Raw genomic sequence first — 57,671 nt, forward strand, 5'->3', positions numbered from 1 at the left:
CCTTGGGGTCGACCTTTGCCACGACGTGTCGTGTCCCATGCCTCACGCCGCGTCAGCGAGCGACAAGCCTCCCGCCGGCTGCTGGCCTGCTCCTTCTGCAGCCGCCCATCCCCCCTGAACGCTTACGATCCACTCGCCGTCCTCGCTGGCATATCTCCCGATAGCGGTGGGACCGATTGCTTGCAGATACGCCTCCATTGCCGCGATGACCGCTTGAGCGACTTCCTGGTGAGGGCGGTCCATGAAGAACACGAGGCTCAACCCTTCGCGCACCAGAAGGAGTTCAACATACGTGAGGCGAATCCGCGGGTAGTGGTTACTCATGGCAGGACTCCCCAGCGCGGAAGGACTCGCGACGCTGGGGCATCACGAAGCGCGGCGGCGGCGGTCCGCGTGGCGGACGCCATGGCTTGAAGTGGTCGGACAGTGGGAATGACGGCTTCCTCCCCTGCGGCGCGTACGCACAGCTCTGGTCTGTGTCGGCAACCATTGGAGCCCGAGTCGAACTCGTAGCGCCCCGTCGATGCGCGCTCGGGTGCCCCCGCGCAGGCCGCGAGGAACACCGTCCATCCCATCACCCACAACCGTCGCCAGATGCGTTCCATGCTCGGTCCTCGTTCCGCGCGCATCATGACGCGGATGCCACCCGTACCCCACGGTGGGTTGCGACCAGGGCCCCAGTCACGCCATAAGCACGGCGATGCTCACCGAGGTCCAGGCAGGCCCCTATACCGTCCGAGGCATCTCCGTCGGCGGCGTCTACACCTCCCTCCAGGTCCCCGAGCTGGACGTGGTGCTCGACGCGGGCATCCCCATCCGCTCCTTCGCCGGCAGTGACCGCATCTTCCTCAGCCACGCCCACCCCGACCACGCCAGCGGGCTCGGCTCGTTGCTCGGCATCCGTCGCCTCCTGGGCAAGGGCGCCCCCACGGTCTACCTCCCCGCCGAAATCGAGGCCCCCGTCCACGAGGCCCTCGGCGTCCTCACCCGCCTCCATCACACGGCCATGGACGTGCAGACCGTCCCCATGCTCCCCGGGGATATCCAGCCGCTCGGGCAGGGCCTTCACGTCCGCGCCTTCCGCACGCACCATCCCGTCCCTTCGCTCGGCTACCAGTTCATCCGCCGCGTCTCCAAGCTGCGCCCCGAGTTCCTCGGCCTGCCGCCCCAGGAGATCGCCCAGCGCCGCAAGGCCGGTGAGAATCTCCTCACGGAGGTCGACCACCTGGAGCTGGCCTACGCCACCGACACACTCGCTCGCGTGCTGGAGACCGAGCCGTCCCTGTTCGACTCGCGCGTCCTCATCCTCGAGGCCACCTTCGTCGACCCCAAGCGCCCCGTGCAGGACGCCAGAGACCGCGCCCACCTCCACCTCGACGAGCTCATCGCCCAGGCCGACCGCTTCCACAACGAAGCCCTCGTCCTCATGCACTTCAGCCAGTCCCTCGGTCCGCAGGAAGTGCACGCCCTGATTCGCGAGCGCCTCCCATCCACGCTCGCCGAGCGCGTCCGCATCTTCGCCCCCGAGTCCGGTCGCTGGTTCGGCTGAACCTCGCGCCACCGACTCAGTCGGGCCTCAGTGCCTCCAGCTCCGCGAGCACCGCGCGCAGCTCCGGTGCCTCCAGCGCCTTCGCCACCGACGCGAAGAACTCCGAGAGGTCTCCAGCCCCCTGGTACTCGTAGACGCACGCCTGGAGGCCCATCTCCAGGCGGTCCACCTGACGCACCAGCCGCCCTTCGAACGAACTGCCCTGCTCGTACTCGTCCCACAGCGCCAGGTACTCCGCGCCACGCGGCAGCTTGCCCACGAGCTGCTCCATCGCTCGGCGCTCCATCGCGTGCTTGTCCTCGCGTCCCACCCCGTCATGCGGCGTGAGGTCGCCCACGTACGCCTCGCCCAGGTCATGCAACAGCGCGATTCGCATCGCCCGTCCCGCGTCTGCTTCCGGGAAGTGACTGTCCACGATGAACAGCGAGAGCAGCGCGACGAACAGCGAGTGCTCGGCCACGCTCTCGCACCGCTCCTGTGAAATCCCCACCCGCAACCACCCCTGGCGGAAGAGCTGCTTCAGGTGGTTCAGCTCGAAGTACGTCTCGATGAGGGGGAGCGTCTTGCGCCCTCCGAGCAGGGCGATGGGTGGCGAGCTCTTCGTCTTCATGCGTCCCGCCACGCTACACCCAGGCGCCCCTCGGGCTCCCGTACTCCTGGTGGGCCCGCCGGGCCTCCAACGTCCCTCTCGGTGCGCATTTCGGAGGGGCGCGTGATTTCACCCCTCACCTCGGCTAGACGGAGGGCGAGGGGCCAGGTCCGCGACGTCGGGCACGGTCCTGAGGAGGGGGAAGCACCCATGAAGTCTTCGGCTCGTCAGTCCCACGGTGTGTCGCGAGGTGTGCTCGTCGCCGCGCTGCTCGTGAGTGTCCTCGCTTGCAAGCAGGAGCCTCCCGCTCCGCCGCCAGCGCCGCCCCCGCCTGTCGCCGCCGTGGAGCCGGAGGACCCTCCCTTCCCCGAGCAGGCCCTGCCGCTCCCCGCCGAGGTGGCCCAGGTCGCCGCCGAGCCCGTGAAGCCTCCCGAGCCTCCCTTCACCGGAGACCTCCCCGCGCTGCGCAAGCGCGGTGTCCTCCGCATCCTCGTGGAAGGCACCGACGAAGACTTCCTGCCGCGTCAGGGTACGCCCCGCTCACAGGACCGCGCGATGCTGGAGCGCTTCGCCGCGAAGCACTCGCTGACCGCCGAGTTCATCGCCGTGGAGCGCTTCGACCAACTCATCCCCTCATTGCGAGAAGGACGCGGAGACGTCATCGCCGCGGACCTGACCGTGACGCCGGAGCGCTCCACCGAGCTGGCCTTCACCCGTCCCCTGGCCCTGGTGAACGAAGTCGTCGTAGGCAAGCGGGGCACCACGGGACTGCCACGCAAGCCGGAGGACCTCGCTGCGCGCACCGTGCACGTGCGCGCCAGCTCCACCTTCGCCGCGTCGCTCGCCGCGCTCGCGAAGGAGAAGGCTCCCGGTCTCACCCTCGAGCCCGTGCCCGAGAGCATCGACTCCGAGGAGCTGGCCTGGAAGGTGTCCCGAGGTGAAGTCCCGCTCACCGTCGTGGACAGTCACCTGCTCGCCGCCATCCAGACCTACAACCCGGACGTGGAGGCCCTCTTCACCATCGCGGAGAAGCGCGCCCTCGCGTGGGCCGTGCGCCCGGAGAACCCCGCGCTGCGTGGAGCCCTGGATGCCTTCCTCGTGGAGCGCGCGCTCACCGACCACCGCGAGCAGCTGTTCACAGGGGACCTCGACGCCATCCGCAAGCGGGGCGTGCTGCGCGTCCTCACGCGCAACAGTCCCGTCACCTACTACCTCCACCGAGGAGAGCAGGCCGGCTTCGATTACGAGATGGCGAAGCTCGCCGCCCAGGCCCTCAAGGTGCGGCTGGAGGTGGTGGTGCCTCCTTCGTACGACGAGCTCGTGACGTGGCTGAAGGAGGGCAGGGGAGATGTGATTGCCGCTGCGTTCACCGTCACGCCGGAGCGGCAGCGCGAGGTGGCCTTCAGTCGCCCCTATCTCTTCGTGGATGAAGTCATCGTGCAGCGCGTGGGCGCACCCAAGCTCGCGTCCGTGAAGGACTTGAAGGGCCAGTCGGTCCACGTCCGGCGCTCGTCCAGCCACTTCGCCACGCTCCAGGCCGCGTCGGCCGTGCACGGCTTCTCAGTCGTAGAGGCACCCGAGGACCAGGACGCGGAGACCCTCATCGACCAGGTGGCGCGCGGAGAGATTCTCCACACCGTGACGGACAGCCACATCCTCGCCGCGGAGCGCGTGTACCGCGATGACGTGGAGGCCGCGTTGACGGTGCCAGGGGAGGGCCCTCGCGCAAGCCCCGAGGGCCAGTACGGCATCGCCTTCGCCGTGCGCCCGCAGAGCGTGAAGCTGCGCGCCTTCCTCGACGGCTTCGTGAAGAAGGTCTACCGGGGCACCGAGTACAACCTGGCCCGCCGTCGCTACTTCGAGGGCCACCGGAGCCAGGCGCCCGCGACGACGGAAGAGGCGGTGCTCACCGGTGCCATCTCACCCTATGACGTGCTGGTGCAGTCCTACTCACAGCGCTACGGCCTGGACTGGCGGCTGATGGTGGCGCAGATGTTCCAGGAGAGCCGGTTCGATCCACGGGCCCAGAGCTGGGTCGGCGCGCAGGGGCTCTTCCAGGTGATGCCCGGCACGGGCAAGGAGCTGGGTTTCCGGAAGCTGGAGGACCCGGAGCAGGGCATCCACGCGGGGGTGAAGTACATGCACCAGCTCATCGGGCGAATCGCCCCGGAGATTCCCTTCAAGCAGCGACTGCGCTTCGCGCTGGCCTCCTACAACGCGGGGCTCGGCCACGTGCTGGACGCTCGGCGGCTGGCGCAGGAGCAGGGGTTGGACCCCAACCGCTGGTTCGGCAACGTGGAGAAGGCGATGCTGCTCCTGGAGAAGCCCCAGCACTACCGCCGCGCGCGACACGGCTACTGCCGAGGCTCCGAGCCCGTGAAGTACGTCTCTGAAATCCAGACGCGCTACGGCAACTACGTCGCCGTCGTGCAGCACTGACTCAGAGGTCGACGCCCACGTACGCGGCGGCCCAGGGGCCGCTGAGGGACACGGAGAACGTGTCGGGGGCCGTGTCCGCCACCATGCCGAAGCTCTTGGCCTGCTTCACGTACTGCGTGTAGCCGACGTTGACCCGGGTGTGGACCCAGCGGCTGAGCTGGTAGTGGAGCGCCGCCGAGCCGCCCCCTCCGAAGGTCCATTTGCGGACGCGCCGCTGAAAGAACGCCGAGTCAGGGTCCGGATTCGCCGTTCCGTCGGGAGGCACCGTCGCGAACATCCGCCCGGAGGCGAGGCTGACCTCGGACGCGGCGCCGTAGAGGTTGAGGCCCAGCAGCAACTTGCCCGTCAGCGTGAAGCGCTTCTCGAATCCCGGCCGCACCGACAGGACCTGCAGCTCATCCCCCGTCAGGTACCAGTCCACCCCGTTGGTCCACCACCAGTCGCTCCGGCCCGAGCTCCTCACCATGTTGAAGTGCAGCCCGCCCGACAGGCGCGTCGAACTGGCGCGAGCACCCAGCATGCTCGTCTCGTTCCGCCAGTCGAGCATGTACGCCGTCGGGTGCCGCATCCGCCCCAACGAGCCCCCGAACTCCACCGAGACCTGCGGAGGCCGCTGCGCCATGCCTGACTCGGCCTCTGGCGGGGCGGAGGCCCCGGCCGCGAAGGCCGGGCCCAGGGTGAGCAACATGCCGATGCCGAACAGCGTGCGCATGACGAACCTCCTCTACAGCCCCGCGACCTTCGAGGCGCTGCTCACCGTATAGACCAAGGTCAGCTCCTGCTGGGAACGCGGCGGCGCCGTCAGCTCGAAGCGTGCGATGCCTTCTGAACTGACCCGCGTGGGCGCGGGCTTCGTGGCGTCCTTCAGGAGCGTCACCTCCACCGTCTCCACCTCGGACACCGGAATCCGCTCCTCCAGCGCCACCGTCGCGGGGTGGGCGCTCATGTTGGAGAGGAACATCTTCACGTGGTGCGTCTTCACCTTGCGTCCCGACAGGCGGCTCGTCTCCTCCTGGAGGTCCGTCTGCCGAGCCACCCGGAGCGAGTCCTCGCTGCCGAAGCCCAGCCGCACGCGCTCGCCCTTGCCCGTGAAGCGCAGCTGCGAGCGGCCCACATAGCCACTGGCCCGCACCAGGTCCACCGGACCCGCGAGCAGTACCGCCGGGCCCACGTTGTCGAACCGGGCCACGCGATGCACCAGCGGCGACAGCTCCGGACACACCAGCAGCTCGGACGCCGCGGGCGCGGTGAAGTGGAACATGGGCACGCGGTGCGGCTCACCGTCCGAGGGCACCGTGGTGCGATGGGCCGCCGCGAGCGTCAACGCCTCGCCGCCATCGTCCATGCCCGGCAGTCCGTCCTCACGCTTCGCCGCCGCGCCTTCGCCCGTCGTCTGGATGACCTCCTCGCGGATGGCCACCTCCACGACCTGCCTCTCGCGCTCCGTCTTGTCCCGCAGGAAGAGCCAGTCCGTCTCCAGCCGGGGAGGCGTGGCCCCCAGCGTGGGGCGCGCGGTGGAGAACGCCAGCTCCACGTCCTTCCAGTCCTCCTCCGTGCGCTGCCACACCACCGCCTCGCACTCCAGCCGCACCGTCGGAGCCGCGCCGGCTGTCGTCGGCTCCAGGGTCGCGCGATAGGCCGGACGCCAGGCCGCGCAGGGCACCAGGTAGGTGATGGACAACAGCGCCGTGCCGCCCGCGGGGTGGCCCACCTCCAGCTCGGCGTGGACGTCGAGCTTCGCCTCCGACTGCTGCGTCCCTGACAGCGCGCGCCGGGCCTCCTCGAGCTGCTGGTGCAGGCGCTGCTCTTCCCGCAGCGCACGGCGCACGGCCTCTTCCGCGACGTCCAGCTCCCGGCGCACGGTGTCGAGCTGCTGTTTCCATTCCTCGGCCCGTGCGTTGCCGCCACCGGCCTGCTCGGAGATGGCGCGGTACACGTCCGCGTGCGCGGTGGTGAGCAGCCCGTGTCGCGTGCTCAGCCGCTCGCGGTCCGCGCGGGCCTGCCGCTCCTGTGTCTCCAGATTCGCCACGCGTCGCCCCAGCTCGGTGGCGTGCTCGCGGCGGGCTTCGGGAGGCTGGGGCTTCTTCGCGCGCCGGACGCGCGCCTGGGACACGGTGCCTCCGGCCAGCTTCGCTTGCAGCGAGCGGTCCACCGCCAGCGGGGACAGCCCCGCGATGACCAGCCGCTGGGCTCCGGGCACCAGCGGGACTTCACCTCGGCGCTCGACGAGCGCGCGATCTTCCAGGACCGTGACCTTGACCACCGGCAGGGTGAGGGGCGTGCTCATCAGGTCCTCCGGTTTCCCCCGCCGAGCATCTTGCTGGCGGGAATCTTCACGGTCCACGTCGCCTTGAGCGTCTGCGCCTCACCCGGCTGGAGCACCACGCGCCACGCGCGCTCGCCCTCCACCGGGACTTCTCCTGGCAAGGGGGTGCGTTTCTGCCAGACCGGCGCGACCTCCGTCTCCTCCACCTTGATGTCCTTCTCGAACCCCGAGGGGACAGCCGGCACGCGCTCGCACACCTCGACGAGAATCCGGTTGGACATCCGGTTGGCCAGCTCCACCGAGACATGGTGGGTCAGCATGGTCGAGCCACCGAAGATGCCGCCGGTGGCTTCGTCGAAGCGCGTGTTACGCGCGACCTTGATGGACTCCTCCACGCCCAGGCCCAGTCGCTGGGTGGAGCCCGGGGGCATGGTGGGCAGCGGCGACGTCATCAGGAACTCATCGCCCAGCGTGACGTCCACTGGGCCCGCGAGCAGCGGATAGGGCGTGCGATTCTCCACCCGCACCGTGCGGAACGCGCGCGCCTCCACCGAGGGCACGATGACGTACTCGGCGGACAGGCCCACCGGAACGGACAGCACCGGCAGCGTGTGCCATGCCGCGTCCGAGGGCACGTCCGCGCGCGTCTCCAGGTCGAAGCGCGCATCGAAGTGCATCGCGGACTCGCGCGGCGGCACCGTCCACGTGGGCGTCGGGACACGCCAGAGGCTGTTGACCTCCTGCTCGCTCACGGCGACGAACGAGAGGACGTTGACGTGAATCTGCACGGCCGAAAGCGCGAGAATCTCGCGCGTGACATGAGAGGGGCGAGGGCGCAGCCGGCCGCGTCCGTCCAGGTCGTCCGCGGGTGTCAGCGCCAGGCGGTCATAGTCGAGCAGCGCGTCCGAGGGCTCCATCCGGGGCAGTGCGCTCGGGCGGTCCTGCGGCGCGCCTCCGCCTCCACCCAGGCTCCCGTCCAGGTCGGCGTACGCGCCTCCGTAGCCTCCTTCCTCCTCTTGGGGCGCCATCTCCTCGGACTCGTCATCCATCGCGGGAGGGGCCATCGAGCCGCGCGAGCGACTCACCACTTCATACTCTCCGGTCGGAGAGGACCCTCCTCGGGGGGCGGCCGCGGGTCGGGGCGCGGCCGCTGGAGGAGGAGGCGGCGCGGAGACCGAGGGAGCCGAGCCCGCGCTGCCCACGGAGCGCCTCTTCTGAGCCATGGGCTTCGCGAGCGCGCGTCCCCCCTTGGGGGCGGCCTCCTTGTTCCTCTCCAGTTGTTCCATCGGCTCCGCAAGCAACTCCACGTCGGGCGACCCCTGGTGGTAGCCGGAGCCAGGCGCCTGGGGGATGAGGGGCTGCCGGAGCGTGTCGTAGCCGGCGAAGAGCTCGTCCAGGCCCGGAGGCGGCTCGCGCCAGCCGGAGCGAGGCGGCGGGGGCTGTCGGCGGCCGATGCGCAGCGCCTTCAGCTCGGGGACCTCGGCCTTGCGGTCCAGCGCGGCCGTGGACACCGCGAGCTTCACGCCGGTCCAGTCCTCGCCCGTGCGCTGGATGATGGAGGCGCGCATCCGCAGCGTGCCTTCCTCCAGCGTCCGGGGCAGGCGCAGGTCATAGGTCGGCACCCAGCGCGCGCCCGGGACGGCGTACTCCAGGGTGAGCACCGCCGGAGTCTCGCGGGGCCACGGGTTGCCGGACAGCGTGAGCACGGCGGCGCGATACACGCGGGCCCGCTCTCCTCGCACGGACGACGACGCCTCATGCAGGCGCTGCCGCCGCAGCCGGACGTCGGCCTCCGCGTCGCGGTGCTCCTGCTCCAACTCCAGCCGCCGCGCGTTCAGGGCGCCCAGCTCCGCGTCCACGAAGGACGTCAGCGCCAGCAGCGCGGACAGCGGGGCCTCGTGAGGCACGTAGCTGTCCTTCTTCTGCGGAGGGAACGTGGGCTTGAGCTTGCTGATGGCCTGGAGCTCGCGTTGAACGCCCTCCAACCGTGCCGCCACGTCAGCGACGCGCGCGAGGGCTTCCTCCAGGGCCCGGTGCTCGCCAGGGACATCGACCTCGGGCGGGAGCTGGACGTCGAAAGTCGGCCGGATGGCGCGGACGACGAGCCCGGGAGGCCCTTGTCGTATGGCGGCCCGGAGCGTGCCTGGGCGCAGCGACAGTGGGAGACCGTTGAGCTGGATTTCGGTGGGAACGCGGTCCTCCACGAGCTGCAGGGTGGCGATGCGAGTACACAGCGCCCCTTCAGCGTGAACGGTGACCGCGTCCAGGATGGATGGCACGACGAGCATGCGCCCCCTCGGCTCGGGAAGAAGCGGCAGGCTAGTCGAGATGGGCTCCAGAATCATGCCCCCGCGGTGTCGTTCTCCCGGGAGGGGCTGGAGTCACGGGGCGCGGACCTTTGGGACCCACCGCCACACGCGCCCCCCTGGCAGTCGCAGGGCCACCTGGAGTCGCCGCGTCGTGTCGTCACGTCGGACCACCAGCCAGACGCCGCGACGCGGTGCGCGCTCTCCCTCCGAGGTCAAACGCCAGCGCGCATCGAAGTCCAGCAGGACCCCGGACACCTCGGCGGGAAGTCGTCCCTCCTGCTGGAGCGATGCCGCGAAGCGACGGCCGTCCGCGAGCGCATCCGGCTCCACAGCCATGGGGTGGGTGCGTGCCCAGTGCTCGAAGCGGACCGCGAAGTCCGTGCCCAGCGCCGCGGCGAGCGGAGGCCACGCGCGCTCGACACCGCGCCGGCGCTTGTGAATCAGGGATTGAGCCGCCGCGAGCACACGGGCCGGGTCGAAGCCCGAGGGCACCGGTGCGCCCACGCCCAGGGCCTGGACCAGCTCCGCCTGGGCTTGCGCCAATCGCTCGCGCGCGCTCATCGTCGGGCCTCCGCGCGCCATCGCGAGGCGCCTCGGTCCAGGGCGGTCGCCACCGCGGAGAGCTCCGAGGCCAGCTCCGCCTCGGCGGGGAAGCGGTCATCGCGCTCCAGCATCACCGGCACCGGCCCGAGTCGCTCCGCCAGCAGCTCCAGCAAGGCCAGCGGGCCCGCGTGCAGCGGATGCGCATGGGTGTCGTGGTACAGGCCGTCGCGCTGCACGCCGCCCGCCACGTGGACATAGGCCAGTCGCTCGCGCGGCACACAGGCCAGCACCGCGTCCGCATCCGTGTCGTGGTTGAGCACGTGCGCGTGGAGGTTGGCCACGTCCAGCAGCAGCGAGGCCTGGGTGCGCGAGAGCACGCCCGCGAGCAGCTCCGCTTCCGAGAATGCTGCGTCGGGCCACTCGAACAGCGAGGCCACGTTCTCCAGCGCCAGCGGCACTGGCAGCGCCGCCTGCGCGCGCAGCACGTTCTCCGCGAGCACATCCAGCGCATCCTCGGAGCGGGGCAGGGGCAGCAGGTGGCCTGACTCGAGCCCTCCCGCGCGGACGAACGCGAGGTGCTCGCTGATGCAAATCGCGCCCACGCGCTCCGCCTGTCGCGCCAGCCAGTCGAGGCGCCGGGGGTCGGGCGGCTCCGCCGAACCCAGGCCCAGAGAGACGGCATGCAGCACCACGGGGACGCCGCGCTCGCGCAGTCGCAGCAGGGGCTCCGGGACGGCGCCCGAGGCGGGCAGGTGCTCGGCGAGGACCTCCACGAAGCCGGGGGACGGCAGCCGGTCGATGAACAGCGCCAGCTCCCTGCGCCAGCCGATGCCCACGCCCTGGAGCGACAGGCCCGTCAATCACCACCTCCACCGCAGCCCCCGCAACCCCCTCCGCCGCCACCGCAGCCGCTGCCCCCATCTCCTCCACTGCAACCGCTGCTGGACGAGTCGCCGCCGCCGCCGAAGGAGCTCGAAGGAGCCACCTGTCGGCGCATCAGCTCGAAGTCGGTCAGGCCCACCGCGCCCAGTCCGAAGAGGGCCACCGCGATGCCGACATCGTGGCTGTTCAGCGCCTCGGGAGACGAAGCGCTGCCCGCGGTGATTCGCAAGGGCTGCTCCTGCCTCCGCAGCGTCAAGCGCACCGCGATTCCCCGGCGGCTGCTCCAGACCCGCTTGCCGAGGAGGAAGCAGGTGCCGAGCCCGATGATGCAGCATGACAGCACCAGCAGGCCCACGGGCCTGTCGCGCTCCAGTCCCACGGAGATCTTCGCCAGTCCCAGCAGAAGCACCGCGAAGCAGGGGAGCAGCGGCACCCAGCGGGCGCGTGTGGCCGAGGTGTCGTCGACCAGCCATCCTCGCTGGATGAGCGCGGGCTTGAGCTTCTCGATGGCCGGCTCGGCGCGCTCGAGCAGCTCGGACGGCGTCACGGACCCATCCGAGACGGCGCGGTAGATGACGCGCTCGATGAAGGGGGCATCGGCCTGGCGGGAGCCGGTGGCCTCGAGCTGCGCCCCATTCATCCGAATCGAGCCTGCGTGGAGCAGCCTCGCCAGGGCCGCGTGGACGACGGCGTTCGGCCCGGACAGCATGGCGACTTCGTAGGGGTCCAGGTTCCGGGGCAGCGCACCGGGGCCGCCTCCGGGCTGGCGCAGGTACAGGCGCAGCGCGAGCCCCACTGCGAACGCGAGGACGGCGAGGGGGACAAACAGCTCGAGGAACTGCGGGCCCGACATATCCAGGGGATTCATCGCGGCGGCCTCCATGCTGGTTCACCCCCAATGAAACGCACGGGGAGGCCGGCAACAGTCGCGGCCCGTGACGTCTTCGTGACGTCCCGGTGTCACCCGCGAGTCTGTCAGCTCGCGTCCGTGCGCGCGATGGGGGCTGGGGGCTCTCTTGACGTGGTGGGGTTGCCCAGGCAGTCGAAGCCGACGACGGGAGGGAAGGTGCTGCTGGGGCGGTACTCCCAATGCCACGGCTCGGAGGGCACCGTGCGGCGGAAGCCGAAGCGGCACGCATTGGCTTCCAGCCAGAGGTAGCGCTTCGAGGTGCGCTCGCCGATGACCAGGTCCACCGCGAGCCCGCGTTGGTGGTTGGAGCGCCCGGGCCGCGCCGCCTTGTTGCCACGGCCCCGGCGGTACTGGTCATAGAGAAAGCGTTGCTCGCGCAGGGAGCGGTAGCCGCTGGTGACTCGCAGCGCCACGTTGTCCTTCAGCGCGTCGGTGGCCATTCGCTTGAGCGCGGTCGCGGTGTCGCGATGAAGCCGGTGTCCTCCTTCGACCCGCACGAGCTTCGCCGCCTTCTCCTTCTGGCGCCGGGGACGGGACTCACCGGCGAGGGCGACGGTCGAGAGGAGACACGCGAGGAGAAAACTCCAGCGGAAGAGCGCGAGCGACATGGCGGAATCCGGACTGGGGGAAGGACCCGACTCTCGCGCGTCTATTCCCGCATTCAAGCAGGCGGGAAACCAGGCCCTCGGCGGAGCTGTCGCTGCTCAGAACAGGGTGAGCTGCGCGGAGGCCGGCTTTTCCTTGTCCACGGGACGCGGGAGCGTCTTGAAGCCATGCTCGCGGGCCCACTCCTCGCTCGGCCCGCCCCAATGGTGCGCGTCCATCTTCGCGTTTCCCTTCTCGTCGAACGTGACGCCCTCGGCCTCCAGCAGCTCGCGCTGGCCGTGGCCCGTCAGGCTGATGCCACCGGTGCGGTTGATGATGCGCTGCCAGGGGATGGTGGCGGAGCGAGCCCCCATCGCGCCGAGCGCATGGCCGACGACGCGGGCGTCACAGCCCTCCTCGCCGAGGAGGGTCGCGATATCGCCGTAGGTGGCCACCTTGCCCCAGGGCACCTGCTCGACGAGCGTGTAGATGCGCTCGTAGAAGTCGCGCTCGTCGCGCGGCGGGTTCTGCGTCATGACGTTCGGGCTCCTTGCCTCAAGCTACCCATCCACGGCGGGGTGACGCGAGCGCTAACCGCTGCGCGAGCCCAGTCCCGTGGCCTCGCCCGCTCGCAGGCGCTCATGCAGCGTGAGGGCCTCCAGGTACCAGAACTGCACGTTGCCGAAGCTGAGGATGTCGCCGTCGCGCAGCGTGGCCTCGCGGGTCCCCAGCGTGCCGGCGTTGAGGAAGGTGCCGTTGGTGGAGCCCAGGTCCTGCACGGTGCAGCGGCGCTCGGCGTCGTTCCAGCGCAGCTCGGCGTGCATCTTGGAGACGGACGCGTCGTCGATGACGAAGTCGCAGTCCATGCGCCGGCCGATGGTCAGGTGGTCCGTCGCGTGGAGGGGTGGGAGCGTGACGACTCGCAGGTGTTCGAATTCGAACAGGAGCGTCATCATGCCGAGGCTGATGTCCTCGGGGTCCGCCATGCGGGTGGGTGCGAGCACCGCCGCCGAGGCTTCCGAAGGAGGGCGTTGGATGAGGGCGAAGGGCCCGAGCTGCCGCTCGAAGTCCTTGGCGGACAATGACGCGGCGAGCGAGCGGAGTTCCTGGACGGACAGCACGTGGGACAGACTAGCGGGTCAACCCTCGGGCGGACAGCGGCTCCGGAGGGGCCATGTACGGGTTTCGTTGACCTGCATGTCACGGGTTCCCTACATTGGGCACTTCATGGTGGGGGCCGGGCTCCGGGAGGAGCGCCGGCCCTCAATCGTTAGTGAACCAGGGAGTGGTGGAAGGAGCTGTGTCGATGGCGAGCGGGAGCGACAACATCCCGATGACCCCCTCAGGACTGCGCAAGCTCAAGGCGGAGCTCAAGCACTTGCAGTCCGTGGAGCGAGGGAAAATTTCACGGGAGATCGAGGTCGCCCGGGCCCATGGGGACCTGCGCGAGAACGCCGAGTACCACGCGGCGAAGGAGAAGCAGTCGCACATCGAGGGCCGCATCCTGAACCTCGGCGACTGGATTGCTCGCGCCGAGGTCATCGACACCAGCAAGCTGGGCGGCGACAAGGTCGTGTTCGGGGCGACCGTGGACCTGCTGGACACGGAGACGGACAAGCCCGTCACCTACCGCATCGTCGGTGAGCTGGAGGCCGACCTGAAGAAGCGGTGGCTCGCTGTCACGTCACCCGTGGCCAGTGCGCTCATCGGCAAGCGCAAGGGAGACATCGCCACGGTGCGGAGTCCGGGTGGGACGCGCGAGTTGGAGGTCCAGGAGATTCGCTTCGAAGACCCCGAGGACGAGGCCCCGCCCAGCGAGGGCTGAACGTCAGCGGTTCCATTCTCGAGAGAAAGCCGACGGGGGAGCGGGCCTGTGCTCGCTTCCCCGGTCGCGTTTTCTGGGAGACGTCACCCTCGATCCGTAGGATGGATGGACGTGACTCACGCGTGAACCATCCGCTCGCCAGCCTTGTGGGACCTCTCCGGTACGCGTGCCAGCGCGACTTCGCCATGCTCGCGACCGTGAAGGGCCTGACGCCCGTCCTGGAGCGCGCCCTGGCGGGAGCCAGTGGCCTGGACGCCGAGGCGCTCCAAGACCTGCGCGCGGCGCTGCCCTATGTGGACGACTCCACGCCCGAGCGACGCAAGGCCGCGCTTCGGCGCGTGGTGCGCGCGCTGAAGCGGAGTGGGGTCGCGCTGCCGCCAGAGCTGGATGGGGTCGCCGAGGCCGCGCCGAGGGCCGAGGGGTCGAGGGCTGCTGGGTCCGGGAACGAGGTGACGCAGCGGCGGGATGATGTGCCTCGTTCCGACTTCGCTGGAGGCAAGCGCGAGCCCGGTGCGGCGACGTCGCCAGGGCGCAGTGGCGATACCGTGCGCGGACAGGACGGAACGCCAGGGCGCAACGGCGACACCTCACGCGTGCGTGGACAGGAAGGTCTGTTGGAGCCCGCCACCCGTGGCCGCACGCGCGTGAGCGCGGAGAGCGGACCTGTCGCGCCGCCTCCCGGCTACGTGCAGATTCCTCCGTGGAAGTCGAACGAGCCATTGCCGTCCACGTCTCACGGGAAGGCCCCCGCGCCCCGCTCGGCGACCGGTGTCGCGCCACCGACGGCGAATCCCCGGTCCTATGGACGGGAGATGGGCCTCACACGACCCGGCAACGCGCAGCCCGCCGGAGGTGAGATGCGCCCGGGTCGGCGCGGCGCCCAGCAGGCCTCGCTCGACACGGGTGCGGAGGCCGGCGTTCCTCCCGCCAAGGCGAAGAAGGAGCAACGCAAGAAGAAGCGCGCCGTGGCGGCGGAGGCCTCTCGCTCCGAGGCGAAGCTCCTGTCCATCGCGCCTCGCTCCGGCCCTCTGTCCTCGCCGCTGAAGACGCTCGGCAAGCGTCTGGGGCCTCGGCTCATCTCCGCGCTCGACAAGAAGGGCCTGCGCCGGATGGGCGACATCCTCTTCCTGCTGCCGCGTTGCTACGAGGACCGCCGACAGTTGCGCACCATCGCCGAACTGGAGCCCGGCGAGCGCGGTGTCACCGTGGGCATGGTGAAGGTCGCGGACTACGTCCCGGGCAAACAGGGACGGCGGATGTTCCGCGCCGTGGTGGGAGACCGCTCGGGCAGCATCGCAGCGACGTACTTCCACGCGGGGCCGTGGCTCAAGAGTCGCTTCACCGTGGGCAAGCGCATCGTCCTCTCCGGCGAGGTGCGCGCCACGATGAATGGTCGCGAGATGGCTCACCCGGAGATCGAACCGGCGGAGGATATCGAGTCCGCCACTTCGGTCCACTTCAACCGCATCGTCCCCGTGTACCCTGGCTTCGAGCGAGGCGAGCAGCGCTCGTTCCGTGAGCTGGCCGCGCGGGTCGGCGAGCAGTACGCGCACGAGCTGGAAGACCCGCTGCCCGCGGACCTGCGCCGTCGACTGGAGTTGATGGGCCTCCCAGAGGCGCTGCGCTTCATCCACTTCCCACCGGACGCGGCGGACCTGGAGTCGCTCGACGCGCACCAGAGCCCCGCCCATCGCCGGCTCGCGTTCGACGAGCTGTTCTTCCTCCAGCTCGGCATGGCCCTCAAGCGCCAGGGCATCAAGGCGGAGGAGGGCATCTCCTTCGACGTGTCAGCGCCGCGTCTGGAGAAGGCTCGCGCCGCGCTGCCGTTCCAGCTCACCGGTGCCCAGGCGCGCGTGGTGGAGGAGCTGAGCCGGGACATGGCGCGCGCGGAGCCGATGAACCGGTTGGTGCAGGGCGACGTGGGCAGCGGCAAGACGGCGGTGGCGATGGTCGCCGCGCTCGTCGCGCTCCAGGATGGCTATCAGGTCGCGGTGATGGCCCCGACGGAAATCCTGGCCGAGCAGCACGAGCGCACCTTCCGCAAGGTGCTCGCGCCGCTGGGCTTCCAGGTGGGACTGCTCAGCGCAGCCGGGACGGCCAAGTCGAAGCGGCAGGTGCGCGACGCCGTGGCCCGAGGTGACGTCCACCTGGCCGTGGGCACGCACGCCCTCATCCAGCAGGACATCGCCTTCGCGCGGCTGGGGCTCGCGGTCATCGACGAGCAGCACCGCTTCGGCGTGCTCCAGCGTCACTCGCTGATGAGCAAGGGTCCGAAGCCGGACGTGCTGGTGATGACGGCCACGCCCATTCCCCGCACGCTCGCCATGACGCTGTACGGCGACCTGGACCTGTCCATCATCGACCAGCTCCCGCCGGGACGAACGCCCATCAACACGCGCGTCTTCAACGACAAGCAGCGCGCCCGCGTCTACGAGGCCATCGCCACGGAGCTGACCAAGGGCCACCAGGCCTACGTCGTGTATCCGCTGGTGGAGGAGTCGGAGAAGCTGGACCTGGAGGACGCGACGCGCGGCGTGGAGAAGCTGCGACTGGCGTTCCCCCAGGCGAGCGTCGGCCTGCTGCACGGGCGGATGAAGGCCGAGGAGAAGGACGCGGTGATGGAGGACTTCCGCGAGAAGCGACTGCAGGTCCTCGTGTGCACCACGGTGGTGGAGGTGGGCGTGGACGTGCCCAACGCCTCGGTGATGGTGGTGGAGGCGGCGGAGCGCTTCGGCCTGTCGCAGCTCCATCAGCTCCGAGGCCGCGTGGGCCGTGGCGCGGCGGCCAGCTTCTGCTACCTGGTGGCCAACAGCGCGCGCTCCATGGAGTCCGTCGAGCGCCTGGCGGTGATGGAGCAGAGCAGCGACGGCTTCGTCATCGCGGAGCGGGACCTGGAGATTCGCGGGCCCGGCGAGTTCATGGGCACCCGGCAGAGCGGCCTGCCGGAGCTGGCCGTGGCGAACCTCGCGCGGGACGGAGACCTCCTGTCGATGGCGCAGGTGGAGGCCCGGCGCATCCTCGCAAGAGATCCGGAGATGCAGTCCCCTGAGCACCAGAGCCTGGTCAAGGCGCTCGAGGAACGCTGGGAAGGGCGGCTCGCGCTGGCTCGGGTGGGGTAGGGCGCTCAGCGCCTGTCACCCTGGTCGCAGGGCAGCCGCGTCGGAGGCCGCGACGTCTTCAGTGAAGTGTCGCGGTCCTCCAAGATGAACACGGGCTTGGCCCCACGCGCGGCGTAAACCTTTCCCAGGGCGCTCATGTGGTTAGGCTTGGAGCATGGGAGATCGAAGTCGAGCCCGGTACCTGTCGAGTCAAGGCATCCGCGACCGGCGAGTGCTGGAGGGAATCGCGCGGCTGTCGCGCGAGGACTTCGTGTCGGAGGACACGCGCGAGGAGGCCGCGGCCGACACTCCGCTGTCCATCGGCCATGGACAGACCATCAGCCAGCCTTTTGTCGTGGCGCTCATGACGGAGGCGCTGGGCATCAAGGGCCATGAGCGCGTGCTGGAGATTGGCACCGGCTCGGGTTACCAGACGGCGCTCCTGTCGCTGCTCTGCCGCGAGGTGTACACGGTGGAGATCGTCCCCGAGCTCGCCCGCTCGGCGCGCGCGCGGCTGCGGCGTCTGGGCTTCGACAACATCTACTTCCGTCGGGGTGACGGCAACGAGGGCTGGCCGGAGCAGGCGCCCTTCGATGCCATCCTCGTCACCGCCGCGCCGGACGAGGTCCCCAGCACGTTGCTCGGCCAGCTCCGGCGCGGGGGGCGGATGGTCATCCCCGTGGGGCCCACGGGGGGCACCCAGGAGCTGCTGCTCATCCGCCGGGCCCGAAAGCCAGGCGTCCTCGCCCAGGTGGAGTCCCTGCTCCCCGTCCGCTTCGTCCCCATGACGGGAGGCGCCCTTCGCGTGGTGCCTTGAGGTCGACCTTGACGCGGCGCGGGGGAAGGCGGGGCCGCCCGAATGCCTGGATGCCGTCAGGAGCCGTGAAGGTGCGTTGCCCCCGAGCAGGGCCGCCCGCTAACGTCGCGCAATGATCATCTGCCCGGTCTGCGACCACGTTCAGCCCGAAGGGACCGAGTGTGACGTCTGCGGAAAGCGTTTCCCCGCCGCCGTGCTCGCGGCGACGCCCCCCGTGGCACGGCTGCCGGAGCTGGAGCTGACGCCTCACACGGGCGGTCGCGACGCGGTGGACGCGCCCCCGCTGCCGGAGCTGGATGGGACGCGCCTGCGCAGCGGCCCGGACCTGCCGGCCCAGGTGGTGCAAGACCTGGAGCTGACGCGCTCGGCGCCGACGGGGGAGATGCCCGTGGCGATGCTGCAGGAGCTGGACACGGGGCGTGCGCAGGATGACGGCGTGAGGACCGCGGCCCCGGTGGGCGCCGTCGTCTGCCGCTACTGCCGCAACGTGCAGGCCGTGGGGCTGCTCTGCGACAACTGTGGCATGCGGCTGCCGCGCGCGCGTCTGGCGGCGACCGCTGTGGCGGCGAAGGGGCAGCAGGACGAGGACGGGTGGATGGCCTGTCCCTCGTGCCATACCCGTGGGCGGGCTGGACGCGCGTGCTCCGAGTGCGGCACCCGGCTCCAGGAGCAGGCATGAGCGCCAGGGAGCCCGGCTTCCGGGCGGAGTACGCGTGCAGCGAGGGCTGTGACTTCCGCGCCTCGCTCCTGGACGTCGTCTATCGGTGCCCGCGTTGCCAGGGGCTGCTGGAGGTGCGTCACGACATGGAGGCCCTGCGCGCCGTGTCCGCGACGGAGTGGAAGAGGCGCTTCGAGTCGCGCTTCGGCTCGGCGCGGCTCCCGGATGGCTCGGGGGTGTGGGGCAAGCGCGAGTGGGCGTACCCCCAGCTTCCCGTGGAGGACATCGTCTCCCTGGGCGAGGGCCGCGTGCCGCTCAAGCCCCTGCCGCGCATGGCGTCCGAGCTGGGGCTGGCCGCGCTGGACTTGAAGGAGTGCGGCGTGTCGCCCACCGGCAGCTTCAAGGACTGGGGCATGACAGTCCTCGTCTCCGCCGTGAAGCACATGCGGGCCAAGGGCGTACCGCTGAGGGCCGTGGCGTGCGCGTCCACCGGTGACACCTCCGCGGCGCTGTCCGCCTACTGCGCGGCGGCGGGGATTCCGGCGGTGGTGTTCCTGCCCGCGGACAAGGTCTCCCTCGCGCAGCTCGTGCAGCCCATCGCCAACGGCGCGCGCGTGCTGTCGCTCGACACCGACTTCGACGGCTGCATGCGGCTGGTGCAGGCGGTGACGGCGGACACGGGGCTGTACCTGGCCAACTCGATGAACTCGCTGCGCATCGAGGGGCAGAAGATGGTCGCCGTGGAGCTGTGCCAGGACCTGGGCTGGGAGCCGCCGGACTGGGTGGTGATTCCGGGCGGCAACCTGGGCAACGCCAGCGCGCTGGGCAAGGGCTTCGAGCTGATGCTGGAGCTGGGGCTCATCACCCGCCGCCCGCGCATCGCCGTGGGGCAGGCAGAGCGCGCCAACCCCCTGGCCCGCTCATTCCGCGGTGGGTTCCAGGAGCTGGAGCCCATGCAGGCGCGAAGCACGCTGGCGTCCGCCATCCAGATTGGCAACCCGGTGTCCTTCCGCCGCGCGGTGCGAATCCTCAAGGCGTTCGACGGCGTGGTGGAGGAAGCCACCGAGTCCGAGCTGTCCAACGCCGCCGCGCGCGCGGACAAGGAGGGCACCTTCACCTGTCCCCAGACGGGCGTGGCGCTCGCGGCGCTGGAGAAGCTGGTGGCCCAGGGCGTCATCGCGAAGGGCTCCCGCGTGGCGGTGGTGTCCACCGCGCACGGGCTGAAGTTCGCGGACTTCAAGGTGGGCTACCACCGGGGCTCGCTCGCGGACGTCACCAGCCGCTACGCGAATCCGCCCGTGAAGCTCCCCGCGAACCTGGACGCCGTGCGCGAGGCCCTGTCGGACCTGGGCTGAGACGACGGCCCGGCGAGGCGGGGCTCCCGTGCAGGGGAGCCCCGGTGCTTCGGAAGTGCGTCAGTCCGCCAGCAGCGGGACGCGCTTGTCGATGGTGAGCCCGAAGCCGGCGAGCCCGCGGTAGGTGACGTCCGTGTTGGTCATCACCTGGAGCGAGCGCACGCCCAGGTCATTGAGGATCTGGCAGCCCATGCCCAAGTCCCGCGTCTCGTGCGGGCCGGTGCGCAGGTCGGCGCTGCCGTCCGTGTTGCGCTTGTGATTGATGCCGAAGTCGCCGCCGTGCATGCCGGGCAGGTACACCAGCACGCCGGTGCCCTCGCGGGCGATGCGCGCGAGCGCCTGGTCCAACAGCACGTTGCAGTTGCAGGTGGGCGAGCCGAACACGTCGCCCAGGGTGCAGGCGGCGTGCAGGCGCACCAGGGCGCTCGGGCGGGCGGAGGGGTCCCCCTTCACCAGCACCAGCGACTTGGCGCCGTCGGGCAGCCACGTGTACGTGAGCGCCGTGAAGTCGCCGTAGCGGGTGGTGACGGTCTGCTGGCCGGGCTCGCGGCGCACCAGCCGGTCCTTGCGGCGGCGGTACTCGATGAGGTCCGCGATGGTGATGACGGACAGCTTGTGCTGGATGGCGAAGGCCTTGAGGTCCGGCATCCGCATCATGGTGCCGTCGTCCTTCACCAGCTCGCAGAGGATGCCGGAGGAGCCCAGCCCCGCCAGCCGCGACAGGTCCACGGTGGCCTCGGTATGGCCCGCGCGGCGCAGCACGCCGCCGTCGCGGTAGCGCAGCGGGAAGATGTGGCCGGGGCGCAGGAAGTCGTTCGCCTGGCTCTCCGGGTCCGCCAGCGCGAGGATGGTCTTCGCGCGGTCCGCCGCGGAGACGCCCGTCGTGGTGCCGTGCCGGTAGTCGACGGAGACGGTGAAGGCGGTGCGGTGGGACTCGTTGTTGTCCGCCACCATCTGCGGCAGCCGCAGGGCGTCCAGCCGGTCCGCCAGCATGGGCATGCAGACGATGCCGCTGGTGTGGCGCACCATGAAGGCCAGGTGCTCCGGCGTGACCTTCTCCGCCGCCATGATGAGGTCGCCCTCGTTCTCCCGGTCCTCGTCGTCCGCGACGATGACGAACTTGCCGTCGCGGATGTCGCGGATGGCGTCCTCGATGGAGGAGATCTGGAGGTCGTCAGGGCTCATGGAGGATTCGGTCCGCTCGCGAGTCTGCATGTCCTGGCGCATGTAGCGCCTGCGTCCCGGGGTGGCAAGCCAACCTGCCCGACGCCGTGCGCCCGGGTGATGGGGCGGATGAGCCAACCGCGAGGGCTCCCTCGCCTGCCCGTTGCCGTGTCGCTGGAATTGGTTGGAACCCAGAAGGTTGGAGACGCGAGGGGGCGAGTGACTCGACGCGTGAGACGGGCTGCTGTAGGGTGCCCGGCTCTGTGATGAGCGCCGATACCCAGGAATTGAGGACGCAGCTCGACCAGCTCCAGGAGAGCCTGTCCGTCCGGCAGAGCACCACGCACTTCGCCCACACGGGGGTCGCCACCCTGGCGGCCCTCATGTTCGCGGGGGCGGCTGGCAAGCTGTTCTATGACTCCCTGCGCACCCCGCTGATGGCGTGGGGCGTGACGCTGCTGTCGCTGGGGCTGCTGGGCTACGCGCTCCGCCGCTACGTGGTGGGGCGGCGCGTGCTGGCCGACGAGCTGACGCGCTTCCAGACGCTCCTGGAGCTGCGCAGCCAGCTCCGGCTCGACGACCCCGCGGCGCTGCTGCCCCGGTGAGCGCGGCCCGCAAGTCCGCCCGACGCGGGCGGTTCATCGTCCTGGAGGGGCTCGACGGAGCCGGCACCACCACGCAGGTGGAGCGGCTGGCGTCCGCCCTGCGCGCGGAGGGGCACGCGGTGCTCACCACGCGTGAGCCCTCGGATGGCCCGGTGGGGACCCTGATTCGCCAGGCCCTCACCGGCCGGCTGGGCCTGCCGAATGGCGCGGGCCCGCTGGCGCCGGAGACGCTGGCGCTGCTCTTCGCGGCGGACCGGACGGACCACCTCGCGGCCCGGGTGCTGCCCGCGCTGGAGGAGGGCAAGCTGGTGCTCTGCGACAGGTACGTCCTGTCGTCGCTGGCCTACCAGGGGGCGTCGCTGCCCATGGCCTGGGTGGAGGCGGTGAACGGGTACGCGGTGTCCCCCGACCTGACGCTGTTCGTGGGCGTCGCGCCCGAGGTGGCGGCGAAGCGCCGGGCGGCACGGGGCGGGGCCGCGGAGCTGTTCGAGGCGGACGAGGCCCAGCGGCGCATCGCCAAGCAATACCTGGCCGCCATCCGCCGCCGCGCGAAGAAGGAGCGCATCGTCCACATCGACGGTGAGCAGGGGATTGAAGCGGTGACGGCGGCGTCGCTGGTGGAGATTCGCAAGCTGTTGGGTCGCAAGCGCTGACGGACAGTTGGTGAAATCTCGCGCGGCGGACTCCCCGGCCGTTGCGCTACAGTCCGCCCTTCCTATGGAGCGCACCGGCGCGGCGGCAATCATCATCGGCAATGAGGTCCTGACGGCCAAGGTCCAGGACCAGAACGGCCCGCACCTCATCAAGAGGCTGCGCGAGGTAGGCATCGTCCTGCGCTCGGTGGAGACCATCCTGGACGACGTGGACGCCATCGTCGACGCGATGAGCCGGGCGCGCCAGCGGGCCCGCTACGTGTTCACCAGCGGCGGCATCGGCCCCACGCACGATGACGTCACGGTGCGCGCGGTGGCGCTGGCCCTGGGCAAGCCCGTGGTGCGGCTGCCGGAGATGGTGTCGCTCATCAAGGCGCGAGCGCCCGAGGGCAAGGTGACGCCGGAGGGCATGCGGCTGGCGGACGCCCCGGAGGGCGCGGTGCTGCTGCCGCAGGCGGGCACCTGGTACCCCGTGCTGACGGTGGGGGACGTGTTCCTCCTGCCCGGCGTGCCCCAGCTCTTCCGGATGCAGCTGGAGACGGTGCTGGCTCGGCTGAGCGGCACGCCCGTGGTGCTCAGCAACCTCTACCTGCGCCTGGGCGAGAGCGACATCGCCGCCGTGTTGGACAGCGTGGCGCTGAGCATGCCGCACGTGGCCATCGGCTCGTATCCGGAGTTCGACCCGGAGAAGGACTTCCGGGTGAAGATCACGGTGGAGGCCGCGGAGCGCGCGCCCGTGGAGGACGCCGTCGCGCGAATCATCGGCGGGCTTCCCGATGACGCGGTGGTGCGGCGGGAGTAGCTGCCCTCCCGCCGCGCGCCGGGACTACAGCGACAGCCCCAGCCGCTGACGCAGCCGGAAGAAGTCGTCGGTGAAGGACCAGGCGAGCAGGGTGCGCAGCCGCTCGCCCTCGCGCACGGCCTGGAGCATCGGCTCCGGGGAGTCCAGCTTCGCCCCCGCGAAGTTCGGGTCCTCGCGCAGCACCATGCCCAGGCCCACGGACACGTCGCCTGCGATGAGCAGACCCGCGCGGTCCGCCGAGTAGTCCAGCGCGTCCAGCCACGGCGCCAGCTCCAGCTTCTGCACGTCGCCCAGCGCCATCGCCGGCACTTCCAGCGCCTTGATGGCCTTGCGCGAGAAGGCCTTGCGGAGCTGCTTCACCGTCTCGTCATTGCGCCGCCCCAGCGCGGAGAACTGCTGCGCGTGGATGCGGATGGCGCTGCCGAACAGCTCCGCCGTCTCTCCCTGCGACAGCTTCTCCAGCACGGCCGCCTTGTTCAACAGGCCCAGCGCCGCGCGGCCCAGGAGGAACTTCTGCTCGCGCGCGTTGAAGCGCCGCACCACGTCCTGGCCAATGCACACCGACAAGGGCTCGGTGGTCTCCAGCACCGTGAGGCCGCGCCGCGCCTGGTACGCGTCGAACTCCTCCACGCCGAACACCTGCGCCACCGTGCGGATGGCCTTGTAGACGGCGCTGTCCGTCTTGAGCTTGTCCGTCTTCGGGTTGACGCCGACGATGTCGAAGCTCGGGGGGTAGACCTTCTCCAACTGGTCGCCCATGGCCCGCAGCACCTCCAGCAGCGGACCCCGGACGCCCGGGTGCAGCAGCATGGAGTCCACGTCCGTCGACGTGAGCCCCTCGCGGACCTCCTGCGCCAGCCGCGTGCGGCCCTCCGTGTAGAAGGCCAGCTCCGCCTCGTTGGTGGAGCGCAGGAACTGGAGCACGGACGCCACGCAGAAGGCCTTGTCGAGCTGCTTCAGGCCCTCCCACAGCTTGAACAGCGCATGCAGGCTGTCCACCCGTGTCGGGTCCTGGCGGAGGATCTGCCGGTGCTCCTCGACGGCGAGCGGCACCGACGACGTGTCGCGCGCGTACAGGCCCGCCAGCGCCGTGCGGGCCGTGAGGTTGGAGGTGTCGCTCTCCACCACCTGCCGGTACAGCGCGGTGGCGCGCGCGGGCTCGGAGAGCGGGCCGGCGAACAGCTCCGCCACGCGCATCCGCAAGGCCGCCGCGCGCTTCGCGTCCGTGGCCGCCGTCGTCTGGGCCTGCGCCTCCAGCAGCTGTGCCAGCTCCGGCAGATTGCGCGCGCGCTCGTACAGCGTCACCAGCCGGTCCACCAGCGTCGGGTCTCCCGGCGTCAGCTCCAGCGCGCGGCGGTACAGCGGCGTGGCCGCGCCCGCGTCGCCCAGGCCCTCGTCATAGGTGCGCGCCAGCTCCAGCGTGAAGCGCGCGCGGGACTCGGCCGGCAGCTCCTGCTGGAGCAGCTTGTGCAGGCAATCCACCGCGCCCGTCCAGTTGCGCCCCTGGGCATGAATCGAGGCCAGTCGCTCCAGGGCCTCCAGGTGGCGGGGCTGCGCGGAGAGCACCGTCATCAGGTGCGCGGACGCGCGGCTCGGGTCATTCAGGTGCGTCTGGTACAGCGAGCCCAGCGTGAGGTGGAAGGGCGCGAGCGTGCGCGCGTCTCCGCCCTGCTGCACGCGCTGGCTCAGCATGGCGGCGGCCTCCGCGTACTGCTGCGCCTCCAGCAGCAGCGAGCCGCGCAGCTCCAGCGCTTCGATGTGGCCCGGCTGCGCGGCCAGGGCCTTCTCCAGGAGCGCCACCGCGCGAGTCCGGTCTCCCAGGGCCGCGTGGTGCAGCCGCGCCGCGCTCACGTAGCCCGTGGCCGCGGCGGGGTGGTCCTTCTGCGCCAGCTTCGCGTCGGCGCGCCGCTCGTGCAGCGCGGCCAGGTCCGCCGAGCCGCCCCGGTGCGCGAGCAGCTCCTCCAGGCCCGCCTGCGCGGCCGGGTGCAGCGGATCTCTCTCCAGCGCCTGCTTGTAGAGGGCCGCCGCGGCGTCGGTGTCCTTCTGGACGAACGAAGCCAGCCGCGCCGCGCCGATGAATGCATCGATGGCGCCGCGAGGGTCCTTGCTGAGCCGGGCCTCGGCCTCCAGCGCGGCCCGCGCCTCGGCCGCGTCTCCGCGCCGCATCGCCACGCGCCGCGTGCCCTGCAGGGCCGGGAGGCACTGGGGCTGCAGCTCCAGCGCCTGCTTGTAGAGGGCCGCCGCGCGCTCCAGGTCGCCGAAGCGGATCTCCGCGAGCTCCGCGGTGCGCAGGAGCATCTCCAGCGCCTCTTCCGCGTCGCGCGCGTGCGCCAGTCGCAGCGTGTAGAGCCGGGCGAGGCCCGCCACGTCCCCGGCGAGCTTGAGCGAGCGCTCCAGCGCGAAGGCCAGCCGCGCGTCTCCCGGGTCCGCCTCGAAGGCGCGCTTGTACGCCTCCAGCGTGCCCTCGGCGGGGCCCTTGTCCAGGTCCACGGCGGCGGACAGCCGCAGCGCGGTGGCCAGGCGCGGGTCATTCACGCGCTCGGCGATTCGCTGCCGCAGCTCCGCGCGGCGAGGACGGTCCGCGGCGCGGATGCGCTCCAGCAGCGTGAGGGCGGTGAGGTTTCCGGCGTCCAGGCCCAGCACGGCCTCGCAGCACAGGGCCGCGCGCGAGGGCTCCTGGAAGCGGTCCAGGTACAGCCGCGCCAGCTTCAGGTAGGCCGTGACCTTGGCCGTGGGCGTGCCGCCGACCTGCGTCTCGCGGTCCAGGATGGACACCAGCTCCTTCACGTTGTCCTGCGCGAGGAACAGGCGCTCCAGGGCACGCAGCGTGGCGGCGTGGCCCGGCGTCAGCCGCAGCACTTCCTGGTACGTCTCGATGGCCAGCTCCGGACGCTGGAGCGAGTCCTCCCAGATGGCGGCGGCCTGGAACAGCGCGTTGGCGCGCTCCAGCGGGTCCGTGCGGTTGGCGGCCTCCTCGCGCAGCATCTCGATCAGGTTCTCCCACGCGCCCTGCGCCCGGTAGATGCGGGCCAGCGCGCGCAGCGCCGGGAAGTAGCTGGGCGCCAGCATCAGCGCCTCCTGGTACGAGGCAATCGCCTCGTTCTCCCGGGACAGCCGCTGCTCGTACAGCTCGCCAATCTTGTAGATGAGCGCGGCGGCCTGCTCGGTGGAGGGCGAGCTCTCCGACTCCGCCCGGTACATGTCCACCAGCTTCTCCCAGCGGCCGTCCTGGGCGTACAGCCGCCCCAGCGCCTTGAGCGCGGGCAGGTACGACGGGGACAGCGCCAGCACGCGCTCGTACGCGGAGATGGCGCCCGGGCGGTCCTTCAGGTTCTCGTCGAGAATCTCCGCGTTGCGGTGCAGCAGCGACAGCACCTGCTTGGTGTCGCCCGCGAGCGACGCCTCCAGGTCATGCGTCTCCAGCAGCTCCCGGTAGCGGCCCGCGCGCTCATACAGCCGCGCCAGGTTGCGGATGGTGGGCAGGTGGTCCGACGCCAGGTCGAGGATGCGCTTCATGCACTCGATGGCGTGGTCCAGGTCTCCCAGCCGGTCCTCGTACACGCCGGCCATCTTGTTCAGCGTGGTGATGAGCTGATCTCTATCGGACGTCTGGAGCAGATCCTGCTCGAACATCGCCACCAGCTCCGCGAAGCGGCCCTGGCGCTCGTAGAGGCGGGTGAGGGCCTTCTGCGCGGGGAGGTAGCCGGGCTGCAACTGGAGGCAGGAGTTGTAGCGGGAGATGGCGTCCTCCTGCCGACCCAGCCGCTCCTCCAGGATCTCCGCGGCCTTGTACATGCGCGCGGCCTTCTGCTTGGCGTCCTCGGCGGCCGCGACCTCCGCGTCGAAGACGGAGACCAGGCCCTCCCAGTTCTGCATCCGGTAGTACAGCTTGCCCAGGCCCGCGAGCGCCGCCGAGTGGCCAGGGATGCGCGCGACGATGGCCTGATACCGCGCCGCCGCGTCCACCTCGCGCTTGAGGACCTCCTCGTACAGCGCGGCCAGGCGAAGGTTGGTGGCCACCAGCTCGCTCTCGTCGTTGAGCGAGCCCACGCGCGCCAGCAGCACGTCGGCCAGCTCCTCGTAGCGGCCCTGCGTCTCGTAGATGCCGGCCAGCTCGCTGAGCACCAGCGGCTCGTTGGGCGCGGCGTGGCGCGCGTCCAGCAGCGCGGCCAGGGCCTCTCCCTTCTGGCCCAGGCGCTCATGCACCTTGGCGATCTGGAGGTAGGCGGGCGCGGCCAGGGGGCCCAGCGCGGTGGCCTCGGCGGTCAGCGCCGCGAGCAGCTCCTCGGTGCGTCCCTCGCGCTCGGCCACGTGCTTGAGCGCGGCGAGCAGCAGCGGGTCGGAGCGGTCCAGCGCGAAGGCCTCGCGCAAGAGCGCGGCGGCGGGCTCGCGCTGCTTGAGGCGCTCGTCGAGCAGCAGCCCCGCGGAGGTCAGGTAGTGCGCGCGCAGCGACGGCTGCTGCATGGTGGCGGCGAGCAGCTTGTAGACCTCCACCAGCGCGGCGGCGTCGTTGCGCATGGCATAGACGGACTCGAGCTGCGTGAGCACCACGACGTCGGTGGGCCGTCGCTCCAGGCACTGGCGCAGGCAGGCGGTGGCCTCGTCGTCGCGGGACAGCCGCTCCTGCAGGACGATGCCCTTCTCGAACAGGAGCGCGGCCTGGTGGCGCGCGTCCTCGGTGGCGGCGAGCTCCGCGTCGAGCAGCTGGATGACCATCTGCCAGTTGCCCACGTCCGCGAAGAGGCGGCGCGCGGCGCGGATGTTGACCAGGTACCGGGGCGCCAGCTTGTACGCGTTCTGGAAGGCCACCGCCGCGTTGCGCGGATTCTTGAGCGGCTCCTCCCAGAGCAGGCCCACCTCATGGAAGAGCTGCGCGGCGGCGGGGCCGTCCGTGGTGCTCAGCGTCCGGGCCTCGCGCTCCAACGAGGCGATGCGCTCGCGGGCCTCGTCCTCCGTGCTCGGAGTGGGCGCCGCCTGGGGCGCGGCCTGTACGGACTGCGTCAGCACGTCGGCCGCCGTCGGGCCGGGCTTCGCGGGTGCCTCGGAAAGCGGAGGAGGGGCGACCGTGACGGGGGGTCGCGGGATATCGTTGCGCTCGCTCATGAAAGGCCGGCTCCGGGGGCCAGTTCTGAGAGGGAAAGAATGGCCAGGAGCGGTCGTAACACGCGCTTGGCCGGTCCCTCAACTTCCCGTCATTCCTGACGATTTGGGTGTCCGGATACCCGGGGAGCGAGCAGGCCCACGCTTCGGGCCCCGGCCCCGCGAGACTCAGAGCCCTGCGCGCAGGTTCTCCTCGGCGATGCGGACCAGCCCCGTCACGTGCTTGTGGAACCAGAGGCCGAAGGGCTGGATGGACTTCGCTGGAGTCTGCTCGGGGAGGTCTTGCAGACCCTCGTCGAAAGGGACGATGGCGTGCTCGCCCGAGATGGACCTGGTGCGCTGGTCGAAGGCGAAGGACCGGCCGATGTGCCATCCGCCGTGGAACACGGAGAGGTTCTTCAGCTCTTTGTTCCCGGTGGCCTTCACGAGCCCGTCGATGTCGTAGACGTCGTCGGCGATCTCCAGGCAGCTCCAGCCACCGCCCACGACGTTGCCGCATGGGAAGGTGGGCAGGCCTTGCTCCACGACGTTGTCCACGAGCCAGGTGACGGTGCCGTACACGCGCTGGAAGTAGTCCCAGCTCGACTCGCTGTTCCGGGGTTTGGGCACCTTCTTGCCGTTCCAGCTCCCGATGCGGTGCTTGTACTGGCGCTTGAAGATGGAGAGCTGCTGGTCGAGGGAGTCCATGCGCTCGGGCTCCTTCTTCACGTCGAGGTGCTCCGCGACGAAGTGTGACTTTGGGTAGCGGTCGTGGAGGTCCTTCAGCATCGCGATGGCGGTGTCGACGGCCTCGTAGGCGTTCTTCGGCTTCGCGAAGGAAGGGCCCTTGGGCGCGGAGGTCTTCTGCGGGTGCTTCGAGTCGGGCATGGGAGATTTTTCGCACGAGAGGCGTGAGGGGTAAATCGATGAGTGCGTTTCCGAGGCCGGTGCTCAAGTGCCCGTGGACTTCGGAAGGACCTTCTCTTCGAGCCGCCGCATGAAGTCATTCAGGTGTCGAGCCATCACGGAGACATGGGGCGGTTCAATCATCGTCTGGTGATTGCCGGGGATGCCGATGAGCTCCAGTCCACCGCGGACGAGCTGCTGCCAGGGGCGCTCGGGGTGGAGCGGGTGCGGTGGGACGTACTCCTGGGCGCGCAGGTAGATGGCGGTGCCGTCGGTGGGCGAGGGCTCGTAGCTGAAGAGCGCGCGCATGTGTGCCTTCCAGACGGAGAGGAAGACCTGGAGGTCCACGAGCGAGAACGAGTCGGGCACGACGGCGCCATCGCGGGCGCGGCGCAGCACCTCGAGCATCTGGGCCTGCGGGTCCAGCCCGCGCAGGAGGGAGATGAGCGCCTCCGACGAGTCACCGAAGGTGGCGGCGAGCAGCTCCGCGTCATCCTCGAAGCGCTTGGGGAGCTGGCCGGGCCCCGGTGTGTCGAGGAACACGAGCAGCGAGGGAGGGACGCCCAGGCGTCGCAGGGTCTGCGCCATCTCGTAGACGATGGTGCCGCCCATGGACAGGCCCATGAGGTAGTACGGCGGTCGCGGGCGTAGCTGCAGCAGGGCGTTCAGGTGGACGGAGGCGAGCTGCTCAATGGTCTGGAGTGGCTCGCATTCGCCATTCACCCCCGGAGCCTGGAAGCCGTAGACGGAGCGCTCCGGACCGAGCGCACGCACGAGGTCCTGGTAGCAGAAGACGGTTCCGCCAATCGGGTGCATGCACAGGAGCGGTGGGAGGTCATCGCGCCCTTGCTGGAGCAGCACGACACCGTCGGGAAGCGTGGGCGCGGAATCGAGCGCTGTCGCCCCCGAGGCACCGGGTGTCAGCTTCTCCTGAACCCAGACGGCGAGCGCGGCCACGGTGGGGCTCTGGAAGAGGACCTGGAGGGGGATCTTGACCCCGAAGCGCTCGGACAGCTTCGCGATGAGCTGCGCGGCGAGGAGCGAATGGCCACCCAGGTCGAAGAAGCTCGTCGTCACGCTGATGGACTCGCGGCCGAGGACCTGGGACCACAGCGCGGCGATGTCCTCTTCCAGCGGGGTGCGTGGAGCGACGCGTGCGTTCGAGTCATCCCCCGTCGCGGAGGGACGAGGCAACGCCCGATGGTTGACCTTGCCGTTCGCCGTGAGCGGCAGTGCCGGAAGCACTACGAAGTCCGAGGGAACCATGTGCGAAGGCAGCGTCCCCTGGAGGAAGGTGCGAAGCACCGTGGACGTCAGCTCCAACTCCGTCGCGACATAGCCGACGAGGCGCCTGTCTCCCGGAGCGTCCTCGCGAACGAGGACGATGGCATCACGCACATCGGGGTGTGCACGCAGCGCGGACTCGACTTCGCCCAGCTCGATGCGGAAGCCGCGCAGCTTCACCTGGTTGTCGCGACGGCCGATGAAGTCGAGAGCCCCGTCATGGCGAAGCCGGACGAGGTCACCGGTACGGTAGAGGCGAGCGCCAGGAGTGGTGCTGAAGGGATGGGGAACGAAGCGCTCTGCAGTGAGGTCGGGCCTGTCCCAGTAGCCCCAGGCAAGGCCATCACCGCCGACGAAGAGTTCGCCTGTGACGCCCGTGGGGACGGGCTGCAGATGCGCGTCGAGGACAAAGGCGGTGCTGTTGGCGATGGGCCTGCCGATGGGGACAGAGAGTTCCTGGTGGATGAGGACAGGGTGCCAGGAGCTGAAGGTGGTGTTCTCGGTGGGGCCGTAGACGTGGAGAAGGTGCTGAGGCGGGCCGAGGGAGAGGACGCGGTTGACGCAGGAGGTGTCGGCGTTCTCCCCGCCGAAGAGGAGGAAGCGGAGGCGGGAGAAGGCGGAGGGCTCGGAGCGGGAGACGAGGTTGAAGAGCGCGGTGGTGAGGAAGAGGGCGGAGATGCGCTCATCGAGGAGACGACGGGCGAGGATGCTGGGGTCGATGACGTCATCCTTTTCGAGGATGACAAGGGAAGCGCCGTTGAGGAGTGCGCCCCAGATTTCAAAGGTGGAGGCGTCGAAGGCGACGGTGGCTGCCTGAGCGACGCGGTCTTCGTGGCCGAGTTGGACGTAGTCGGAATCGAGGACGAGGCGGATGACGGCGCGGTGGGGAATGCAGACGCCCTTGGGTCGGCCCGTCGAGCCCGAGGTGTACGTGACGTAAGCGAGGTCGTCCGGCCCCATGTCGTGCGTGAGCTGGGGAAGCTCGGCATCGGAGTAGTGGGGCAGAGCGTCGATGCAAAGCGGCTCGGTGTCACCGTGGGGGACGCGCGCGGACAGTGAGGTCAGCGTGACGATGCGCTGGACCTGTGCGTCGCGAGCCATGAAGTCGAGGCGCTCGGAGGGGTAGTCCGGGTCGAGCGGGACGTAGGCGCCGCCGGCCTTGAGGATGGCGAGCAGCGTGACAATCAGCTCGGGAGAACGAGGCAGGCACACGCCGACCTGTGGACGCGATCTGTCGACGCCATGGGCACGGAGGCCACGCGCGAGCCGCGTGGAGCGCGTGTCGAGCTCACCGTACGAGATTGAGCTGGAGCCATGCTGGACAGCGATGGCATTGGGCCGCAGCGAGGCCTGGGCGGCAAAGCACTCGACGATGGACGAGTGGGAGGGATACGGCCGGCTGGTGTCGTTCCAGTCGACGAGCCACTGACGATGCTCCTCGGCGGAGAGCAGCTCCAGGGAATGGATGGCGGCGTGTGGACTCCGGACGACCTGCTCCATCAAGCCGCGGAGATGATCCGCGATGCGGGAGATGGTGGTGGGCGCGAAGAGCGCGGTGGCGAACTCAAAGACACCATTGAGTCCGTGAGGCGTCTCTTCCAGCGACAGGGTGAGGTCGAACTTGGAGGTGCGAGGGTGCAACTCAAGAGTGTCGACCACGAACCCCGGGAGCTGAAGCTGTCCGGCCGGAGCATTCTGGAGAACGAACATGACCTGGACGAGAGGGCCATGGCTCAAGGAGCGCTCGACGTGGAGCTCCTCGACGAGCTTCTCGAAGGGAAGCTCTTGATGGGAGTAGGCGCCGAGGCAGGCGTCGCGAGTGCGAAGGAGGACGTCGAGGAAGGAAGGGTTGCCGGAGAGGCGAGCGGGGAGAGGGAGGGTGTTGACGAAGAAGCCGATGAGGGATTCGAGCTGGGGGCGGGTGCGGTTGGCGATGGGAGAGCCGACGAGGAAGTCGAGCTGGCCGGAGTAGCGGGAGAGGAGGAGCTGGAAGGAGGAGAGCAGTGCCATGAAGAGGGTGGCACCGTGGAGGCGGGAGAGGGAGTCGAGGGAGTCGCGAAGGTGGAGGGGAAGGGAGAAGCGGTGAGTGGAACCCTCGAATCGCTGGAGAGAGGGCCGAGGGAAGTCGGTGGGAAGAGAGAGGACGTGAGGGACGCCGTCGAGGAGGCGGGTCCAGAAGTCGAGCTGGGAGGAGAGGGTGTCGCCGGAGAGCCAGTGCCGCTGCCAGGAGGAGAAGTCGGCGTACTGGATGGAGAGCGGGGCGAGGGAGGAGGCCACACCTTGGAGGCGTGAGAGGTATTCGGCGGAGAGCTCCTGGTAGAGGACGCCGAAAGACCAGCCGTCAGAGACGATGTGGTGGAGATTGAGCAGCAGCAGATGTCGTTGAGGCGCGAGGAGGAAGAGGCGCGCACGGAAGAGCGGCCCGAGGGCGAGGTTGAAGGGCGTCTCGGCATCGAGCTGGAGAAGACGGAGGACCTCCTCGTCGGAGTTGGCCGAGGCCGAGAGGTCGACGAGTCCCCAGTCGAAGTCAGGCGAGTCTGAGATGTGCTGAGAGGGCGCGCCGTCGCCCGGGAAACGAGTGCGGAGAGACTCGTGACGAAGGACGAGCGCGCGGAGGCTGTCATGGAGCGCGGTGACGTCGAGAGTGCCCTCCAGACGAAGCGCGAAGGGCATGTTGTAGACGGCCTGATGCTCGTGGAACTGGTTGAGGAACCAGAGGCGTTCCTGAGCGAACGAGAGCACCAGTGGCTCGTCCCTGCTCACCGTTGGAATGAGCGAAGTGTTCCGAACCGCCTCCGCTGATTGGAGGCGCTGCGCCACGGCCTGTGCGAAGGACTCGATGGTCGGTGCTTCGAAGAGCATCCTCACGGCCAGCGGAACCCCGAGACGTTCCTGACACCGTGAGATGATCTGAGTGGCGAGCAGCGAGTGTCCACCCAGGTCGAAGAAGTTCGCGGTGACGCTGACCTGGTCGAGCTGAAGCACCACCGCCCATATGGCCGCGAGCTGTGACTCCAGCTCCGTGCGCGGTGCGACGAATGCCTCACCGTCGACGCCATTCGCCTCGGGTGCCGGGAGTGCGCGGTGGTCGAGCTTCCCGTTGGGCGTGAGAGGCATCGCCGAAAGGACGATGACCGTCGAAGGAACCATGTGGCTGGGAAGCTGTTGCCCGATGTGCTCGCGCAACGCGGGGCCGGACAGCTCCGTCGCGACATAGGCGACGAGACGCCTGTCGCCCGAAGCGTCCTCGCGGACGAGGACGACGGCATCTCGCACGTCAGGGTGAGCCCGGATGGCGGACTCGACTTCGCCCAGCTCGATGCGAAAGCCACGCAGCTTCACCTGGTTGTCGCGGCGACCGATGAAATCGAGAGCGCCATCAGGACGCAGCCGGACGAGGTCACCGGTGCGGTAGAGACGAGCACCGGGAGTCGAGCTGAAGGGATGGGGAATGAAGCGCTCGGCGGTGAGGTCGGGCTTGTTCCAGTAGCCCCAGGCGAGGCCGTCGCCACCGACGAAGAGCTCACCCGTGACGCCCATGGGAACAGGCTGCAGGTGCACGTCGAGCACATAGGCGGTGCTGTTGGCGATGGGCCTGCCGATGGGGACGGTGAGTTCCTGGTGGAAGAGGGCGGGGTGCCACGTGCTGGCGGTGGTGTTTTCGGTGGGGCCGTAGCCGTTGACCAGGCGCTGGGGAGGTCCGAAGGAGAGGACGCGGTTGATGCAGGAGGGGTCCGCGTTCTCACCGCCGATGAGGACGAAGCGGAGGTGAGAGAATGCGGCAGGCTCGGTGCGGGAGACGAGGTTGAAGAGCGCGGTGGTGAGGACGAGGGCGGAGATGCGTTCGTCGCGGAGACGACGGGCGAGGACAGCCGGGTCGATGACGTCATCCTTGTCGAGGATGACCAGGGCGGCACCGTTGAGGAGGGCGCCCCAGATCTCGAAGGTGGATGCGTCGAAGGCGACGGTGGCGGCCTGGGCGACGCGGTCTTCGTGACCGAGCTGAACGTCATTGGATTTGAGGACGAGCCGGAGGACGCCTCGGTGGGGGATGCAGACACCCTTGGGCCGGCCCGTCGAGCCCGAGGTGTAGAGGATGTGCGCCAGGTCATCGGGACGGAGGTCGCACTCGAGCGGCGCACCGCTGTTCGCATTCAGCGCATCCCGAAGCATGTCCAGACTCAGGTATTGCCAGTCACCCGAAGGCACGCTCGCTCGGAGCGACTCGTGAGTAACGATGGCGACGACTTGTGAGTCGCGAGCCATGAAGTCGAGCCGCTCGGAGGGGTAATCCGGGTCGAGCGGGACGTAGGCGCCGCCAGCCTTGAGGATGGCGAGCAGCGTGACAATCAGCTCAGGAGAGCGGGGCAGGCAGACCCCGACTTGAGGCCGTGCTCTGCCGACTCCGTGTGCACGAAGGACGCGAGCGAGCTGGTTGGCGCGGGCATCCAGCTCGCTGTACGAGAGTGAACTGGCGCCGTGTTGCACGGCGATGGCGTTGGGACGCAGCGAGGCCTGGGCGGCGAGGCACTCGACGATGGATGAGTGGGAGGGATACGGCCGGCCGGTGTCGTTCCATTCGACGAGCCACTGACGACGCTCGTCGGCGGAGAGCAGGTCCAGGGAATGGATGGACGTGTGGGGCGTCCGGACGACCTGCTCCATCAGCCTGCGAAGGTGGTCCGCCATGCGCGCGACAGTGGCGGGTGCGAAGAGCGCGGTGGCGAACTCGAAAACGCCATGGAGACCATCCGAGGACTCTTCCAGGGAGAGCGTGAGGTCGAACTTGGAAGTGCGCGGATGGAGTTCGACGTGTTCGACCCTGAGCCCCGGGAAGGACGGCGGTGCACCGGGAGCATTCTGGAGAACGAACATGACCTGGACGAGAGGGCCATGGCTCAAGGAGCGCTCGACATGGAGCTCCTCGACGAGCTTCTCGAAGGGAAGCTCCTGGTGGGAGTAGGCGCCGAGGCAAGCGTCGCGAGTGCGGAGGAGGACGTCGAGGAAGGAGGGGTTGCCGGAGAGGCGAGCGGGGAGAGGGAGTGTGTTGACGAAGAAGCCGATGAGGGATTCGAGTTGGGGGCGGGTGCGGTTGGCGATGGGAGAGCCGACGAGGAAGTCGAGCTGACCGGAGTAGCGGGAGAGGAGGAGTTGGAAGGAGGAGAGCAGTGCCATGAAGAGGGTGGCACCGTGGAGGCGGGAGAGGGAGTCGAGGGAGTCGCGGAGGTGGAGGGGAAGAGAGAAGCGGTGAGTGGAGCCCTCGAAGCGCTGGAGAGAGGGACGAGGGAAGTCGGTGGGAAGAGAGAGGACGTGAGGGACGCCGTCGAGGAGGCGAGTCCAGAAGTCGAGCTGGGAGGAGAGGGTGTCGCCGGAGAGCCAGTCACGCTGCCAGGAGGAGAAGTCGGCGTACTGGATGGAGAGCGGGGAGAGAGAGGAGGCCACACCCTGGAGGCGAGAGAGGTACTCGGCGGAGAGCTCCTGGTAGAGGACGCCGAAGGACCAGCCGTCGGAGACGATGTGGTGGAGGTTGAGCAGCAGCAGATGTCGTTGAGGCGTGAGGAGGAAGAGGCGCGCACGGAAGAGCGGCCCGAGGGCGAGGTTGAAGGGTGTCTCGGCATCGAGCTGGAGAAGACGGAGGGCCTCCTCGTCGGAGTTGGCAGAGGCCGAGAGGTCGACGAGTTCCCAGTCGAAGTCAGGCGAGCCTGAGATGTGCTGAGAGGGCGCGCCGTCGCCGGGGAAGCGAGTGCGCAGAGACTCGTGACGAAGGACGAGCGCGCGGAGGCTGTCATGGAGCGCGGTGACGTCGAGAGCGCCCTCCAGACGAAGTGCGAAGGGCATGTTGTAGACGGCCTGATGCTCATGGAGCTGGCCGAGGAACCAGAGGCGCTCCTGGGCGAACGAGAGCACCAGCGGGGCATCCCTGCTCACCGTCGGAATGAGGGCCAGGTTCGTCGGAACATCGGAGGCGCTGTGGCGCTGCTTGATCACGAGAGCGAGCGCTTCGATAGACGGCGCCTCGAACAGCGCACGGACTGGAACCCGCGCCCCCAGATGCTCCTGAATGCGAGAGATGACCTGGGTGGCGAGCAGTGAGTGTCCACCCAGGTCGAAGAAGTTCGCGGTGATGCTGACCTTGTCGAGCTGAAGCACGGCGGCCCAGATGGCTGCGAGTCGCGACTCCAGCTCCGTGCGTGGAGCGACGAACAAGTCCGTCTCCCGCGGTCCGAACTCAGGCGCCGGCAGGGTACGGCGATCCACCTTGCCGTTGGGCGTGAGTGGAAGCGCATCGAGGACGACGACCGCCGAGGGAACCATGTAGCTGGGAAGGTGCTGTCCCAGGTGCTCACGCAACAGCGCCCCGGAACTTCGCGTCACGACGTAGGCGACCAGTCGCTTGTCACCCGGCGAGTCCTCGCGAACGAGGACGACGGCGTCGCGCACGTCGGGATGGGCACGCAGCGTGCTCTCCACTTCACCCAGTTCGATGCGGAAGCCGCGCAGCTTCACCTGATTGTCGCGGCGGCCGATGAAGTCCAGCTCTCCATCCGGGCGGAAGCGAACGAGGTCGCCCGTGCGATAGAGGCGCGCGCCAGGTGTCGTACTGAAGGGGTGGGGAATGAAGCGCTCGGCGGTGAGGTCGGGCCTGTCCCAATAGCCCCAAGCGAGTCCATCACCTCCGACGAACAGCTCACCCGCGACGCCGGGGGGAACGGATTGCAGGTTCGCATCGAGCACATACGCGGTGCTGTTGGAGACAGGCCGCCCGATGGGGACAGACAGCTCGGTGGAGGACTGGGCCTGATACCAGGTGCTGTACGTGCTGTTCTCGGTGGGGCCGTAGCCGTTCACCAATGCGCCAGGCGCTCCGTGGTTGAGCACCCGTTGAACAGTCGTGGCATCGGCGGCCTCTCCTCCGAAGATGACCCAGCGCAGCCCCGCGAAGGCGCCAGGGTGCGTGCGCGCGGTGTGGTGGAAGATGGCGGTCGCGACGACCAGCGCGGAGATGCGCTCCTCCTTCAGTCGGCGTGCGAAGACGTCGGGCTGGATGACCTCGTCCTTGTCGAGGATGACGAGCGCGGCGCCGTTGAGCAGCGCGCCCCAGATCTCCAAGGTGGACAGGTCGAACGTCACGGTCGTCACCTGGGCGACCCGGTCGTCTGGCCCCAGTCGGACCTGGTCCGGGTCCAGCGCCATGCGAACCACGCCCCGGTGTGGAATGCAGACACCCTTGGGCCGTCCCGTGGAGCCCGACGTGTAGATGATGTGCGCCAGGTCGTCGGCGACGCTGTCGTCCACCCACGGCGTTGAAACCGAGCCCTCCAGTGCCTCTCCGTGCAGGTCCAGGTTCACCACGTGCCACGGGCCCTCGGGGAGCCGCGTGCTCAGGGCCTCGTGGGAGACAATGGCCGCGAGTCGGGCGTCCTGGGCCATGAAGGCCAGTCGCTCCGTGGGGTGCTCGGGGTCCAGCGGGACGTATGCTCCGCCAGCCTTGAGGCTCGCGAGGAACGCGACGATGAGCTCCGGGGACCGTGGCAGGCACACGCCCACCTGTGGGCGCCGCCGGTCGACGCCGTGCGAACGCAGCACCTGGGCCAGCGCATTCGCCCGTGCATCGAGCTGGGCATAGGTGAGCACGCGCTCACCATGTCGAATCGCCACCGCTTCGGGCCGCAGCGCCACCTGGGCATCGAAGAGGCGCACGAGCGACGACTCGGACGGGTAGGGGCGCGCCGTGTGGTTCCAGTCGATGAGCCACTTGCGTTGCTCGTCGTCGGAGAGGAGCGGCACCTGTCCGCAGGGACGCTCGGGGGCGCGGACGAACGCTTCGACGAGTCGCACGAAGTGCTCCGCCATGCGCTCGATGGTGCGCGGAGCGAAGAGCGCGGTGGAGTACTCGATGGAGCCGCGGAGTCCCTCGGGGGCTTCCTCCAGCGCGAGGAACAGCTCGAACCGTGACGTCCGTGTCTCCAGTTCCAGCGGAGCGACCTTCAGCCCCGGGAGCTGAAGCTGTCCCCCTGGCGCGTTCTGGAGCGCGAACAGGACCTGGACCAACGGACTGCGTCCAGGCTCCCGCTCGACGTGGAGCTCCTCGACGAGCTTCTCGAAAGGAAGCTCCTGGTGGGAGTAGGCGCCGAGGCAGGCGTCGCGAGTGCGAAGGAGGACGTCGAGGAAGGAAGGGTTGCCGGAGAGGCGAGCAGGAAGAGGGAGGGTGTTGACGAAGAAGCCGATGAGGGATTCGAGCTGAGGGCGGGTGCGGTTGGCGATGGGAGAGCCGACGAGGAAGTCGAGCTGGCCGGAGTAGCGGGAGAGGAGGAGCTGGAAGGAGGAGAGCAGTGCCATGAAGAGGGTGGCACCGTGGAGACGGGAGAGGGAGTCGAGGGAGTCGCGAAGATGAAGGGGCAGAGAGAAGCGGAAGGTAGAGCCCTCGAAGCGCTGGAGAGAGGGACGAGGAAAGTCGGTGGGAAGAGAGAGGACGTGAGGGACGCCGTCGAGGAGACGGGTCCAGAAGTCGAGCTGGGAGGAGAGGGTGTCGCCGGAGAGCCAGTCACGCTGCCAGGAGGAGAAGTCGGCGTACTGGATGGAGAGCGGGGGGAGGGAGGAAGCCACACCCTGGAGGCGTGAGAGGTACTCGGCGGAGAGCTCCCGGTAGAGGACGCCGAAGGACCAGCCGTCGGAGACGATGTGGTGGAGGTTGAGCAACAGCAGATGCTCATGCTCCGAGGTCGTCACCAGCAGCGCGCGAAAGAGGGGGCCGCGTGCCAGGTCGAACGGCTGTTCCGCCGCCGCACGGAGCAGCGCATGGGCCTGCTCCAGCGAGCTCACATTGCGCCGCTCCAGCCTCACGGACATCGACTGCGCCACGTGCTGCACGGGAGCGCCTTCACCCGGGAACGTCGTACGCAGGGACTCGTGTCGGTCGACCAGGGACTGGAGGCCCTGCTCCAGCGCTGTGACGTCGAGTGTCCCCTCCAAGAGGAACGCCATGGGCAGCGAGTAGACGGCCGTGTCCGGCATCCACCGGTCCAGGAACCACAGTCGCTGCTGAGCGAATGAGGGACTCAGGCGCGCCTCGCCCTGCGCTGGCCGGATGACGTCTTCGTCGAACGCGCTCGCGCGCTCCTCGATACTGGCGCACAGCTCTCGAAGAACGGGCCGGTCGAAGAGCGCGCGCAGCGGGAGGTGAAGCCGGGTCACCTCGCGCATCCGGGTGATGACCTGCGTGGCGAGCAGCGAGTGGCCTCCCAGGTCGAAGAAATTCGCGGTGGCGCTCACCATTCGGACGCCGAGCACTTCCGCCCAGATGCGCGCGACCGCGGTCTCCAGGGCCGACTCCGGTGCGACGAAGTCCTCGGAGTGCGACTGGGGCGCGGGCAGCAACGCGCGGTCCACCTTGCCGTTGGGCGTGAGTGGCAGTGCGTCCATCACCACGATGGCTGCCGGCACCATGTACCCAGGGAGCAAGCGCTGCAGGTGCTCGCGCAGCTCGATGGAGGTCGCTCTCCCGACGACGTATGCGACCAACCTCCGGTCACCCGGCGAGTCCTCGCGCACGAGCGCGAGTGTCTCCAGCACGGAGGGATGCTGGCGCAGCGCGCTCTCCACTTCCCCCAGCTCGATGCGAAAGCCTCGGAGCTTCACTTGATGGTCGCGACGGCCGATGAACTCCATGGCCCCATCGGCGCGCTCCCGCACCAGGTCTCCGGTGCGGTACATGCGGCCACCGGGCGTCTGGCTCCACGGGTCCGGCAGGAAGCGCTCTCCCGTCAGGTCCGCGCGCTCCCAGTAGCCCCACGCGAGGCCCAGGCCCCCCGTGTACAGCTCGCCCACAGTCCCATGGGGAACAGGCAGCATCGCCTCATCCAGCACATACATCCGCGTCCCTGAGATGGCGCGGCCGATGGCGACGGCCGTGGTGTCCTCGACCTCCAGTGCTCCTCGTATCGGGTGGAAGCTGGTGAAGGTCGTGTTCTCGGTGGGGCCGTAGAAGTTGACCAGGCGGATGTGCGGAAGCTGCTCCAGCGCCTTGCGCGCATGGGGCACGGAGAGGACCTCGCCTCCCGTGAGCAGCTCGCGCACACGGCCCATTCCAGGCAGGCCCAGCTCGACGAGTTGATGAAAGAGGCCCGTCGTCACCCACACCAACGTCACGCCCTGGGCCTCCAGGAAGGGCCCCAGCTCATCGAGCCCCGCCGCGCCCTGGGTGAACACCGCGAGCCTCGCCCCGTTGAGCAGCGCACCCCAGATTTCGAACGTCGAGGCGTCGAAGGCCACGGGCGCGAACTGGAGCATCACGTCGTCGGGGCCCACGTCCACGTAGTTGGCGCCCAGCACCAGCCGCAACACGCCCCGGTGCGGAACACAGACACCCTTGGGCTTGCCCGTGGAGCCCGACGTGAAGACCACGTAGGCCAGGTCGTCCGGGCAGACGTCCCGCGCGGGTGGATGTGACGCGAGCGCGTCCAGCTCCGCTTCCATCACATCCAGGCTCAGCGTGGGCACACCGCCCGTCGGCAGGCGGGAGCGCAGGCGCGTCTGGGTGACGATGACGTGGACGCCCGCGTCCTCCGCCATCAGTTGCAGTCGCTCGGACGGATAGTCTGGATCCAACGGAACGTAGGCGCCGCCCGCCTTGAGGATGGCCAGCAGGGTGACCAGCAGCTCCGCGGAGCGAGGCAGACAGACACCCACCCGAGGATGCTCTCGGCCGACACCCATGGCGCGCAGGCGCCACGCGAGCTGGTTCGCCCGCGCGTCGAGCCGTGCATACGTCAAGCACACGCCGTCGCTGCTGACCGCGACGGCGTGTGGACGCAGCGCCACCTGGGCTTCGAATGCATCCGCGATGCTGGAAGGAAATGAAGCCGGAGAGGGAGCCGACAAGGAGAGGGCGTCGAGCATGTCAACGCGTCGCCCTCAAGAGGATGAGAAAGCGACGGCTGCCGCGGGGGCACGGCAGCCGGTGAGACGGGGCGGGGCGCGTAAGACATATCTAGGAGGCTTGCCGAGACATGCGCAAGATTGGCTGGGCCTCCCCGCCCTGATGAGGCGGATTCCGTGATTTGTGTTTCAGTTCATTACGGATGACTCATGGGGTCTGCCGGATTCGTGCCGGCCGACCGCTCGTCACCATCACGGAAGCCGTCGAGGTCCCGGTCGATGCCGATGCGCGTCCCCGAGCCCTGGGGCACGCACGTGTACGTCAGCACGCCGTTGCTCGCGGTGACGGCCGCACGGAGGTTCGCATCCGACACGCCTGGCAGACCCTGACGGTCGACGATGAACTGACCTCCTCCCACGTAGAGGAAGCCCGCATCATGCGGGCCAACCCGGCCCTTGGCCACCAGCTCGCACTCGCCCGCGTTCGCTCGCGCCACCAGCAGGTTGATGCGCGGCCCCACCACGCCGGCCCGAGCGGCCGTCAGCGTCACCTGCTGCCCGACGATGGGCGCCAGGTTGCTGTCGAAGACGAACATGAACTGCTCCATGTTCCGCTTCGCGGCGATGCCCTCCGGCGTGTCGGGGATGCCCACCGAGTTGAAGATGGGGTGGAAGTCGAAGCCGCTGTTGAAGGTGAACAGCGTGGGCACGGTGCCGTCGCTGTTGAAGCCGAAGCCGCGCACCTGGTCCCCGAGGAAGGGGTCCACGGGCAGGTTGCCCGTCGCGAACGGCGCGCCGAACATTCCGACCTTCTGGTACAGGTTGCGCAGGTGCGGCACCTTGGGGAACTGCGGCTCCACGTCGAACGAGGACCTTCCGTCCGAGCCGAAGAAGCCCTTGAAGGGACCTTCACCCGGGTTCGCGTTGGGGTCGAGCGTGTGGCACGAACCGCAGGGCCCGTGGAAGAACGTCGTCGTGTTCAGGAAGAAGTCCCGTCCCGCCTGCTGCGCGGGCGTGAGGGAGTTGTCCAGCTTGCGGATGGGGTTGGGCGGATAGACGACCTGGAGCGCGAAGTCGGTGAACTTCTGGAGCTGCTGCGGCGTGAGCTGGGCGCTGCGGCCCAGGAGGTCCATGAAGGCCGGGTTGAACTGCTTGAAGGCCGCCGACTCGTCGAAGGAGCCGCTGTTGGGCTGGGCGTTCGCCGCGCTGTCGCCGCCGTTGCGGTCTCCCCGCCAGTGCATGGGGCCGTGGTTGGCCATGCCCCGAAGGCTCTGCGTCGTCATGGGGCCCTTCATCGGGTGGAAGGCCGTGCTCTGCCCGAACGTCGGATCACTCCCGAACTCGGGCATGATGGGGACGACGGGGATGGGGTTGTTCTTCACCGTGCCATCCGGGTTGCCCAAATCCCACGCCAGGCTGTCGAAGTCGCCGAAGATGTGGCAGCTGGCGCAGGACGAGTCACCGTGGCTGGAGCTGTTGCGCGCGTCGTAGAGGAACGGACGGCCCTCCACCACGCTCGCGGGCTCCGGGTTGTACATGGGCAGGTGGGAGATCTCCTGGCGCGTCGTCGTGTTGATGACGGAGATGGAGTTGTCGAAGCGGGTGAGCACGTAGAGCCGCCGCCGCGCCTCGTCCAGCACCATGCCCGTGGGGCCTCCGCCGGTGAGCTGAATCTGGTTCGCGGCGTTCGGTACGAAGGTGTCCGCCTCCAGCGCGGCGGTGGAGTAGACGCCCAGCTTCGAGGAGCCGAAGGCCGCGACGAACAGCGTTGCACCGTCGGACGTCACCGCCATGCCCAGCGGCTGCGCCAGGCTCTTCTCGCTCTCCGGATTGGGCGTGGGCGCGCAGCAGGTGCCGTAGTTGATGTGCTTGTTGAGGTGGCGCGGCGTGACGCTGGTGGGCCCGAGCACGGTGATGCGGCTCTCGTGGATGTGGCCGCGCAGCGTGGTGTTGGCGAAGGTCCCGGCGCCCTCGAAGCGCAGGTCATTCCGAGCCTCGGTGTTGCTGACGTACACCTTCCCGTTGGCCGGGTTGACCACCATGTTGAACAGGATGGTGCCCACGCCCGCGTAGACGCTCCCGCTGCCGGTGAGCGGCGCGGGCGGATTGGCGGTGGCGTCGATGGTGAAGACGTCCTTGTCCGGCAGGGACAGGCGGACCTGCGACGTCCACGAGCGGTTCAGCACGTCCACCCAGTCCTGCCCGTTGTACTTGAGGAGGACGGAGACCTCCGGGGTGGGGACTCCCGCGAAGTTGGTGTTGGGGCCGGGAACGCCGCCCTCGGCCTCGCCACCGTTGGGTACGGCCAGTTCATGCAGCACCGTGGTGCGATTGCCGGAGTGGAAGGCCGCCGCGTACACCCGGGAGCCGTCGGGCGTCGTCGCGAGGGCCCGGGGCGTGTCCGCGAACAGCGACAGGATGGTGAGCGGCGTGCCGCCCAGCGAGCTGCCCAGGTGCTCCGAGTCGAACACCCAGACGTCGGCCCGGCCCACGCCCGGCGTGGTGAGCTGGGGGTCGAACGGCGCGTTCTGTCCGCGATGTGCCGCGGTGATGAACGCGCGCCGACGGCCAGGGCCCGCGAAGACCAGGTCCCTGGGCTCGTCACCCACGAGCAGCGTGCGAGTCACGAGGCCGCCCTGGCCCTCCGCGTCCACGCGCACGATGCTGACGCTGTCGGACAGATGGTTGACGACCCAGACCTCGTCGTTCGTCCGCGCCGCGACCGCCACGGGCTCCAGGCCCACCGGCACCGAGCCCCGGTGGATGAGCCCGCTGTTGCCGATGCGGAAGATCTCCAGCCGGTTGTCCGGCGTGTTGACGGCGAACAACAGCCTGCCATCGGGAGAGAGGGCCAGGGGGCGCACCTGTCCGCTCTCGAAGAGGGTGAAGGGCGCCGCGGAGGCTTCGCGGCCCACCAGCACACCCGACACTAGCAAGGTCAGGACAACGCATCTCACAGCAGCAGCTCGAACGGCCGTGCACGAGGCTTTCACAACGTCCTCCAGGGGATTGGGACCGTTCCCTGCCTCCATCGAGGGAGTGACGGAGGGAAGGGAATGCGGAATCATCCGTGGATACGGTGTGAGCCGTAAATCCTGGCATCTCCTTTTCTGGAAATGCCAGTCGTGGTGAGGGCTGAGCTTGACAACGCCTTTCTTCCGATTCGAAGGGAAGGAGGCGCATGGGCCTGGAGTGTCTGGGCCTACCCATGGCATGTGCCGAAGCGTCGTATTTTTACAGGAGTGTGTACGGATGGCCTGGAAGATGCCCGAGGAACCCTATGTAGACGCGGAGCCTGGCTCCGCGCTGGAGACCGTCATCGTTCCGCGCACGCGGGACCTGGGAGATGGTTTCGAGGTGCGCCGGGCGCTGCCGTCGTCGCGGCGGCGGATGGTGGGCCCGTTCATCTTCTTGGACCAGATGGGGCCCTCGGTGCTCCAGGCGGGCAAGGGGCTTGACGTGCGGCCCCATCCACACATCGGGCTGGCGACGGTGACATATCTGTTCGACGGCGAAGTGCTGCACCGGGACTCGCTGGGCGTGGTGCAGACCATCCGTCCCGGCGCGGTGAACTGGATGGTGGCCGGGCGCGGCATCGTCCACTCGGAGCGCACGCCTCCGGAGGCGCGCGTGAAGGCGAACCGGCTGTTCGGCATCCAGTTCTGGGTGGCGCTGCCCGGCTCGCATGAAGAGGTCGCGCCGTCCTTCGAGCACACGCCCGCGGAGGCGCTGCCCGTCATCAAGGACCATGGTCTGGAGTTGCGGCTCATCGCCGGAGAGCTGTTCGGGGAGAAGTCTCCGGCGCGCACCCAGTCGCCGCTGTTCTACGCGGACGTGAAGCTCGACGTGGGCACCCGGCTGCCCGTGCCCACCGTGCACGAGGAGCGCGGCTTGTTCATCGCGGAGGGCCAGGTGGAGGTCGGCGGCGAGAGCTTCGGCCCCGGTCAGCTCCTGGTGCTGCGTCCGGGCGCGGATGTCGTCGCCCGGGGTGGCGGCGCTGGCCAGTCCCGCCTGTTGCTCTTTGGCGGCGAGCCCATGGATGGGCCGCGTCACATCTGGTGGAACTTCGTCTCCAGCTCGAAGGAGCGCATCGAGCAGGCGAAGGAGGACTGGATGGCGAAGCGCATCGGTCAGGTCCCCGGTGAGACGGAATTCATTCCGCTCCCGGAGCCCGAGCCGGACGTGCCCCGCTATCCCTGACAGGCCCGCAGGGGGGAGTGAGACAGCCCCGCAGAAGGCTCATCTGCGGGGCGCGTCTGGGGTTTTGAGGCGTCCAATCCCTTGTACAAAGGTTCTATCACTTCGAGCGCGTTCAGCTCGGATTGATGGGAAGCCGACGGGCAGGGGAGGGCAGGGATTCCCCGGATTGAGCTGTCGGGATTTTTCGTGCAATTCCTTTCGTATCAATCCTGGGTGTCTGGGGACGCCCGGTTGAGCCCGCTGTGCGGGGAAGGAATTGCCGTGAGCCATGTTTTCATGAAGTCGCGAGAAGCGTCGATCTCCGTTGGAGACTATCTGCTGGTCCGCCTGCGCGAGCTGGGCATCCGCCATGTCTTCGGAGTGCCGGGGGACTTCAACCTCGGCGTGCTGGAGCAGTTGCTCAAACACTCGGAGCTGCGGTGGGTGGGGTGTTGCAACGAGCTCAATGCCGCCTACGCCGCGGATGGGTATGCCCGCCTGAGGGGAGTCTCCGCGCTGCTCACGGCGTATGGCGTGGGGGCGTTGAGCACCGTCAATGGCATTGCTGGCGCGTATGCGGAGCGCGTGCCCGTGGTGGCCATCACCGGGGCTCCGCCGCTGTCGCATCTCCAGAAGCGCTCCGTCATCCACCACAGCCTGGGGGATGGGGACTTCGGCAACACGCTGGCGAGCATGGCGCCCTTCACCGTGGCGCACGCGGTGTTGACGCAGGCGAACGCGCCCCAGGAGATAGACCGGGTGCTGCGCACGTGCCTCCGGGAGCGGCGGCCCGTGTATCTCCAGCTTCCCTCCGACGTGACGTTCCAGCTTGTTCCCGCGCCCGAGGCGCCGCTGGTGCACGAGGCGCCGCGGAGTGACCCGGACACGCTCCGGCGGTTCCTGGCGGAGCTGCTGCCCAGGCTGCGAGGCGCCCGCCGCTGCGCGCTCCTGGTGGACAGCGACATCCAGCGCTCAGGCCTCGCGCCGAAGGTGCTCGCGCTGGCGGAGGCCGCCCGGCTTCCCATTGCCCTGCTCAGCTCCGCGCGGGGCCTGGTGGACGAGGCGCATCCGGCGTTCCTCGGCTTCTATGGCGGACGTCTGTCGGACCCGTACGTGCGGGACTGGGTGGATGGCGCCGACTGCGTGGTGGCGCTGGGCGCGCGCTTCACGGACCTCAACACGCATTCGTTCACGCTTCGCCTGGAGCCGTCGCGGCTGGTGGACCTGCAGCTCTCCAGCGCCGCGCTGGGGCAGGGCACGCAGGGGGTGCCGCCCTCCCTGTACAGCGGCCTGGTGTTGAGCGAGGTGCTGGAGGCGCTGAAGGAGGCGCTGGGTGAACGCAGGGCCCAGGACTTCGTTCCTCGCTCGGCGCGGCTGCAGGCCATGGTGGCGGCTCGGGCGCCGGTGCCTGTCCCCAAGTCCGGGACGCCGCTCACGCACGCGCAGCTCTGGCCCGCGCTGGCGGGGTTGCTCGAGCCGGAGGATGTCCTGGTCGTCGAGGCGGGAAGCCCCATGGTGGGCTTCGCGTCCGCGCAGCTTCCCCGAGGCGTGAGCTGGGTGGCCCAGCCGCTGTGGTGCTCCATCGGCTACACGCTGCCAGCGGTGCTGGGCACCAGCCTGGCGACATCCCCGGAGCGGCGCCACCTGCTCTTCATCGGAGATGGCTCCTTCCTGATGACGGCGCAGGAGCTGTCCACGCTGTTGCACCTGAAGCTCAAGCCCCTCGTGTTCCTCATCAACAACGCGGGCTACACCATCGAACGGCTCATCGTGGGTCCGGAGTCTGTCTACAACGACATTCCCCGGTGGAACTACCCGGCTGTCTGCGATGCGCTGGGCGCTCCGGGGCAGTCCCTGACCTTGCTCATCGAGAAGCCGGAGCAGCTGGCTCCGGTGCTGGCGGAGGCGGTGCGTGCCCAACGCGATGGAAAGCTGGTGTTCGTGGAGGTCCGGTTGGCGCCGTTGGATGCGCCCGCGGGCATGGTCCAGATGGGCGCCTCCGTCTTTTCCTTGTCATACCGGGAGGACAGCGGACTGCCTCGCTTTTGACGCCTTGCTTCATTCCCTCTCAGGGATCGCTTGATGGGAATGTCGCTCTCAGTGTGTTAGTCTGGGAAGGCCGTACAACCCATGGACTGTCCCTGGAGGCATGAATGCAGGCTGGAAAGTTCGTCAGCGGTGCGCTGCTCGCGGTGGGGTTGATGCTGGTTGGCTGCGGTGGCCCCGTGGTGGGGGACACCGAGGCACAGGACCTCACGTCGCGTGAGGACGCCGCCCCCAACTGCAATGGGATCTACTACGAGCACACGTATTACAGCGACGCGACGTACATGAATCCCGTGGGCTACCGGAGTTGCGACTGTTCCTTCTGGTCGAGCTACGGTCGGACCACGGCGTTCGTCGAGTCCTACTACGGGACCTGTCGGTAGCGCGTTCCGCCGCGCGTGAAATGAAGACGGCCCGCCCCAGAGTGCTTCCGGGAGCGGGCCGTCGTATTTCTCTGCCGCCTGGCTTCATTCCCTCTCAGGAGCCGCGAAATGGGCAAGCCATGTTCAGCATGTTAGCCTGGGCGGGCCGTACTACTCACGGGCTGTCGCTGGAGGCATGAATGCAGGCTGGAAGGTTTGTCAGCGGTGCGTTGCTTGCGGTGGGGCTGACCCTGGCTGGTTGCGGTGGTCCCATGGTGGAAGACACCGAGGCACATGACCTCACGTCGCGCGACGGATTGGTTCCCGACTGTACGGGCACCACGGAGGGAGAAATCTTCTACTCCTCACCTTGGCGCACGGAGGTCGTGGGGTACGCCGGCTGCGGTTGTGAGAGACGCTGGATTCGATGGGGCGTGGTGACGCCGTACTCCTCCCTTTCGGAGCTGTGTCCCTTGGATCTCCCTTCTGACCCTGAGTGAGCAGACGTCGTCTGGAAAAGTCGTACAACCCAAAGACTGTCCCTGGAGGCATGAATGCAGGCTGGAAGGTTCATCAGCGGTGCGTTGCTCGCGGCGGGTTTGATGCTGATTGGCTGCGGTGGCCCCGTGGTGGAAGACACCGAGGCCCAGGACCTCACCTCGCGCGAGGACTCCCTCCCCAACTGTAATGGGGTCTACTACGAGTACACGTATTACAGCGACGCGTCGTACACCACGGTCGTGGGCGGCCGGGGCTGTGACTGCTCCTTCTGGTCGGCCTGGGGCAAGATCACGGAGTTCCGCGAGTACGTCGGCGGGACCTGCTGGTAGCGCGCACTCCGCGTCCCGTTGAATGAAGACGGCCCGCCCCGGAGTACTCCCGGGAGCGGGCCGCCGCACTTCAGTCAGGCATTGCGCTCAGGCAGTGGCGGAGCGCACGGCCGCGAGCAGCTCGCCAGAGTCGACCAGCTGGCTGACGGCCTCGATGTCCTTGTGCAGCTCGCGGTCCCTGTCCATGTGCGGCACCTTGGAGCGGATGAGCTCGTAGGCCGCCAGCGCGCCCTTGCCGGGCTTCCCAGGCAGGCGGAAGTCCAGCGCCTGCGCGGCCACCAGCAATTCAATGGCCAGACACGAGCGGGTGAAGTCACTCACCTGCCGGCCCTTGAGCGCCGCCGTCATGCCCATGGACACATGGTCCTCGCGGCCTGCCGACGACGGAATCGAGTCCACCGACGCGGGGTGGCTGAGCACACGCGACTCGGCCACCAGCGCCGCGCTCGTCACCTGGGCAATCATGAAGCCCGAGTTGAGCCCGGAGTTCTTCGCCAGGAACGCGGGCAGGCCCGACAAGGACGGGTTCACCAGCTGCTCCACGCGCCGCTCGCTGATGGAGGACAGCTGCGTGAGCGCCATCGCCACCACGTCCATCGCCAAGGAGATGGGCTGGCCGTGGAAGTTGCCGCCGGAGACGATGCGCTCCGTCTCCGTGAAGACGAGCGGGTTGTCCGTGGCGCTGTTGACCTCCACCTCCAGGATGCGCCGGGCGAAGGACAGGCCCTCGCGCGCCGAGCCGTGCACCTGGGGCATGCAGCGCAGCGAGTAGGGGTCCTGCACCTTGCTGCAGTTGACGTGCGACTCCACCAGCTCGCTGTTGACCAGGATGCGCCGCAGGTGCGCCGCACAGGCCTTCTGGCCCGGATGGGCCCGCACGTCGTGAATCTCCGGGATGAACGGCTTGTGGCTGCCGAGCAGACCTTCCAGCGTCATCGCGCCCGCGACGTCGGCCAGCTCCGCCAGGGACTCCGCGCGAAGCTGGAGGAGGGTGCCCACCGCGCACATGGCCTGGGTGCCGTTCACCAGCGCCAGGCCCTCCTTGGCCTCCAGGACGACGGGTTGGAGGCCCGCCATCTCAAGGGCCTTGCGTGCGGGCAGCCGCTGTCCCTCGTGGAAGGCCTCGCCCTCGCCGATGAAGACGAGCGCCAGGTGCGCCAGGGGGGCCAGGTCGCCAGAGGCGCCCACGCTGCCGCGCTCGGGGACGACGGGGATGACGCCCCGGTTGAGCATCTCCAGCGCCAGTGTCAGCGTCTCCGAGCGGATGCCGGAGTAGCCCTTCGCCAGCACGTTGCAGCGCAGCAGCAGCAGCGCGCGGGCCTCGGGGAGGGGCAGGGGCGTGCCGACGCCGCAGGCGTGGGAGAGGATGAGGTTGCGCTGGAGGTCGCGCAGGTCCTTCTTGTCGATGCGGACCTCGGCCAGGGTGCCGAAGCCGGTGTTGATGCCGTAGGAGGGCGTGTCTCCGGCGGCGACCCGGTCCACGAGCGCGCGGGCGGCGCGGACTCGGGTGGCGGCCTCGGGGGCCAGCTCCACGGTGACCTCGTTCCGAGCGACCTGGAGAATCTGCTCCAGCGTCAGGGTGTCTCCGTCGATGAGGATTCGGGGGCGCGACATTGGGGCTCCAACAAGGGGTGGCGGATTCAGGAGTCTTCCGCAGCGGGCTTTACACCCGGGAGCCGTGCTCGTATAGGTCCGCCGACTGAAGAGGGAGGTCACTTTACTCCGTGGCGCTGATCGTCCAGAAGTATGGCGGTACCTCCGTGGGTGACACCGAGCGGATGAAGAACGTCGCTCGACGCTGTCTGGCCGCGCAGGGTGCGGGGCATGACGTGGTGGTCGTCGTCTCCGCGATGTCGGGAGAGACCAACCGCCTGCTCAAGCTCGTGGCGCAGATCACCGACCGGCCAGACGAGCGGGAGCAGGACGTGGTGGTGGCCACCGGCGAGCAGGTCACCATCGGCCTGGTCGCCATGGCCATCCATGCGCAGGGCGGTAAAGCGACGAGCTTCCTGGGGCACCAGGTACGCATCGTCACCGACAGCACCTTCTCCAAGGCGCGAATCAAGAGCATCGACGCGCAGCCCATCCGCGCGGCCCTGTCCAAGGGCCACATCGTGGTGGTGGCGGGTTTCCAGGGCGTGGACGATGCGGGCAGCGTGACGACGCTGGGACGCGGCGGCTCGGACACCACGGCGGTGGCGGTGGCGGCGGCGCTCCAGGCGGATGCCTGTGAAATCTATACGGACGTCGACGGCGTCTACACCACGGACCCGAACATGGTCCCCGCCGCGCGCAAGCTGGACCGCATCTCCTACGAGGAGATGCTGGAGCTGGCGAGCGTGGGTGCGAAGGTGTTGCAGATCCGCTCCGTCGAATTCGCCATGAAGTACAAGGTGCCGCTCTGGGTGAAGTCGTCCTTCTCCCAGGACCCGGGCACACTCGTGTGTGAGGAGGACAAGTCCATGGAGGACGTGCTGGTCCGCGGCGTGGCGTATGACCGGAACGAGGCGAAGATCACCGTCTGCGGCGTGCCGGACGTACCGGGCGTCGCCGCGAAGATCTTCGGGCCGCTCGACGAGAAGAACATCGTGGTGGACCTCATCGTCCAGAACCCGTCGAGGGATGGGCGCACGGACCTGACCTTCACGGTGGGCAAGGCGGACTTCCTCAAGGCCCAGGACGTGGTGCGCGAGGCGGTGAAGGAGATTCAGGCCGCCGGCATCGAGACGGACGAGAACATCGCCAAGGTGTCCATCGTCGGCGTGGGCATGCGCAACCACTCGGGCGTGGCGGCGCGGATGTTCACGGCGCTGTCCTCCGAGGGCATCAACATCCAGATCATCTCCACCTCGGAGATCAAGGTGTCCTGCGTGGTCCACGCCAAGTACACGGAGCTGGCGGTGCGGGCGCTGCACACGGCGTTCGGGTTGGATCAGCCGCTGCCTCCCGAGGGCGTGGCGACCGTGTCCGAGACGGCCGCGCTCAAGGGCGAGAAGGTCTGAGCGGGTGGCTGCGGGGCGCACCGCGGCGCTCGCCGTCGTCGCGCTGGGTGTCATCGGGTTGGGGGCGGTGGCTCGCTGGCGTTGGCCGGATTCCGAGCCAGCGCTGGATTGTCCTCCTGAGGCCGTGAGGCTCCGCTCCGACGGTGTGGCCACCTGTGGTGAGGGCGAGGTGCCCACGGGGGCCGCGGCGTTGGCGCTGGGGCGGCGGCTGGATTTGAACGCCGCGACGGAGGAGGAGCTGGCGCTGTTGCCGGGGGTGGGGAAGTCCCTGGCCCGGGGGTTGGTGGAGGCCCGCGAGGCGGCGGGTGGCTTCGCGAGCTGGGATGCCGTGGACGAGGTGCCCGGGGTGGGTGCTGCCCGGTTGAAGACCCTCCAGGCGGCCACGGTGTTGGGGCCGGCTCCGGATGCCGGGCCCGTGTGGTAAGCACGCGGCGTGCAGATCGCCTGCCCTCAGTGCTCGATGCAGTATGTCCTCGACCCCCGCCTGCTGCCGCCAGGAGGGGCTTCGGTCCAGTGCACGCGCTGTGGCCATGTGTTCATGGCTTCGCCGCAGGCGGAGGCTCCTCGTCCTGCTCCAGCGGAACCGGCCGGACCGCGCACGCCGAGTGGCTCGTGGAACTCCGCGCCGACGCCCGCGGCCTCGAGCATGTTGCGCACGCAGATATTTGGCGCGGGTGCGTCTGGCGGAACGGCTCCGCCTGGTGATGGCGGGACGCGCTCGGGCTCGGGTCCGCAGGGCGGGGTGCCGAATACGACGCAGACTTTCGGCGCGGTGCCTCCGGTGCGCCAGGGTTCGAGCACGTACAGCGCCGTGCCCGATACGACGCAGACGTTCGGCTCGGTGCCGCCGGTGGGCCAGGGAGCGAGTTCTCAGGGCGAGGTGCCGAACACGACGCACACGTTCGGCGCGGTGCCTCCGGTCACCTCGGGTTCAGGACCGCAGGGCGGGGTGCCGAACACGACGCAGACGTTTGGCGCGGTGCCTCCGGTGCGGTCTGGTTCGGGCCCGCAGGGCGGGGTGCCGAACACGACGCAGACGTTCGGAGCGGTGCCCCCCGTGCGGTCCGGTTCGGGCTCGCAGAGCGCGGTGCCGAACACGACGCAGTCGTTCGGCGCGGTGCCTCCGGTCGCCTCGGGTTCAGGACAGCACGGCGCGGTGCCAAACACGACGCAGACGTTCGGCGCGGTGCCTCCCGTTCAGTCCGGTTCGGGCCCGCGGAGCGCGGTGCCAAACACGACGCAGACGTTCGGCGCAGTGCCTCCCGTGCGGTCGGATTCAGGCTCACAGATCCCGGTGCCAAACACGACTCAGACGTTCGGCGCGGTGCGGTCCGATTCAGGCTCACAGAGCTCGGTACCGAACACGACGCAGACGTTCGGCGGGGTGCGGTCCGATTCGGGCTCGCAGGGCGCGGTGCCGAACACGACACAGTCCTTCCAGGTCTTCGGAAACACGAGCCAGGGCAGCTCCGTGCCGCCCTCGATTGCTCCGATGACGGCGGGCCAGAAGCAGTCCGCCGGTGCCTCCGAAGGCCTCGCCCCGCTGGGTCGGACACTGACCTTCGGCGCGGTGGCCGAGCAGTCCTCCTCCGTGGGGGACGTGCCTTCGCTCCCCGGCGAGACGCAGCCTCGCGTCTACGGAGACGCCTCGGCGGGTGGCACCCAGAGCTTCGGGGCCGTCGACTCCGACGCGTCACCAGTGGCTCGCAAGACGTCGTTGTATGGCGCTTCCCAGGACTCGGACGGGGGCGTGCGGTTGCCCCCCGAGGAGCTGCCCGGAATCGGCGCCTTCGGAGCGCAAGGTCCCTCGGGTTCCTCCGCCCCGCAGTCGCTGCGACGGCCCGGTGTGTCCCTTCCTCCCGAGCTGCTCGCGGCGGGCCGGGACCGCCCCGAGTCTCCCGGCTTGGAGCCCGCGAGCAACACCTCCCGGCTGTGGATCGGCCTGCTGGTGGGGGCGGGAGTGCTCCTGGCGGGAGTGCTCGCCTATCCGGCCTGGAAGGACCGCGACGCGAACATGCCCGCGGCGGCGGTGGCGGACAAGGACCGCGCGGTGGCGTCGCTCCGCAAGGACGACGCGACCTCCAGGGACCAGGCCATCGCGAGCCTCAGGGCCCTGACGGCGGCGCATCCCAAGTACACCGAGGCACAGGCCGAGCTCGTCGGCGCGCTGTCCCTGCGCCTGGGTGAACTCCAGGCGGAGGCGGATCGCCTGCGCATGCGGAACGAACACATCCAGCGGGAGATCATCGCCTTCAAGAAGGACGAGATGCCGGTGGACTGGGCCAGCCGGGTCAACGTGCTCCAAGAGGAGAGCGAAGGCCTCGCTCGTGTCAGTGCTCCGCTCAGGACGGAGGTCGACAAGCTCCGCAAGGAGCTGGACGTCCTCGCCGCCGCGCTGAAGGCCGCGCCAGAGGTGGAGCCCGCTCCAGCCCTGGCCGCCCGGGTGAAGGCCCTGGCCCTGCACGCGGGCGTGACGGCGGCGCCGGACGCGCTGGCCCTGGCGGAGCGCTTGCGCAACGTGGAGAGCGCTCCGAAAATCTGGAGCACCGTGGCCCGCGCCGAGTACGTGCTCAGCTCCGGCTCTCCTCCGGACTCCGTGGCGCAGTCCGCGAACGAGCTGGAGAAGCTGCGCCAGGCGGACGGCACGCTCCTGCGCGCCCACGTCCTGGGGGCTCGCCTGGCCCTGCGCATGAAGGACCCGAAGATGGCGCGTTCACTGCTGGACGAAGTGCGGGCCCTCAACCCCAACCACGAGCTGGCGCGCAAGCTGCTCGAACAGCTCGACAAGGGCGGCTTCCAGCCCTGAAACGACGTCTGTCGTGTCCACCGCGAGGCTGGAGAAAGTCCAGTCTCGCCGTCGCGCTGATCCTCATCCCTCCAGGTTCTGCGGGCGGAACGCGCGGCGGTGCGCGAGGCATGCCTCTTGCTGGTCACCCGGGCGAAGTCGGGGACTGGGTCTTGGGAGGCATGGTCGATGGCGGAGGTCTTCTTCTGGTGTTCCGCGCTGCTGCTGGCGCACACGTACTTTCTCTACCCATTGAGCCTGTTCGTGCTGGATGGAGCCGCGCAGGTGGCGCGGAACGTCCGGTCGATGCGGGGGGGGGAGCCTCGTCGTGGCCTGGCGACCGGCCGGGGGCCGGCTCCGTCGGTGAGCCTCGTCGTGGCCGCGTACAACGAGGTGTCCTGCATCGAGCAGAAGCTGGAGAACAGCCTCGCGCTCGACTATCCGGCGGACCGCTTCGAGGTGGTGATTGGCTCGGACGGCTCCACGGATGGAACCAACGAGCGGGTGCTGCAGTGCCGGGATGAGCGGGTGCGCTTGTCGCCTGCGCCGCGCGCGGGCAAGACGACGGTGCTCAACCGCTGCATCCCCACGGCGAAGGGCGACATCGTGGTCCTCTCGGACGCGAACACGATGATTGAGCCGGAGGCCATCCAGAAGCTGGTGCGCCACTTCGAGGACCCGGAGGTCGGCGCCGTCTGCGGCAAGCTGCGCCTCTACAATCCGACGAAGCAGGACTACGAGGAGAGCGCGTACTGGAGCTACGAGTCCCTCATCAAGATGTACGAGGGCCGCCGGGGCGCGGTGGTGGGGGCCAACGGTGGCCTGTACGCCATCCGTCGCACGCTGTTCACGGAGCTGCCCGCGTCCACCATCGTCGACGACTTCGTCATCCCGCTGCGCATCCTGGAGAAGGGCTACAAGGTCGCGTACGAGGAGGAGGCCGTCGCCCATGAGGAGACGACGGAGGACTACGGCAAGGAGTTCGGCCGCCGCGCGCGCATCGCCGCGGGCAACTTCCAGAGCCTCCGCATGGTGCCGGGCCTGCTGCTGCCCACCGCGGGCTTCCCCGCGTTCGCGTTCTGGTCCCACAAGCTCTTGCGCTGGTGCGCGCCCGCGCTGATGGGGCTGGCGTTGATTGCCAACCTGTTCCTGCTCGACAGCGTGTTCTACCGCTTCACCCTCCTGGGTCAGGGGTTGTTCTACGCCCTGGCGTACATGGGGAAGGTGGGGGTGCTGAAGCGCGGGGCGGTGAAGCGGGTTGCGTCCGTGGCCTACTACTTCACCACCATGAACCTGGCCATCGTCGTGGGCTTCTGGCGCTTCCTGCGCAACTCGCAGCGCGCCGCGTGGGACCGCACCGCTCGCGCGTCCTGAGCCCGCGAGCACGTCGTGCATCCAGGCGCTCGGTCCCTCTGGGGCCGGGCGCTTCTTCTTTCCACCGCCTGTCGCCTATCGGAGCGCCGCGACGGGAACGGGCGCGGGCTTCTTCGCCGCCGGGCTCGGGGGCAGCACGCTGCCGAACGAGGCGAAGAGCTGGCCGGTGAGGACCGGGTCCTTGTTCGGGCCGGGGTGACGGAGCAAGTCATTGAGCACCTCACCCGTCTTGGGATCTCTCGGCAGGTGGGGGCGGGCCAGGTTCATCCGGTAGCGCACGACGCCCCGGCGCACCCGGTGAATGACGGTGACGGTGCCCTGGGCGTCCACCGAGTCGACGATGCCCACGTGTGTGAGGCCGTCGTTGCGGCGGCCGTCGCGGTTCTGGTCATACGTCTCGTTGAAGAAGACCAGGTCTCCGGCCACCGGGCGCCCCTCCGTGTACACGCGGCCATTCGCACGGGCGTAGCGGTAGAGGGCGGTGACGCCGTTGTCGCCCGGCTTGATCGTCCCCCGGAAGGACAGCCCTGCCTGGGCATAGACGCCCTCGATGAGCCCCGTGCAGTCCGCCGGGTACTTGCGCCCGTCGAGCGTCACCTGCGGCTTGCCCACCAGCGAGCGGGCCGCGGAGAGCACCGTCGCGCGCGCATCCGCGGAGACGGGCCTGGCGTGGGTGCTCGCCTGCGTGGTGGCGGGCTTGCCCGGCTTGCTCTTCGTGGGGCGCGCGGCGGTGGCGCGCGGGGGCGTGCGCTTCGCGGGCGTGGCCTTGCGCTCGGCCGTCTGGGCCTTGGGGGCCACGGGGCTGGAGAGCGACTCCCGGGGAAACGCGGGCGGGGACGCGGAGCGGTAGCGCACGGCGTAGGAGTCCAGCCACGGCTCCAGCCGGTTCGACGGGGTGGCGCAGCCCGTCGCCGCCATCGCGAGCATTCCCATCAGCGTGAGCCACCGCATGCGCGACCTCCCTGTAGCGTCCTGAGGCACCCATGCTCGCCCCGGTGGTTTGTGTCGTCAAAAAACCTACCCAGGCAACCGTCCGTGACGGCTCGGGTTTCCGGGGGGGCTGGGGTGCGGTATTGCTGCCAGGAGAATGGTCGCCCTTCGCCGAGCCCTCGCCGTCCTCCTGCTGGCCGCTGCTGGCTGTCTGCCGTCGCCGTATGACCGCGCCGCCAGGACTGACACCGTGGAGGGCTACCGCGCCTTCCTGCGTGACAACCCGACGCACCCGGACGCGGACGCCGCCGAGTCGCGGCTGGAGGAGCTGGAGTTCGAGGACGCGAAGAAGCTGCACACGGTGCTCGCCTACAAGCGCTTCCTGGAGGTGTACCCGGACGCGCCGCATACGCGCACCGCGAAGACGCTGCTGGAGGGCCTGCGCTTCAACGCCGCGAAGGAGGCCGCCACGGTGGCCGCGTGGCGCCAGTTCCTCCAGGAGCACCCGGACGGCCTGCAGCGCGATGAGGCCAGGCGGCTGATGGCGGAGGTGGAGACGCAGGAACTCGCGACGACGCAGGACCCCCGGCGCCTGGCCGAGTACCTGCGCGAGAAGCCGGATGATCCGCGCCGCCTGGAAGTGGAGTCGCGGCTGGACGGCCAGGCCTTCGAGCAGGCCAAGGCCGGCGGCGCGGCGAAGCTGTTCGCGTACCTGAAGGACTTCGCGGCCGGCACGCACCGCGAGGAGGCGCGCACCCTCCTGTTGGAGCTGGAGGTCGAAGGGCTGCTCGTCTCGGGATTGGTGGACGAGGCGGAGGCCCGGGTGAAGGCGCATCCCCTGGGGCCCAAGCTCACCGCCTTCCCGGCGCGGCTGGCTCGCGCCCGGACGGAGCGGGCGGCGCTGGCCCAGCCGGAGCCGCTGGTGCAGGCGTCGTACGTGGGGCACTACCTGAGGGACCTGGAGGAC

37 protein-coding genes and 1 pseudogene (1 of these 38 running past the window's edge) are annotated in these 57,671 nt (G+C 69.2%); 20 read left to right on the plus strand and 18 right to left on the minus strand.

What is annotated here, in order from left to right; genetic code table 11:
* Positions 1-42: 42 nt before the first annotated feature.
* A complete protein-coding gene (locus LZ199_RS43210) occupies positions 43-324 on the minus strand; it encodes a hypothetical protein (protein ID WP_253999672.1) in 282 nt (93 codons plus the stop codon).
* A gap of 376 nt (positions 325-700) precedes the next feature.
* Between LZ199_RS43210 and LZ199_RS43215 the strand changes: the two genes are divergently transcribed.
* On the plus strand, positions 701-1,549 hold the full coding sequence (locus tag LZ199_RS43215) for an MBL fold metallo-hydrolase (RefSeq protein WP_253999673.1): 849 nt from the start codon (positions 701-703) through the stop codon (positions 1,547-1,549).
* A 16-nt stretch (positions 1,550-1,565) separates the two neighbouring features.
* Here the strand turns inward: LZ199_RS43215 and LZ199_RS43220 are convergent, their stop codons facing one another.
* On the minus strand, positions 1,566-2,159 hold the full coding sequence (locus tag LZ199_RS43220; RefSeq protein ID WP_253999674.1) for an HD domain-containing protein: 594 nt from the start codon (positions 2,157-2,159) through the stop codon (positions 1,566-1,568).
* A 189-nt stretch (positions 2,160-2,348) separates the two neighbouring features.
* On the opposite strand from LZ199_RS43220, the gene LZ199_RS43225 reads away from it, so the two are divergent.
* The gene (locus LZ199_RS43225; protein WP_253999675.1) at positions 2,349-4,577 is read left to right on the plus strand and encodes an MltF family protein; all 2,229 of its coding nucleotides are present in this window, start codon (positions 2,349-2,351) and stop codon (positions 4,575-4,577) included.
* Position 4,578: 1 nt separating this feature from the next.
* Here the strand turns inward: LZ199_RS43225 and LZ199_RS43230 are convergent, their stop codons facing one another.
* From LZ199_RS43230 to LZ199_RS43270, 9 genes are all read right to left on the minus strand, one after another.
* On the minus strand, positions 4,579-5,289 hold the full coding sequence (locus LZ199_RS43230) for a hypothetical protein (RefSeq protein ID WP_253999676.1): 711 nt from the start codon (positions 5,287-5,289) through the stop codon (positions 4,579-4,581).
* Between the two features lie 12 nt (positions 5,290-5,301).
* The gene (locus tag LZ199_RS43235) at positions 5,302-6,864 is read right to left on the minus strand and encodes a mucoidy inhibitor MuiA family protein (RefSeq protein ID WP_253999677.1); all 1,563 of its coding nucleotides are present in this window, start codon (positions 6,862-6,864) and stop codon (positions 5,302-5,304) included.
* Positions 6,864-9,131: a DUF4139 domain-containing protein gene (locus LZ199_RS43240; RefSeq protein WP_253999678.1), complete on the minus strand. Its 2,268-nt coding sequence runs from the start codon at positions 9,129-9,131 to the stop codon at positions 6,864-6,866. Before LZ199_RS43240 ends, LZ199_RS43235 begins: the two co-directional genes overlap by 1 nt.
* A 93-nt stretch (positions 9,132-9,224) precedes the next feature.
* Positions 9,225-9,713 (minus strand): hypothetical protein, encoded by a 489-nt coding sequence (locus tag LZ199_RS43245; protein ID WP_253999679.1) that lies wholly within the window; start codon positions 9,711-9,713, stop codon positions 9,225-9,227.
* On the minus strand, positions 9,710-10,555 hold the full coding sequence (locus tag LZ199_RS43250; protein ID WP_253999680.1) for a DUF692 domain-containing protein: 846 nt from the start codon (positions 10,553-10,555) through the stop codon (positions 9,710-9,712). The genes LZ199_RS43245 and LZ199_RS43250 overlap by 4 nt, the downstream gene beginning before the upstream one ends.
* The gene (locus LZ199_RS43255) at positions 10,552-11,445 is read right to left on the minus strand and encodes a TIGR04222 domain-containing membrane protein (protein ID WP_253999681.1); all 894 of its coding nucleotides are present in this window, start codon (positions 11,443-11,445) and stop codon (positions 10,552-10,554) included. Before LZ199_RS43255 ends, LZ199_RS43250 begins: the two co-directional genes overlap by 4 nt.
* Before the next feature lie 107 nt (positions 11,446-11,552).
* Positions 11,553-12,095, minus strand: coding sequence for a M15 family metallopeptidase (locus LZ199_RS43260; protein ID WP_253999682.1), 543 nt, complete (start codon positions 12,093-12,095; stop codon positions 11,553-11,555).
* A 96-nt stretch (positions 12,096-12,191) separates the two neighbouring features.
* Complete coding sequence (locus LZ199_RS43265; protein ID WP_253999683.1) at positions 12,192-12,608, minus strand: MGMT family protein; 417 nt, start codon at positions 12,606-12,608, stop codon at positions 12,192-12,194.
* A 54-nt stretch (positions 12,609-12,662) separates the two neighbouring features.
* Positions 12,663-13,193, minus strand: a complete 531-nt coding sequence (locus LZ199_RS43270; RefSeq protein WP_253999684.1) for an FHA domain-containing protein — start codon at positions 13,191-13,193, stop codon at positions 12,663-12,665.
* 185 nt (positions 13,194-13,378) lie between these two features.
* Here LZ199_RS43270 and greA point away from each other — a divergent pair, with 185 nt between their 5' ends.
* The 5 genes from greA (at position 13,379) to thrC (ending at position 19,825) form a co-directional block, all read left to right on the plus strand.
* Positions 13,379-13,897: a transcription elongation factor GreA gene (gene greA / locus LZ199_RS43275; protein ID WP_253999685.1), complete on the plus strand. Its 519-nt coding sequence runs from the start codon at positions 13,379-13,381 to the stop codon at positions 13,895-13,897.
* Between the two features lie 185 nt (positions 13,898-14,082).
* Positions 14,083-17,016: an ATP-dependent DNA helicase RecG gene (gene recG / locus LZ199_RS43280; protein ID WP_253999686.1), complete on the plus strand. Its 2,934-nt coding sequence runs from the start codon at positions 14,083-14,085 to the stop codon at positions 17,014-17,016.
* Positions 17,017-17,170: 154 nt separating this feature from the next.
* Positions 17,171-17,812, plus strand: coding sequence for a protein-L-isoaspartate(D-aspartate) O-methyltransferase (locus LZ199_RS43285; RefSeq protein WP_253999687.1), 642 nt, complete (start codon positions 17,171-17,173; stop codon positions 17,810-17,812).
* Positions 17,813-18,026: 214 nt separating this feature from the next.
* Positions 18,027-18,491 carry a hypothetical protein gene (locus LZ199_RS43290; protein ID WP_323390324.1) on the plus strand — a complete coding sequence of 155 codons (465 nt, stop codon included), beginning with the start codon at positions 18,027-18,029 and terminating at the stop codon, positions 18,489-18,491.
* On the plus strand, positions 18,488-19,825 hold the full coding sequence (gene thrC / locus LZ199_RS43295; protein WP_253999689.1) for a threonine synthase: 1,338 nt from the start codon (positions 18,488-18,490) through the stop codon (positions 19,823-19,825). Before LZ199_RS43290 ends, thrC begins: the two co-directional genes overlap by 4 nt.
* A 60-nt stretch (positions 19,826-19,885) precedes the next feature.
* Here the strand turns inward: thrC and ribB are convergent, their stop codons facing one another.
* Positions 19,886-21,040, minus strand: coding sequence for a 3,4-dihydroxy-2-butanone-4-phosphate synthase (gene ribB, locus LZ199_RS43300; RefSeq protein ID WP_323390330.1), 1,155 nt, complete (start codon positions 21,038-21,040; stop codon positions 19,886-19,888).
* A gap of 215 nt (positions 21,041-21,255) precedes the next feature.
* On the opposite strand from ribB, the gene LZ199_RS43305 reads away from it, so the two are divergent.
* The 3 genes from LZ199_RS43305 (at position 21,256) to LZ199_RS43315 (ending at position 23,049) form a co-directional block, all read left to right on the plus strand.
* Complete coding sequence (locus tag LZ199_RS43305; RefSeq protein ID WP_253999691.1) at positions 21,256-21,594, plus strand: hypothetical protein; 339 nt, start codon at positions 21,256-21,258, stop codon at positions 21,592-21,594.
* Entirely contained in the window at positions 21,591-22,247 is a 657-nt protein-coding gene (gene tmk, locus LZ199_RS43310; protein WP_253999692.1) for a dTMP kinase, read from the plus strand. The genes LZ199_RS43305 and tmk overlap by 4 nt, the downstream gene beginning before the upstream one ends.
* 64 nt (positions 22,248-22,311) lie before the next feature.
* Positions 22,312-23,049, plus strand: a complete 738-nt coding sequence (locus LZ199_RS43315) for a competence/damage-inducible protein A (protein ID WP_253999693.1) — start codon at positions 22,312-22,314, stop codon at positions 23,047-23,049.
* Positions 23,050-23,073: 24 nt separating this feature from the next.
* Here LZ199_RS43315 and LZ199_RS43320 read toward each other — a convergent pair whose 3' ends face one another.
* The 4 genes from LZ199_RS43320 to LZ199_RS43335 form a co-directional block, all read right to left on the minus strand.
* Positions 23,074-28,152 carry a tetratricopeptide repeat protein gene (locus LZ199_RS43320; protein ID WP_253999694.1) on the minus strand — a complete coding sequence of 1,693 codons (5,079 nt, stop codon included), beginning with the start codon at positions 28,150-28,152 and terminating at the stop codon, positions 23,074-23,076.
* Positions 28,153-28,317: 165 nt separating this feature from the next.
* On the minus strand, positions 28,318-29,016 hold the full coding sequence (locus LZ199_RS43325; protein WP_253999695.1) for a hypothetical protein: 699 nt from the start codon (positions 29,014-29,016) through the stop codon (positions 28,318-28,320).
* 63 nt (positions 29,017-29,079) lie between these two features.
* Complete coding sequence (locus LZ199_RS43330; RefSeq protein ID WP_253999696.1) at positions 29,080-41,217, minus strand: non-ribosomal peptide synthetase; 12,138 nt, start codon at positions 41,215-41,217, stop codon at positions 29,080-29,082.
* Positions 41,218-41,393: 176 nt separating this feature from the next.
* A complete protein-coding gene (locus LZ199_RS43335) occupies positions 41,394-44,228 on the minus strand; it encodes a hypothetical protein (RefSeq protein ID WP_253999714.1) in 2,835 nt (944 codons plus the stop codon).
* A 220-nt stretch (positions 44,229-44,448) separates the two neighbouring features.
* On the opposite strand from LZ199_RS43335, the gene LZ199_RS43340 reads away from it, so the two are divergent.
* From LZ199_RS43340 to LZ199_RS43355, 4 genes are all read left to right on the plus strand, one after another.
* Entirely contained in the window at positions 44,449-45,396 is a 948-nt protein-coding gene (locus LZ199_RS43340) for a pirin family protein (RefSeq protein ID WP_253999697.1), read from the plus strand.
* Between the two features lie 276 nt (positions 45,397-45,672).
* Positions 45,673-47,424: an alpha-keto acid decarboxylase family protein gene (locus tag LZ199_RS43345; RefSeq protein WP_253999698.1), complete on the plus strand. Its 1,752-nt coding sequence runs from the start codon at positions 45,673-45,675 to the stop codon at positions 47,422-47,424.
* A 104-nt stretch (positions 47,425-47,528) separates the two neighbouring features.
* Complete coding sequence (locus LZ199_RS43350) at positions 47,529-47,804, plus strand: hypothetical protein (protein ID WP_253999699.1); 276 nt, start codon at positions 47,529-47,531, stop codon at positions 47,802-47,804.
* A 533-nt stretch (positions 47,805-48,337) separates the two neighbouring features.
* Positions 48,338-48,613 carry a hypothetical protein gene (locus tag LZ199_RS43355; RefSeq protein ID WP_253999700.1) on the plus strand — a complete coding sequence of 92 codons (276 nt, stop codon included), beginning with the start codon at positions 48,338-48,340 and terminating at the stop codon, positions 48,611-48,613.
* An 87-nt stretch (positions 48,614-48,700) separates the two neighbouring features.
* Here the strand turns inward: LZ199_RS43355 and hutH are convergent, their stop codons facing one another.
* The gene (gene hutH, locus LZ199_RS43360) at positions 48,701-50,227 is read right to left on the minus strand and encodes a histidine ammonia-lyase (protein ID WP_253999701.1); all 1,527 of its coding nucleotides are present in this window, start codon (positions 50,225-50,227) and stop codon (positions 48,701-48,703) included.
* Positions 50,228-50,337: 110 nt separating this feature from the next.
* Here hutH and LZ199_RS43365 point away from each other — a divergent pair, with 110 nt between their 5' ends.
* From LZ199_RS43365 to LZ199_RS43380, 5 genes and pseudogenes are all read left to right on the plus strand, one after another.
* Positions 50,338-51,615 carry an aspartate kinase gene (locus LZ199_RS43365; RefSeq protein ID WP_253999702.1) on the plus strand — a complete coding sequence of 426 codons (1,278 nt, stop codon included), beginning with the start codon at positions 50,338-50,340 and terminating at the stop codon, positions 51,613-51,615.
* A gap of 4 nt (positions 51,616-51,619) precedes the next feature.
* Entirely contained in the window at positions 51,620-52,039 is a 420-nt protein-coding gene (locus LZ199_RS43370; RefSeq protein WP_253999703.1) for a ComEA family DNA-binding protein, read from the plus strand.
* Positions 52,040-52,048: 9 nt separating this feature from the next.
* Positions 52,049-52,147: pseudogene (locus LZ199_RS47075) on the plus strand (zinc-ribbon domain-containing protein); the annotation flags it as partial.
* A 210-nt stretch (positions 52,148-52,357) separates the two neighbouring features.
* On the plus strand, positions 52,358-54,421 hold the full coding sequence (locus LZ199_RS43375) for a hypothetical protein (protein WP_253999704.1): 2,064 nt from the start codon (positions 52,358-52,360) through the stop codon (positions 54,419-54,421).
* 168 nt (positions 54,422-54,589) lie between these two features.
* Positions 54,590-55,774: a glycosyltransferase family 2 protein gene (locus LZ199_RS43380; RefSeq protein WP_253999705.1), complete on the plus strand. Its 1,185-nt coding sequence runs from the start codon at positions 54,590-54,592 to the stop codon at positions 55,772-55,774.
* 75 nt (positions 55,775-55,849) lie between these two features.
* Here the strand turns inward: LZ199_RS43380 and LZ199_RS43385 are convergent, their stop codons facing one another.
* On the minus strand, positions 55,850-56,725 hold the full coding sequence (locus LZ199_RS43385; RefSeq protein ID WP_253999706.1) for a CHAP domain-containing protein: 876 nt from the start codon (positions 56,723-56,725) through the stop codon (positions 55,850-55,852).
* 136 nt (positions 56,726-56,861) lie between these two features.
* Between LZ199_RS43385 and LZ199_RS43390 the strand changes: the two genes are divergently transcribed.
* Positions 56,862-57,671: the 5' portion of a HEAT repeat domain-containing protein gene (locus LZ199_RS43390; RefSeq protein ID WP_253999707.1), read on the plus strand. The gene runs 885 nt beyond the window's last position; the window shows 810 of its 1,695 coding nt (coding positions 1-810); its start codon is at positions 56,862-56,864; its stop codon lies beyond the right edge, outside the window.

This window comes from Myxococcus qinghaiensis, from assembly GCF_024198215.1.
Classification (GTDB): Bacteria; Myxococcota; Myxococcia; order Myxococcales; family Myxococcaceae; genus Myxococcus; species Myxococcus qinghaiensis.

Bases quoted from the DNA above. Each gene is read 5' to 3' on its own strand.
- LZ199_RS43210 (WP_253999672.1), bottom strand. From the start codon at position 324: ATGAGTAACCACTACCCGCGGATTCGCCTCACGTATGTTGAACTCCTT.
- LZ199_RS43215 (WP_253999673.1), top strand. From the start codon at position 701: ATGCTCACCGAGGTCCAGGCAGGCCCCTATACCGTCCGAGGCATCTCC.
- LZ199_RS43220 (WP_253999674.1), bottom strand. From the start codon at position 2,159: ATGAAGACGAAGAGCTCGCCACCCATCGCCCTGCTCGGAGGGCGCAAG.
- LZ199_RS43225 (WP_253999675.1), top strand. From the start codon at position 2,349: ATGAAGTCTTCGGCTCGTCAGTCCCACGGTGTGTCGCGAGGTGTGCTC.
- LZ199_RS43230 (WP_253999676.1), bottom strand. From the start codon at position 5,289: ATGCGCACGCTGTTCGGCATCGGCATGTTGCTCACCCTGGGCCCGGCC.
- LZ199_RS43235 (WP_253999677.1), bottom strand. From the start codon at position 6,864: ATGAGCACGCCCCTCACCCTGCCGGTGGTCAAGGTCACGGTCCTGGAA.
- LZ199_RS43240 (WP_253999678.1), bottom strand. From the start codon at position 9,131: ATGCTCGTCGTGCCATCCATCCTGGACGCGGTCACCGTTCACGCTGAA.
- LZ199_RS43245 (WP_253999679.1), bottom strand. From the start codon at position 9,713: ATGAGCGCGCGCGAGCGATTGGCGCAAGCCCAGGCGGAGCTGGTCCAG.
- LZ199_RS43255 (WP_253999681.1), bottom strand. From the start codon at position 11,445: ATGAATCCCCTGGATATGTCGGGCCCGCAGTTCCTCGAGCTGTTTGTC.
- LZ199_RS43260 (WP_253999682.1), bottom strand. From the start codon at position 12,095: ATGTCGCTCGCGCTCTTCCGCTGGAGTTTTCTCCTCGCGTGTCTCCTC.
- LZ199_RS43265 (WP_253999683.1), bottom strand. From the start codon at position 12,608: ATGACGCAGAACCCGCCGCGCGACGAGCGCGACTTCTACGAGCGCATC.
- greA (WP_253999685.1), top strand. From the start codon at position 13,379: ATGGCGAGCGGGAGCGACAACATCCCGATGACCCCCTCAGGACTGCGC.
- recG (WP_253999686.1), top strand. From the start codon at position 14,083: ATGCTCGCGACCGTGAAGGGCCTGACGCCCGTCCTGGAGCGCGCCCTG.
- LZ199_RS43285 (WP_253999687.1), top strand. From the start codon at position 17,171: ATGGGAGATCGAAGTCGAGCCCGGTACCTGTCGAGTCAAGGCATCCGC.
- thrC (WP_253999689.1), top strand. From the start codon at position 18,488: ATGAGCGCCAGGGAGCCCGGCTTCCGGGCGGAGTACGCGTGCAGCGAG.
- ribB (WP_323390330.1), bottom strand. From the start codon at position 21,040: ATGCAGACTCGCGAGCGGACCGAATCCTCCATGAGCCCTGACGACCTC.
- LZ199_RS43305 (WP_253999691.1), top strand. From the start codon at position 21,256: ATGAGCGCCGATACCCAGGAATTGAGGACGCAGCTCGACCAGCTCCAG.
- LZ199_RS43315 (WP_253999693.1), top strand. From the start codon at position 22,312: ATGGAGCGCACCGGCGCGGCGGCAATCATCATCGGCAATGAGGTCCTG.
- LZ199_RS43320 (WP_253999694.1), bottom strand. From the start codon at position 28,152: ATGAGCGAGCGCAACGATATCCCGCGACCCCCCGTCACGGTCGCCCCT.
- LZ199_RS43325 (WP_253999695.1), bottom strand. From the start codon at position 29,016: ATGCCCGACTCGAAGCACCCGCAGAAGACCTCCGCGCCCAAGGGCCCT.
- LZ199_RS43330 (WP_253999696.1), bottom strand. From the start codon at position 41,217: ATGCTCGACGCCCTCTCCTTGTCGGCTCCCTCTCCGGCTTCATTTCCT.
- LZ199_RS43335 (WP_253999714.1), bottom strand. From the start codon at position 44,228: ATGGAGGCAGGGAACGGTCCCAATCCCCTGGAGGACGTTGTGAAAGCC.
- LZ199_RS43340 (WP_253999697.1), top strand. From the start codon at position 44,449: ATGGCCTGGAAGATGCCCGAGGAACCCTATGTAGACGCGGAGCCTGGC.
- LZ199_RS43345 (WP_253999698.1), top strand. From the start codon at position 45,673: ATGAAGTCGCGAGAAGCGTCGATCTCCGTTGGAGACTATCTGCTGGTC.
- LZ199_RS43350 (WP_253999699.1), top strand. From the start codon at position 47,529: ATGCAGGCTGGAAAGTTCGTCAGCGGTGCGCTGCTCGCGGTGGGGTTG.
- LZ199_RS43355 (WP_253999700.1), top strand. From the start codon at position 48,338: ATGCAGGCTGGAAGGTTCATCAGCGGTGCGTTGCTCGCGGCGGGTTTG.
- hutH (WP_253999701.1), bottom strand. From the start codon at position 50,227: ATGTCGCGCCCCCGAATCCTCATCGACGGAGACACCCTGACGCTGGAG.
- LZ199_RS43380 (WP_253999705.1), top strand. From the start codon at position 54,590: ATGGCGGAGGTCTTCTTCTGGTGTTCCGCGCTGCTGCTGGCGCACACG.
- LZ199_RS43385 (WP_253999706.1), bottom strand. From the start codon at position 56,725: ATGCGGTGGCTCACGCTGATGGGAATGCTCGCGATGGCGGCGACGGGC.